The 55,575-nt window shown below is 71.6% G+C and carries 54 protein-coding genes (1 of these 54 only partly in view); 23 read left to right on the forward strand and 31 right to left on the reverse strand.

What is annotated here, in order from left to right:
• Positions 1-704, forward strand: partial view of a xylan 1,4-beta-xylosidase gene (locus AB0I79_RS16150; RefSeq protein WP_357872840.1) — the 3' portion only. The gene continues 604 nt to the left of window position 1, outside the view; only the last 704 of its 1,308 coding nucleotides appear in the window; its start codon lies beyond the left edge, outside the window; its stop codon occupies positions 702-704.
• Here AB0I79_RS16150 and AB0I79_RS16155 read toward each other — a convergent pair.
• The 14 genes from AB0I79_RS16155 to AB0I79_RS16220 all read right to left on the reverse strand — a co-directional run bounded on the left by AB0I79_RS16155 (position 668) and on the right by AB0I79_RS16220 (position 18,355).
• Positions 668-1,933: an acyltransferase gene (locus tag AB0I79_RS16155; protein WP_357872843.1), complete on the reverse strand. Its 1,266-nt coding sequence runs from the start codon at positions 1,931-1,933 to the stop codon at positions 668-670. The genes AB0I79_RS16150 and AB0I79_RS16155 overlap by 37 nt on opposite strands.
• Positions 1,926-2,879 carry an alpha/beta hydrolase gene (locus AB0I79_RS16160; protein WP_357872845.1) on the reverse strand — a complete coding sequence of 318 codons (954 nt, stop codon included), beginning with the start codon at positions 2,877-2,879 and terminating at the stop codon, positions 1,926-1,928. Before AB0I79_RS16160 ends, AB0I79_RS16155 begins: the two co-directional genes overlap by 8 nt.
• A gap of 91 nt (positions 2,880-2,970) precedes the next feature.
• The gene (locus tag AB0I79_RS16165) at positions 2,971-3,603 is read right to left on the reverse strand and encodes a GNAT family protein (protein WP_357872848.1); all 633 of its coding nucleotides are present in this window, start codon (positions 3,601-3,603) and stop codon (positions 2,971-2,973) included.
• Positions 3,604-3,661: 58 nt separating this feature from the next.
• A complete protein-coding gene (locus AB0I79_RS16170) occupies positions 3,662-4,864 on the reverse strand; it encodes a DUF418 domain-containing protein (protein WP_357872851.1) in 1,203 nt (400 codons plus the stop codon).
• Between the two features lie 42 nt (positions 4,865-4,906).
• Positions 4,907-8,152 (reverse strand): hypothetical protein, encoded by a 3,246-nt coding sequence (locus tag AB0I79_RS16175; RefSeq protein WP_357872854.1) that lies wholly within the window; start codon positions 8,150-8,152, stop codon positions 4,907-4,909.
• An 89-nt stretch (positions 8,153-8,241) separates the two neighbouring features.
• A complete protein-coding gene (locus AB0I79_RS16180) occupies positions 8,242-9,558 on the reverse strand; it encodes a polysaccharide biosynthesis C-terminal domain-containing protein (RefSeq protein ID WP_357872856.1) in 1,317 nt (438 codons plus the stop codon).
• A complete protein-coding gene (locus AB0I79_RS16185) occupies positions 9,551-10,354 on the reverse strand; it encodes a polysaccharide deacetylase family protein (protein ID WP_357872859.1) in 804 nt (267 codons plus the stop codon). Before AB0I79_RS16185 ends, AB0I79_RS16180 begins: the two co-directional genes overlap by 8 nt.
• On the reverse strand, positions 10,351-11,292 hold the full coding sequence (locus AB0I79_RS16190; protein ID WP_357872862.1) for a glycosyltransferase family 2 protein: 942 nt from the start codon (positions 11,290-11,292) through the stop codon (positions 10,351-10,353). The genes AB0I79_RS16185 and AB0I79_RS16190 overlap by 4 nt, the downstream gene beginning before the upstream one ends.
• A gap of 12 nt (positions 11,293-11,304) precedes the next feature.
• The gene (locus AB0I79_RS16195; protein WP_357872864.1) at positions 11,305-12,138 is read right to left on the reverse strand and encodes a glycosyltransferase family 2 protein; all 834 of its coding nucleotides are present in this window, start codon (positions 12,136-12,138) and stop codon (positions 11,305-11,307) included.
• Positions 12,139-12,324: 186 nt separating this feature from the next.
• On the reverse strand, positions 12,325-13,455 hold the full coding sequence (locus AB0I79_RS16200; RefSeq protein WP_357872867.1) for a GNAT family N-acetyltransferase: 1,131 nt from the start codon (positions 13,453-13,455) through the stop codon (positions 12,325-12,327).
• Positions 13,452-13,823, reverse strand: a complete 372-nt coding sequence (locus tag AB0I79_RS16205) for a hypothetical protein (protein WP_080045753.1) — start codon at positions 13,821-13,823, stop codon at positions 13,452-13,454. Before AB0I79_RS16205 ends, AB0I79_RS16200 begins: the two co-directional genes overlap by 4 nt.
• A 265-nt stretch (positions 13,824-14,088) precedes the next feature.
• Positions 14,089-15,660 (reverse strand): sigma-70 family RNA polymerase sigma factor, encoded by a 1,572-nt coding sequence (locus AB0I79_RS16210; protein ID WP_357872870.1) that lies wholly within the window; start codon positions 15,658-15,660, stop codon positions 14,089-14,091.
• A gap of 113 nt (positions 15,661-15,773) precedes the next feature.
• Positions 15,774-17,456: a substrate-binding domain-containing protein gene (locus tag AB0I79_RS16215; protein ID WP_357872872.1), complete on the reverse strand. Its 1,683-nt coding sequence runs from the start codon at positions 17,454-17,456 to the stop codon at positions 15,774-15,776.
• A gap of 260 nt (positions 17,457-17,716) precedes the next feature.
• Positions 17,717-18,355: a hypothetical protein gene (locus AB0I79_RS16220; protein WP_357872874.1), complete on the reverse strand. Its 639-nt coding sequence runs from the start codon at positions 18,353-18,355 to the stop codon at positions 17,717-17,719.
• 147 nt (positions 18,356-18,502) lie between these two features.
• Between AB0I79_RS16220 and AB0I79_RS16225 the strand changes: the two genes are divergently transcribed.
• From AB0I79_RS16225 to AB0I79_RS16235, 3 genes are read left to right on the forward strand one after another with little or no spacing between them, the layout of a single operon-like run.
• Positions 18,503-19,273 (forward strand): DUF4184 family protein, encoded by a 771-nt coding sequence (locus AB0I79_RS16225; RefSeq protein WP_357872876.1) that lies wholly within the window; start codon positions 18,503-18,505, stop codon positions 19,271-19,273.
• Positions 19,266-20,078 carry an RNA methyltransferase gene (locus AB0I79_RS16230; protein ID WP_357872878.1) on the forward strand — a complete coding sequence of 271 codons (813 nt, stop codon included), beginning with the start codon at positions 19,266-19,268 and terminating at the stop codon, positions 20,076-20,078. The genes AB0I79_RS16225 and AB0I79_RS16230 overlap by 8 nt, the downstream gene beginning before the upstream one ends.
• A 60-nt stretch (positions 20,079-20,138) precedes the next feature.
• Positions 20,139-20,384, forward strand: a complete 246-nt coding sequence (locus AB0I79_RS16235) for a DUF4235 domain-containing protein (protein WP_357872880.1) — start codon at positions 20,139-20,141, stop codon at positions 20,382-20,384.
• Positions 20,385-20,396: 12 nt separating this feature from the next.
• Here the strand turns inward: AB0I79_RS16235 and AB0I79_RS16240 are convergent, their stop codons facing one another.
• Positions 20,397-20,693, reverse strand: a complete 297-nt coding sequence (locus AB0I79_RS16240) for a hypothetical protein (protein WP_357872882.1) — start codon at positions 20,691-20,693, stop codon at positions 20,397-20,399.
• Between the two features lie 206 nt (positions 20,694-20,899).
• Between AB0I79_RS16240 and AB0I79_RS16245 the strand changes: the two genes are divergently transcribed.
• A complete protein-coding gene (locus tag AB0I79_RS16245; protein WP_357872885.1) occupies positions 20,900-21,484 on the forward strand; it encodes a hypothetical protein in 585 nt (194 codons plus the stop codon).
• Positions 21,485-21,611: 127 nt separating this feature from the next.
• On the opposite strand, the gene AB0I79_RS16250 is transcribed toward AB0I79_RS16245, so the two are convergent.
• Positions 21,612-22,445: a serine hydrolase gene (locus tag AB0I79_RS16250; RefSeq protein WP_357872888.1), complete on the reverse strand. Its 834-nt coding sequence runs from the start codon at positions 22,443-22,445 to the stop codon at positions 21,612-21,614.
• Positions 22,446-22,554: 109 nt separating this feature from the next.
• Here AB0I79_RS16250 and AB0I79_RS16255 point away from each other — a divergent pair, with 109 nt between their 5' ends.
• The 3 genes from AB0I79_RS16255 (at position 22,555) to AB0I79_RS16265 (ending at position 25,724) form a co-directional block, all read left to right on the forward strand.
• Positions 22,555-22,761 (forward strand): DUF1508 domain-containing protein, encoded by a 207-nt coding sequence (locus AB0I79_RS16255; RefSeq protein WP_357872890.1) that lies wholly within the window; start codon positions 22,555-22,557, stop codon positions 22,759-22,761.
• A gap of 153 nt (positions 22,762-22,914) precedes the next feature.
• Positions 22,915-23,271, forward strand: a complete 357-nt coding sequence (locus tag AB0I79_RS16260; protein WP_357872893.1) for a VOC family protein — start codon at positions 22,915-22,917, stop codon at positions 23,269-23,271.
• Between the two features lie 62 nt (positions 23,272-23,333).
• Positions 23,334-25,724, forward strand: a complete 2,391-nt coding sequence (locus AB0I79_RS16265) for an excinuclease ABC subunit UvrA (RefSeq protein WP_357872896.1) — start codon at positions 23,334-23,336, stop codon at positions 25,722-25,724.
• A 555-nt stretch (positions 25,725-26,279) separates the two neighbouring features.
• On the opposite strand, the gene AB0I79_RS16270 is transcribed toward AB0I79_RS16265, so the two are convergent.
• Positions 26,280-26,822 (reverse strand): VTT domain-containing protein, encoded by a 543-nt coding sequence (locus AB0I79_RS16270; protein ID WP_357872899.1) that lies wholly within the window; start codon positions 26,820-26,822, stop codon positions 26,280-26,282.
• A gap of 157 nt (positions 26,823-26,979) precedes the next feature.
• On the opposite strand from AB0I79_RS16270, the gene AB0I79_RS16275 reads away from it, so the two are divergent.
• Positions 26,980-27,489, forward strand: coding sequence for a hypothetical protein (locus AB0I79_RS16275; RefSeq protein ID WP_357872902.1), 510 nt, complete (start codon positions 26,980-26,982; stop codon positions 27,487-27,489).
• A 4-nt stretch (positions 27,490-27,493) separates the two neighbouring features.
• Here the strand turns inward: AB0I79_RS16275 and AB0I79_RS16280 are convergent, their stop codons facing one another.
• The 3 genes from AB0I79_RS16280 to AB0I79_RS16290 all read right to left on the reverse strand — a co-directional run bounded on the left by AB0I79_RS16280 (position 27,494) and on the right by AB0I79_RS16290 (position 32,904).
• Complete coding sequence (locus tag AB0I79_RS16280; protein ID WP_357872905.1) at positions 27,494-30,895, reverse strand: BTAD domain-containing putative transcriptional regulator; 3,402 nt, start codon at positions 30,893-30,895, stop codon at positions 27,494-27,496.
• Between the two features lie 78 nt (positions 30,896-30,973).
• On the reverse strand, positions 30,974-32,035 hold the full coding sequence (locus AB0I79_RS16285; protein ID WP_357872907.1) for a lysylphosphatidylglycerol synthase domain-containing protein: 1,062 nt from the start codon (positions 32,033-32,035) through the stop codon (positions 30,974-30,976).
• 50 nt (positions 32,036-32,085) lie between these two features.
• Positions 32,086-32,904 (reverse strand): PIG-L family deacetylase, encoded by an 819-nt coding sequence (locus tag AB0I79_RS16290; RefSeq protein ID WP_357872910.1) that lies wholly within the window; start codon positions 32,902-32,904, stop codon positions 32,086-32,088.
• Between the two features lie 38 nt (positions 32,905-32,942).
• On the opposite strand from AB0I79_RS16290, the gene AB0I79_RS16295 reads away from it, so the two are divergent.
• A complete protein-coding gene (locus AB0I79_RS16295) occupies positions 32,943-34,061 on the forward strand; it encodes a glycosyltransferase (protein WP_357872913.1) in 1,119 nt (372 codons plus the stop codon).
• Between the two features lie 261 nt (positions 34,062-34,322).
• Here the strand turns inward: AB0I79_RS16295 and AB0I79_RS16300 are convergent, their stop codons facing one another.
• Both AB0I79_RS16300 and AB0I79_RS16305 read right to left on the reverse strand, forming a co-directional pair.
• A complete protein-coding gene (locus tag AB0I79_RS16300) occupies positions 34,323-34,697 on the reverse strand; it encodes a hypothetical protein (RefSeq protein ID WP_357872916.1) in 375 nt (124 codons plus the stop codon).
• An 89-nt stretch (positions 34,698-34,786) separates the two neighbouring features.
• On the reverse strand, positions 34,787-35,350 hold the full coding sequence (locus AB0I79_RS16305; protein ID WP_357872919.1) for a TetR-like C-terminal domain-containing protein: 564 nt from the start codon (positions 35,348-35,350) through the stop codon (positions 34,787-34,789).
• A 50-nt stretch (positions 35,351-35,400) separates the two neighbouring features.
• On the opposite strand from AB0I79_RS16305, the gene AB0I79_RS16310 reads away from it, so the two are divergent.
• Both AB0I79_RS16310 and AB0I79_RS16315 read left to right on the forward strand, forming a co-directional pair.
• Entirely contained in the window at positions 35,401-36,492 is a 1,092-nt protein-coding gene (locus tag AB0I79_RS16310) for an NAD(P)/FAD-dependent oxidoreductase (protein WP_357872921.1), read from the forward strand.
• Between the two features lie 62 nt (positions 36,493-36,554).
• Positions 36,555-37,667, forward strand: coding sequence for an aromatic ring-hydroxylating dioxygenase subunit alpha (locus tag AB0I79_RS16315; RefSeq protein ID WP_357872924.1), 1,113 nt, complete (start codon positions 36,555-36,557; stop codon positions 37,665-37,667).
• Here AB0I79_RS16315 and AB0I79_RS16320 read toward each other — a convergent pair.
• Complete coding sequence (locus tag AB0I79_RS16320) at positions 37,637-38,188, reverse strand: DUF1707 domain-containing protein (RefSeq protein WP_357872927.1); 552 nt, start codon at positions 38,186-38,188, stop codon at positions 37,637-37,639. The genes AB0I79_RS16315 and AB0I79_RS16320 overlap by 31 nt on opposite strands.
• A 180-nt stretch (positions 38,189-38,368) precedes the next feature.
• Here AB0I79_RS16320 and AB0I79_RS16325 point away from each other — a divergent pair, with 180 nt between their 5' ends.
• Positions 38,369-39,289, forward strand: a complete 921-nt coding sequence (locus AB0I79_RS16325) for a sensor histidine kinase (protein ID WP_357872930.1) — start codon at positions 38,369-38,371, stop codon at positions 39,287-39,289.
• Here the strand turns inward: AB0I79_RS16325 and AB0I79_RS16330 are convergent.
• Positions 39,286-40,260, reverse strand: coding sequence for an aldo/keto reductase (locus AB0I79_RS16330; protein ID WP_357872933.1), 975 nt, complete (start codon positions 40,258-40,260; stop codon positions 39,286-39,288). The genes AB0I79_RS16325 and AB0I79_RS16330 overlap by 4 nt on opposite strands.
• A complete protein-coding gene (locus AB0I79_RS16335) occupies positions 40,257-40,613 on the reverse strand; it encodes a MerR family transcriptional regulator (protein ID WP_357872936.1) in 357 nt (118 codons plus the stop codon). Before AB0I79_RS16335 ends, AB0I79_RS16330 begins: the two co-directional genes overlap by 4 nt.
• A 215-nt stretch (positions 40,614-40,828) precedes the next feature.
• Here AB0I79_RS16335 and AB0I79_RS16340 point away from each other — a divergent pair, with 215 nt between their 5' ends.
• The 7 genes from AB0I79_RS16340 to AB0I79_RS16370 all read left to right on the forward strand — a co-directional run bounded on the left by AB0I79_RS16340 (position 40,829) and on the right by AB0I79_RS16370 (position 46,308).
• The gene (locus tag AB0I79_RS16340; RefSeq protein WP_357872939.1) at positions 40,829-41,449 is read left to right on the forward strand and encodes a DUF998 domain-containing protein; all 621 of its coding nucleotides are present in this window, start codon (positions 40,829-40,831) and stop codon (positions 41,447-41,449) included.
• 72 nt (positions 41,450-41,521) lie between these two features.
• Positions 41,522-41,983: a universal stress protein gene (locus AB0I79_RS16345; protein WP_357872942.1), complete on the forward strand. Its 462-nt coding sequence runs from the start codon at positions 41,522-41,524 to the stop codon at positions 41,981-41,983.
• A gap of 116 nt (positions 41,984-42,099) precedes the next feature.
• Positions 42,100-43,362 carry an APC family permease gene (locus tag AB0I79_RS16350; protein ID WP_357872945.1) on the forward strand — a complete coding sequence of 421 codons (1,263 nt, stop codon included), beginning with the start codon at positions 42,100-42,102 and terminating at the stop codon, positions 43,360-43,362.
• Between the two features lie 81 nt (positions 43,363-43,443).
• Positions 43,444-44,421 (forward strand): phosphotriesterase-related protein, encoded by a 978-nt coding sequence (locus AB0I79_RS16355; RefSeq protein ID WP_357872948.1) that lies wholly within the window; start codon positions 43,444-43,446, stop codon positions 44,419-44,421.
• A gap of 41 nt (positions 44,422-44,462) precedes the next feature.
• On the forward strand, positions 44,463-44,849 hold the full coding sequence (locus AB0I79_RS16360; protein ID WP_357872951.1) for an STAS domain-containing protein: 387 nt from the start codon (positions 44,463-44,465) through the stop codon (positions 44,847-44,849).
• A gap of 9 nt (positions 44,850-44,858) precedes the next feature.
• A complete protein-coding gene (locus tag AB0I79_RS16365) occupies positions 44,859-45,752 on the forward strand; it encodes a sigma-70 family RNA polymerase sigma factor (RefSeq protein ID WP_357872954.1) in 894 nt (297 codons plus the stop codon).
• A gap of 160 nt (positions 45,753-45,912) precedes the next feature.
• Entirely contained in the window at positions 45,913-46,308 is a 396-nt protein-coding gene (locus AB0I79_RS16370; RefSeq protein WP_357872956.1) for a hypothetical protein, read from the forward strand.
• A gap of 40 nt (positions 46,309-46,348) precedes the next feature.
• On the opposite strand, the gene AB0I79_RS16375 is transcribed toward AB0I79_RS16370, so the two are convergent.
• The 3 genes from AB0I79_RS16375 to AB0I79_RS16385 all read right to left on the reverse strand — a co-directional run bounded on the left by AB0I79_RS16375 (position 46,349) and on the right by AB0I79_RS16385 (position 49,465).
• Positions 46,349-46,477, reverse strand: coding sequence for a hypothetical protein (locus tag AB0I79_RS16375; protein ID WP_357872959.1), 129 nt, complete (start codon positions 46,475-46,477; stop codon positions 46,349-46,351).
• Positions 46,478-46,519: 42 nt separating this feature from the next.
• Entirely contained in the window at positions 46,520-48,169 is a 1,650-nt protein-coding gene (gene ilvD, locus AB0I79_RS16380) for a dihydroxy-acid dehydratase (RefSeq protein ID WP_357872962.1), read from the reverse strand.
• Between the two features lie 75 nt (positions 48,170-48,244).
• Complete coding sequence (locus AB0I79_RS16385; protein WP_357872965.1) at positions 48,245-49,465, reverse strand: saccharopine dehydrogenase C-terminal domain-containing protein; 1,221 nt, start codon at positions 49,463-49,465, stop codon at positions 48,245-48,247.
• Positions 49,466-49,566: 101 nt separating this feature from the next.
• Here AB0I79_RS16385 and AB0I79_RS16390 point away from each other — a divergent pair, with 101 nt between their 5' ends.
• Genes AB0I79_RS16390 through AB0I79_RS16400 form a run of 3 tightly spaced genes read left to right on the forward strand, consistent with a single transcriptional unit; the run spans position 49,567 to position 52,112 of the window.
• Positions 49,567-50,265 (forward strand): TetR/AcrR family transcriptional regulator C-terminal domain-containing protein, encoded by a 699-nt coding sequence (locus AB0I79_RS16390; protein WP_357872968.1) that lies wholly within the window; start codon positions 49,567-49,569, stop codon positions 50,263-50,265.
• Positions 50,266-50,275: 10 nt separating this feature from the next.
• Positions 50,276-51,025 (forward strand): DNA-formamidopyrimidine glycosylase family protein, encoded by a 750-nt coding sequence (locus AB0I79_RS16395; protein WP_357872971.1) that lies wholly within the window; start codon positions 50,276-50,278, stop codon positions 51,023-51,025.
• A 13-nt stretch (positions 51,026-51,038) separates the two neighbouring features.
• Positions 51,039-52,112, forward strand: a complete 1,074-nt coding sequence (locus tag AB0I79_RS16400) for a spore photoproduct lyase family protein (protein ID WP_357872974.1) — start codon at positions 51,039-51,041, stop codon at positions 52,110-52,112.
• On the opposite strand, the gene AB0I79_RS16405 is transcribed toward AB0I79_RS16400, so the two are convergent.
• The 3 genes from AB0I79_RS16405 to AB0I79_RS16415 all read right to left on the reverse strand — a co-directional run bounded on the left by AB0I79_RS16405 (position 52,109) and on the right by AB0I79_RS16415 (position 55,413).
• Entirely contained in the window at positions 52,109-53,128 is a 1,020-nt protein-coding gene (locus tag AB0I79_RS16405; protein ID WP_357872977.1) for a hypothetical protein, read from the reverse strand. The two genes, AB0I79_RS16400 and AB0I79_RS16405, sit on opposite strands and share 4 nt — an antisense overlap.
• Before the next feature lie 124 nt (positions 53,129-53,252).
• Complete coding sequence (locus AB0I79_RS16410) at positions 53,253-54,134, reverse strand: GntR family transcriptional regulator (protein WP_357872980.1); 882 nt, start codon at positions 54,132-54,134, stop codon at positions 53,253-53,255.
• Between the two features lie 19 nt (positions 54,135-54,153).
• Positions 54,154-55,413, reverse strand: a complete 1,260-nt coding sequence (locus tag AB0I79_RS16415; protein WP_357872983.1) for a carotenoid oxygenase family protein — start codon at positions 55,411-55,413, stop codon at positions 54,154-54,156.
• Positions 55,414-55,575: the final 162 nt, after the last annotated feature.

Here is a 55,575-nt window from a genome sequence, read left to right on the forward strand (position 1 = left end):
CGCTGAAGAAGGTGAACAAGGAGATCCAGGTCGGCGGCCCCTACGTGCCGATCGGCAGCACCGCGCGCGCCCAGGGCCCGTCCGAGCTGAGCGGCCCCTGGGGCACGGTGGACCAGCGGGCGCTGGACGCCGTCAAGTACTGGATCGAGCACAAGAAGGGCGCCGACTTCATCGTCGTGGACGGCGCCTCGATGACCAACGACAAGGGCAACGTGCCGAACGACTTCGCCGCCCAGGCCAAGTTCAGCGCCATCACCACGTGGTTGCGGCAGGAGAGCGACGACCTGCCGGTGTGGTGGGCCGAGTGGTACGTCGAGCCAGAGAACTCGCAGTGGAGCGAGGACAAGCGCACCGCCGTCCAGGCGGCCGCGCTCATGGAGTTCGCCAAGAGCGGGGTCACCACCGCCCTCTACTGGAACCCGCAGATGAAGGGGGAGGGCGAGTGCGCCGGGTGCCTCTGGGGGCCCAAGGTGGGCGGCGAGCTGCCCATGGCGGGGCTGCTCAGCGGGTTCACCAAGTGGTTCCCCGCGGGGGTGGAGGTGCAGGAGGTGCAGACCTCCGACCCCAAGGTGAAGGCGATGGGCCAGGCCAGCCAGGTCGTGATGGTGAACACCTCCGACCGGGAGGTCTCCGCCACCGTTGACGGGCGGCAGGTCACGTTGCGGCCCTACGAGATCAAGTGGTCGGGGCGCGGCGGCGCGTGAGTCCGTGAGCCGCGGGGCGGGGGCGTGTCGGTCCGTGAGCCGCGGGCCGGAGGCGCGTCCGGCCGTGAGGTGCGGCGTGGGCGCTCGTGGCCGCGGAAGGCCGCCCAGCACGCCGCCAGCGCCACGGCGAACACCGGCAACCAGGCCAGCCTGGCCACCACCCAACCGGCCGAGTCCGGGGCGGTGTGCAGGCCGGGCAGGGCCTGGCCGGCGAGCAGGCCGAGGGCGGTGACGGCGATCATGGCGGTCTGGTGCCAGAGGAAGATCGTGATCGCGGAGAGGTTCGCCAGCGCGACGGCGGCCCAGGCCACCGGCCGCCGCAGGATCCGGCGCAGGGGGCCGAGCAGCAGCAGGGCCGCTCCGCACTGGGCCAGGCCGAAGGTGACGGCCGCGAGGGTGGGCGGGTCGAGGTTGGAGATCTCCGCGCCCGGCACGCCCACCATGGCCGCCGGGTAACCCGCCCACAGGACGAGCCCGGCGGTGGCGCCTGTCCCGCCGAGCAGCAGCGCCCATCCGGTCCCCCGTCCCGGCAGGCCGCCGGTACCGGCCCCGACCCGTCCCAGCGCGCCGCCTGGACCGCCCCTGACCCGTTGCAGCGCGCCGCCGCCTTGTCCCCAGGACAAGCCCAGGCAGTAAGGCACCGCCCAGCCCGCCACCACGTTCACCCCGCCGAGCCAGGCGGGGCCGTCCAGGCCGTACCGGACCAGGTCCACCAGCGCGACGACGGCGAGCGGCCAGGCCGGATGCAGCCTGGTGACCAGCGGGGTCGCGGCCGTCAGCACGGTGAGGACCAGCAGGAACCACAGCGGCGACCACACCAGCTTGGCCAGCGAGGTCACGCTGGCAAGCCCGACACCGCAGGCGAGCATCGCGACCGCGATCACCACCCACACCAGCACCACGGCGGCCACCGGCCGGAACAGGCGCGCCAGCCGCCGTCCGAGCCACACCCGGTAGCCGATGCCGGGAACGGCACCGCCGCGGGCCGCCACCATCCCGGCCACCAGGAAGAACACCGCCAGCGTCTGGAACAGCCAGGAGACGGGCGCGAGCTGGGGCAGCTCCCGCAGCGGGCTGGCGGCGCGCACGGTGCCGCTGTCGGTCACCAGGGCCGTCACCAGCCAGTGCCCGAGCACCACCCCGAGGATGGCCAGCGCGCGCAGCCCGTCCAGCCCGCGATCGCGATCCGCCGGGGTCGCCGTCTCGACGCGTTCGAGCAGGTCACGCATCCGGAGCCACCCCCGACACGATCGCGGCGACGTTGCGCAGGAACAGGGAGCCGGGCCGCAGGTAGTCGCTGTGGCCGCCGTCGCCCGCCGCGAAGACGCGCGCGCCCGACGACGGGGAGACGGGGTCCAGACCGAGCCCCAGAGTGAGGAACGGCAGCCGGAGCTGCACGTGAGGCACGTTCGCGATCCAGTCCCGGGTGCCGCGGGCGGCCCAGACGGGGGCGGGGGTGCGCAGCGGGCCGCTGGTGCCGGTGCCGGGCCCGCCGTACAGGACGATGTTCGCCACGTCGCCCAGCCCGGCCGCGGCCCGCCCGCAGACGACGGCGCCGTAGGAGTGGCACAGCAGCGACACCCTGGCGGGGCCCAGCTCGCGTACCAGCGACTGGAGCCCCGGGACGGCCTCGTCCGCCCGGCCGGTCGTCAGGACGGCGGCGCCGAGCGTGCTCGGGGTCCGGTAGCCGAGCCAGGCGACGACCGCGGCCCGATCGCCCAGCTCCCGCTGGAGCGCCAGCGCGCCGGCGCGCAGCCGCCCGTAGGTGTCGAGGCCGGTGTCCGAGCCGGGCACCAGCACGGCCACCCGCGCGGCCCCGGCCAGGTCGCCGAAGACCTCCGCGGAGCGCCCCCCGGCACGCCCGTCGAAGCACAGGAACCGCCGCCCCGGCTCCGCCATCGCGCGCAGCGCCGCGGCCCGGCGCGCCTGGCCGCGCCCGGCAGCCATCCGCTCGGCCGCCAGGATGCCCTGGCGGACGGCGGCGTACCGGGCCTCGGTCAGACCCCCTGGCGGCCGGTTCGGCGCGGGAGCGGGGACCTCGGAGCCCGCCAGGGGCACCACCACGGACGTGGCCAGGACGGCGGTGAACACCTTCCGGCGCAGCCGGGCGGGCACGGGCAGCCGGGCGAGCAGGGGCAGCCGGGCGAGCGGGGTACGGCGCGAACGGGTGGACATGCGGCGAACCTATGGATCACGCCCCGTCGTCGGCGTCCCACCTGGGAGTGGATCTGTGACGTAGCTCTGGAGTACTACGGGGGTGCCCCGATCACCCCAGCCCGAAGTGGGGCAGGCAGGCCGCCAGCCCGTGGATCTCCACCGGGACCGGGCAGTCGAAGTCCTCGCGGTCGAGCCGGAGCCGCTGCTGCGTCGCCCGCCGCCCGCGGATCGACTGGACCATCACCCCGTCGGGCCGGTAGCCGAGCTTGCGCGAGACGGCGAGCGAGGCCGGGTTGTCCAGGAAGGCGCTGGAGGCGGCCGACAGCGCCCCGAGCCCGGCGAAGGCCAGGTGCAGGACGGCGGCGCGCATCTCCGTGCCGAGCCCCTTGCCCTGGTACGCGCGGCCCAGCCACGAGCCCGTGTGCACCTCGCGGGTGACCGCGAAGTCGATCCCCTTGACGTCCTGGGTGCCGATCACCCGGCCCTCGTGGACGACGGCGAAGTTGCAGCACCACTCCTCGGGCCGCCACCGCGACATGACCCCGAGGTGGTAGAGCACGACTCTCGCGGGCAGCTCCGCGGCGGGCGCGTCGGTCCAGGGCACGCCGAACGGCATCCGGTCAGGCTCGTGCACCCCCTCCACGGCACGGTCGGCCAGCTCGTCGAGGTCGTCGAGGGAGGGGAGCCGGAGCGTGAGGCGGGGCGTGGTCAGCCGCAGGTCGTGTACAGGCCAGTTGCGCATGCCCGCCCATTGTTCCCGGTCACGCCGGCCGCCTCACCCGGTTTTCCCCGTACGGCGTTCATCCCCGCACGGGGGGCCTTCGCCAGTACGTCAGCCAGCGCAGCAGCCACTCCACCGGTCCGTACCGGTGCCCCTTGAGCCACCAGTGGCTGTAACCGGCCTGGAGCGCGAAGACGCCGAGCGCGATCAGCACCTCCAGCGGCGGGCTGACCCGGTCCACGAGCGCCAGGCCGTACCCGGTGAAGATGAGCGAGCAGATCAGCGACTGCGCCAGGTAGTTGGACAGCGCCATCCTGCCGGGAGCTGCCAGCGCCCGCGCAAGCCGTGGCACGTGCGGCAGCACGCGCAGGAACGTGGCCGCGTACGCCGCCGCCAGCAGCGGCGCCGTCACCAGGTCCACCGCCTCGCCCCAGAACTTGTGCACCGAGCCGGCCCAGACCGACGCCGTGTAGAAGATCGCGCCGCCCAGCCCGGCCGTGAACCCGGCCCACTGCAGCCTGCGCAGCGTCCCCGTGTACGCGGACACGTCGCGCAGCGCGCCCAGCTTGCCGACCGCCAGCCCGATCAGGCACGCGGCCAGCACCGCCGGGCCCTGGAAGAAGACCCGCGCCACGATGATCAGCGACAGCTTCCTGAGGTGCTCGGAGACGATCTGCCAGAACTCCCCGCCGAGCGCCGAGTTCGAGGCGGCGGCCTGCGCCTGCCCGTCAGCGACCCGGCCCGACAGGTCCAGGCCCGCCGTGGCCAGCAGCGCGAGCAGCACGAAGGCGAGCGCCAGCACCAGCGTGAGCGCGATGGCGAGCGCCACCGCCGTCCTCGGCCGGACCCGGCGGAAAATCAGCAGGGCCAGCCCCACGGCGGCGTACGCCGTCAGGATGTCCCCGGGGAACAGCAGCACGGCATGCGCCAGCCCGAGCAGGAACAGCCCGGCCAGCCGCCGCAGGAACATCGGCGCGAACGGCCGCCCCCGCCGCCCGGCCGAGTCGGCCTGCAGCGTGAAGCTGTACCCGAACAGGAACGAGAACAGCAGATAGAACTTGTTCTCCAGGAACAGCGTCACGAACCACCGCACGCCCCAGTCGAGGGACGAGTCGAACGCGGGCTCCGCCATCCCGGCCATCCGGTAGCCGGAGGCCAGGAAGGCGATGTTCACGACGAGGATGCCCAGCAGCGAGAAACCCCGTAAGGCGTCGACGGAGGCGATTCTCGCTGCGGCGAGGCGTACGTCCGGCCTGGCGGGATGTGTCTCCTGTGTCCTCATCGGAGAGCATCATCCCGCACAAGCTGAGTGTTTCCTGGGAATTCAGTTATTTTGCGCGATATAGATGAACCGCTCGATGATCACTGCCAGCGCCACCGCGAAGGCCGGGATCGCCAGGAACAGCAGGCGTTTGCGGGCCCTCGGCGCCCGGTTCGGGCCGTTCAGCCGGATGATCTCGTACCCGAAGAGTGCGACCCAGGTCACAGCCAGCGCGCCGATGCCCACCGGCGTCCACGGCGAGGTGGGCTCGCCGCGGCCCTTGTAGGGGTTCGGCTCGGGGATCTCGGTGCCTCTGACGAAGTTCTTCCAGGTGTAGAGCGCCGCGTCCGCGTTGGAGTAGACCCGCTTCAGGTCGGGCGACTTGTCCAGCGCCGCGCGGAACTTCTCGCCCCAGTCGGCAGGGAAGCCCTCGTTGAGCTGCAGGTAGCTGACCTGGCCCCGGCTCACCATCAGGTACGAGTTCCTGGACGCCTCCTTCAGCGCCTGCACGGCGTCGGAGATCTGGGCCGGATCCTTGTGCACCAGCGCCTGCAGGTTGAAGCTGACCTTCTCCACGTCCCGCTCACCCCACGGCAGGGTCGGCGTGACCTCCGGCCCCTCCTTGGGCACCAGGTAGAGCACCCGGGCGCTGGGCTCGTCGTGGTCGTAGACGTAGTGCAGGGCGGCCACCTCGCCGGTGGTGACCCGCTCGAACTTCTCGTTGCCGTACCTGGCCACCAGGAACGCGAACGCGAACATGACCGCGAAGCACGCCGCCAGCACGATCGAGATCCGCTTGGTCAGCTCGGGGTTGAAGCGCACGTTCCGCTTGCGCAGCGGGACGGTCTCCTCGCGCACGTCGGCGCTGTCGGCCGGCAGGTTCGGGAAGAACGCGTACGCGGCCAGCAGGCAGGCGCCGGGCAGCGCGAACATGTAGATCCGCAGCCCGATCTCGCCGCCGTAGCTCTGCAGGCCCAGCGCCAGCACCGGCACGCACAGCAGGATCAGCGCCGACCGGTCGAACACCCCGCGCCGGAACCGGCGGAAGATGCCCACCGCCGCGCAGCCCAGGATCACCGCGAGGATGCCCAGGCGGGCCTGCAGCACCATCGCGTGCGCGGGGTCGGTGCCCTCGATCCGGTCGCCGGTGTTGCTGCGCAGGTTCTGCAGGATGTTGCCCAGGCCGCCGAAGATCGTGTCGATCTGGCTGGCCCAGAAGCCCACCGTCATGTAGCTGATCCAGGCCAGCACCACCAGCCCGAGGAAGAACGGCAGCGCCCAGGTCAGCGTGGTCCGCTTGAAGATCAGGAACGCCGTCACCACGCCGAGCATCATGAACGGCGTGATCTGGTGCGAGGCCACCGACGCCACGAACAGCGCCACCAGCATCATCAGCATGAGCAGCTTGTCGGCCCTGAACGTGCCGGTGTTGGCCAGCTCGCCCGGCGTCATCGCGTCCAGCTTGCCGATCAGCTTGCGCAGGCCCTTGGGCGGGATCGGCTTCGTCCGCGTCTCCACCCGTCCGAACCATCTCAGCAGGATCGCCACGAACGCCAGATACAGCGCGAACGTGAAGCCCTGGGGCGAGAAGTAGTCCTGCCCGATCCACTGCACCAGCACGAACAGCAGCGCCGCGAACCACCGCGCCCGCGTGGTCGCCACCACCTGGCGCAGGATCAGCACGAACGGGAGCAGGTAGAGCAGGTTCGACAGCAGCGGCGTCCACTGCAGGATCGGCGTCAGGTCGGTGATCCCGGCGGCCTTCGTCACGAACGCGAACAACGCGAAGAAGCCCGGCCAGCCCATGCGGGCGTCGATGTTGATCGCCGTCTCGCCGGTCCTGCCGATGAACTCCACGAAACCGGCGTGGATGTACGCGGTCGGGAAGCGCGGCTCGTCGGCCACCAGCGCGCCCGCGCCGTGCAGGGCGAACGTGATGGCGGCGATCTGGAACAGCAGCAGGAACTTGCGGTCGGTGCTCTGGGTGACCGTGATGAAGAACGACACGATCATGATCAGGATGGCGATGAACGCCGTGGTCGGCAGCGCCGAGATCAGGCCCAGGCCGTCGATGTCGGCCGGATCCACGCCGCGCAGCGGGCCCGGAGGGACCTTGAGGGCGAGGACGTACATGACCAGGCCCTCGATGACCAGCAGCACGGGCAGCCACGTGGGCGCGCTCGCCACCAGCGCCCCGACCCTGCTCCTGAGCGTGCGGGGCTTGGCGGGGGCCTGCCGGGGCGCCTGCCCGGGTGCTTGCCCGGGCGGCGCCTGGCGCGGCGGGGCCTGCTGGAACGCGGCCTGCTGCGCCTGCTCGGGCACGGCCTGCGGCCCCGACGGGCCCTGCGGCGCCATCCCCGGCGCGGGGGAGGTGGCCGGGGGCGGCTGCACCAGATTCGCCAGCCCCTGCGACCCGGCAACCGGCCGAGCCCCACCACCGTGCCCACCGGCCCCAGGTCCACCGGCGCCAGGTCCACCGGCCCCGGGCCCGCTGGCACCGGGTCCGCCGGTGGTCGGCGCTCCAGTGGGATGCGTGCTCATGGGCTGCGTTCCGGCGGCGGCTGCGGCGGACGCCCCTCCGGTCGCTGCCGCCCCGGTCGCTGCCGCCCCGGTCGCTGCCGCCCCGGTGGACGGCGCCCCGGTGGACGGCGCCGCGGTGGACGGCGCCGCGGTGGACGGTGCCCCGCTGGAAGGCGCGCCGGTGGAGGCGGCCCCTGCTGAGGGAGCCTTGCCGGGCGCGCCGCTGCTCGGCCGCGCCTCAGCCGGAGACGCGCCGGTGCCCTTGGACGAAGGCGCGCCGGACGTGCCCTTGGCGGGCGCACCGGAGGCGGCAGAACCCGCCGCCGCAGGCTTGGCACCGGGGGGGCCGGGCTTCGCGGGCTGGGTACCGGTGCCGGGCTTGGTGCCGCTCGCGGGCTGGGTACCCGCGCCGGATTTGGTGCCGGGCGCGGGCTGGGGGCCGCTGGCCGGTTGGGGACGCAGGCCGGGCGAGGTGTCGCCCTCGTCGGCGGCCTCCGAATCCGAACTCCCGGTCTCCGAGCCGTCGGCTTCCGAACCCCCGGCCGCCGGCTGCACCGGCATGGAGACCGTGCCGGCCGTCGAGGGGTCGGCGGTCTCGTCGGCCGTGGGCGGATGCCCGATGTGCAGGGGCCCGGGCAGCCGGATGGCCGTAGTCCTGTCCGCCTCCGGCGTGGCCTTTCCCTCGCCGCCGGTGCTCTCCGGGGAGTCGTCGGCCGAGCCGGCCTCCTCGCCCGCGGGCGGGAACGTCAGCTTGGGGATGACTCCCGTCGCTTCCGGATCGAAGGGCACGTCTGACTCCTCCTTGTCACCACGCACGTCCGAGGAGCCCGTGATCCCCGATTGCATGCCATCGCCGTCCCGTTGCCTCACGTTGACCATCATGAAGCCCCGGACGACCCCTGGGTGACAGTCGACCTACCGCTTTCGTCGAATTTGAGAATTTTGCGTAGATTTCCGAAGATCAAAAGTGCGACAAGCACCTCGCTGAAGAGCAATCCGTACCCGACGGCGTTCACCCCGAAGTGAGGGAACAGCGTCACGGTGGACACCAGCACGAGCACCGCCAGCCCGATCTGGACGATCGCCAGCGTCCGCGCCCTGCTCTGCGCCCGCAGCGCGCTCAGGTAGACCTCGATCAGCACCCGGGGCAGCACCGCCAGCGCCATCAGCCGCAGCAGCGTCGTGCCCTCCTCGGCGAAGGCCGAGCCGAAGATGGTCAGGATCAGCGGCGCCCCGAGGATCGCCACCGCGATGATCGGAGTGACGATCATGAAGGCGCGCCGCAGCGCCCGCCGGCAGTTCTCGGCCAGCCTGCCACGGTCGAAGGAGCCCTCGACGGTCAGCGACACCGCCATGTTCATGGCCAGCAGCTCGATCATGCTGGCCAGCGTGTGGGCCATCGAGAACCGGCCGAACGTGGCCTCGCCCACCTGCGTGGCGACGACCACGGGCACCAGGTAGACGATCGCCAGGATCGACAGCGTGCCGGGGAAGTCGCCGGCCAGGAAGCGGCCGACCTCCCGCAGCTTCGGCGGCTCCTGTACGGGATCGGCCTGCTTGACGTGCCGGGGCACGACGACGCCGAAGATCAGCCAGTTGACCGGGATGAGGGCCAGCGCGGTCGGGATCACCCACGAGACGAAGATCCCGCCGGACGGCAGCGCCCCGGCCACCGCCACCAGGAGCCCCATCTTGACCAGGCCGAAGACCAGGTTGTTCAGCGGCACGAACGTGGCCCTGCGCAGCCCGGTCAGCACCACGTCCTGCAGCGTGAACACCGCCCACACCACCACGGACGCCAGGAAGAACAGCCCCGGCCCGAACCCGGCCAGCACCGAGTACGTCTTCCCCCACATGGGCAGCGTCAGCAGGAACCCCAGGGCCGCGACCCCGCCCGTTGCGGCGGCCAGGCCGTACCCGCGCAGGATGAGCTCGGGCGTGCGGCGGCCCGCCACCGGCAGGAACCGGGCCAGCGCGCCCACGAAGCCGAGCGCGGTCAGCGACGCGAACAGCCGCATCGCCGTGATCACGGCCTGCCCGCGGCCGAACTCCTCGGGCGAGTAGAAGTGCGCGGCCAGCAACCAGTAGCCCATGCCGAGCACGCCGGTGATCACGGTGTTCACCATGAGCGCGTAACCCTGCAGGAACAGCGGGTTACGCAGGTCGCGCAGGACCTTCCCCCAGAGGTTAGACATTTCCGCGCACCCGCTGCAGCCCGTACCTCGTCCTGCGGACGACCGCGTACCCCTTGGTGAGGATGCGTTCGCGCATGTAGATGAGAGGTACGGCGTTGCCTTCGACGGCGCGCTTGAACATGTTGATGGTCGTGTTCTTGCCGACCGTCAACCGGGGGATGGCGAGCATGTCATGCCGATCGGCGGCGATCGTGTTGCTCACGGCGCAGGCAGCGAAATACCCGGCTTTGCGCACTTCGCGGCGGACCCGGGCGCTGGAGTACCCGTACGGGTAGGCCATGGTGGCGACCGGTGTGCCGATCTTCTCCTCCAGCAGGCCCTTGTTCCTGCGCAGCTCCTGCCGCAGTTCCTCGGTGCGGAGCTGGTCGAGCTGGGGATGGCTGTGGCTGTGGCCGCCGATCTCGACGCCGGTCTGCGCGGCCTCGCGGGCCTGGCCCCACGACAGCATGTCGTCGAGGGGCCGGCCCGCGGCGTCCTTGCCCGCGTCGGACACCCAGCCGCTGGTCAGGAAGACCGTGGCCGGGAAGTTGTGGCGTTCCAGCAGCGGCAGCGCGCGGGTGTGGAAGTCGGCGTAGCCGTCGTCGAACGTCACCACGATCGGCTTGTCCGGCAGCGACAGCCCGTTGTTCTTGTTGAACCTGGCCACCAGGTCGCCCAGCGTGAGCGGCGTGAAGCCGCTCTCCGCCAGGTAGGCGAGCTGTTCCTCCAGGTCGGAGGGGCGTACGGCGTGCGGCTTGGTCTCGTCGTTGGGCGCGTCGGTGACCGAGTGGTACATCAGGATCGGTACGCGGATCATGATCGTGCCACCTTCAGCCGTACGGAACCCACGACGTAACCCCAGGTCGTCCAGGCCAGCCCGACCACGATCGCGACGGCCCTGCCGAGCCCGCCCACGTCGCCGCGCAGGGCCTCACCGACCCCGCGCAGCGCCCCGAGCGGCAGCGTCTTCATCGCGTGCGCGCGCTCGCTGGACAGCCCGTCCTGGGTGCCGACCTCCCGCGTCACCAGAGCCTTCGACAGCCCCTCCGCGTAGCACCTGGACCTGAAGTAGGCGAACCGCTCGCGCTGCTTCGACACCTTGTGCCCGATCACCGCGCGCGGCTCGAACAGCATGACCGAGCCAGGCTTGCGCTGGCTCAGCCTGATGCAGAACTCCGTCTCCTCGCACCCGAGCGGGCGCGACTTGCGTCCCTGCACGCTGCGGCCGATGCCGCTGTGGAAGCCGCCCACCTCGGACACGGCCTCACGCAGGAAGGCGGCGTTGCCGCCCATGACGTTGCGGATCGGCGCCCTGACCGCGGGCATGCCGCGGTAGGTGCAGCCGACCGTCCAGTCGAACTCGTACGGGAACCAGCGCGGCCGCGTGCCCGACGCCCAGATGGGGTCGGTACGACCGCCCACGCCGACGACACCGGTTTCCTGGAAGCCCTCCTCCAAAGCCTCCAGCCACCCGGGATCGGCGACCGCGTCGTCGTCGAGAAAGGCGACGATCTCACCGTTGGCCGTGGCCACGCCGGTGTTCTTGCCACCGGACAACCCCTGCTCGTGCGTGTTCTCCACCACGATGGCCTGCGGGTACTCGTGCTTGAGCTTGAGGTGCAGGTCGGGGTTGTGGTCGACCACCAGGATCAGCTCGTGTGCCGGGCGTGTCTGGTTCTCGACCGACTCGACTGCCTGCCTGATGTCCTCCCACCGCTCCTCGGTGTAGACGCAGATGACAACAGACGTGTTCACTCGGATCCTTTGTTATGCGACGCCTCGGTCAGCGGCGGGAGTGGCGGCGGGCTCAGGCTGAGGCGGAGTGGGCTGGCGACGCCACTCCTTCAGGATGGTCTTGAGCACGCGGAAGCCATCTCGTACGACGTGCAGGTTGCTTTCGCCGTGGATGCGGTTGCGCTCGTGGCTGGGCACCTCGTGCACCTTCAGCCCGGCCTTGGCCGCGCGCACGTTCATCAGCGTCTCCACCTCGAAGCCGTCGCAGTCAAGGTTGAGCACATCAAGGTGGCGCGCCCAGAAGGCGTTGTAGCCGTAGCACAGGTCGGTGTACTGGGTCTTGTACATCACGTTGACGATGCCCGTGAGCACCTTGTTGCCAAGACGCCGGTTGAGCGTCAGGTCGTCACTGCCGCCACCGGCGGCGTAGCGCGAGCCCTTGACGAAGTCGGCCCCGGTGACCAGCGCGCCCACGAAGTTGATGATCTCGCGGCCGTCGGTCGAGCCGTCGGCGTCGATCATCACGATGATGTCGCTGGTGCAGGCGGCGAAACCGGCGGCCAGGGCGTCGCCCTTGCCCTTGCCTGTCTGCGTCACCACCTTGACGTTCGGCCGCAGCCGCTTGGCCACGGCCACCGTGTCGTCGACGGAGTTGCCGTCGACGAGCACGATCTCATCAACCCACTGCGGGATGGTGGCAAAGACGTGCGGCAGGTTCTCCGCCTCGTTCATCGCCGGCACGACCACGCTGACCGTCGGGGAGATGGCCAGGTGCGGGGTCACCGGCGTGAAGCTCGTAGGCGGCGGCATCGACCGGAGGGGCGAGGGGTGAACCTTGCCGTTGTGCTTGGTTATCTCGGGACTCATGGCGAGGGAAATCCTTCCGGGACCCCGCTCTGCGGGCCGGACGGAACCACCCCCGGGTGCTGCGGGAAAGGCGAAGCCGGCGAACGGTGCATCGAAGGGTCCTGTGTGGAGTGTGAGGGTGTTGGTGCTGGTGCTGGTGCTGGTGCTGGTGCTGGTGCTGGTGCCGGGGGGTGTTTCCGGGGTCGCTCAGCGCGCTCCCGTTGGTTCCTGGGTTACTGCGTTGGAGGGCTCCTGACGTTGCATCGAGCTGCGCACCCGGCCGAAGCCCTTCAGGACACGGTCGGCCGCCTTATAGAGAGACGGCCGATCCAGGACAATTGTTCGGGCCTTGTTGAAAGGAGTTCGGCCCATCCAGTGAACGGCCGCGGAGGCGGACGGACGCGAGACGCGGCCTTCGGCGACGTACAGGGTCCCGCTCTTCAGCCAGTCCTTGTACTCCTTGCCGCCCTTGCCCATGTCGACCATGTGCAGACCCGCGTTCGCTGCGGCCTCGGCCATCTGGAGGTGGTGGACGATGCCCGGCGAGTAGCGGGCGAACTCGGTGTCGTAGGCGGGGAACCACCCTACAAGCGTGGTCGCCGTACGAAGGCCGAAATGCCCCGCCACCGGTACGTCACCGGCATAAAGCATGGTCAGGACACCCGCGAAGTCCGATGAGTTCTCGGCATGCATCATGTTCGTCAATTCGACGATCCACGGCTGGGCGAACCTGTCCACCCGGCCAGTCCTCTGGTACTGGTCGGACTTCCAGGCGAGCAGGGTACGCAGCACCTCGGGGTCGGCCGAGGCCCACTCGAGGCGCAGTTCGCCCTGCTCCCGCCCCATCTTGCGTTCCTTGTAGCGGACGGTCTTGAGGTTCTTCGGGGAGTTGGCCTTGACCTGCTCGATCCAGGCCTCGAAGCCCGAGGTGAAGTCCATGACCGGCGCGGGGCGGACGTCCGACTCGTACTCGGCGAACGTCGGCTGCCCCGCCACCAGGTGGTCGAAGTCGAAGACGCTGAGCTTGCAGGCGCGCAGCAGAGCCTTGGCGTCGAGCTTCAATTCCGGGACGGAGATCAGGCCGTGACAGGTGGTGAGGAATCCGCCGAGCGGCTTGCCGATGCCGAAGCTGTGCCGCTCGTAGGGGAAGAACCCCTGGATGCCGCTCCCGTCGGAGATGACCGCCACCCTCACGTAGTCGCGCAAGCGGTCCATCGCCACGGCGAACTCGACCGACAGGAACGGGTTGTCCAGACTGCGGTCGGCCTTCTGCAGCTCCCGCCATCGGGCCCGCTCGGAGTCCCCGAGCTCTCGCGGCCGAACTACCTGGATGTTCACCTTGCCCTGGCCCCCTGTTCGGTCTGCATGCTCTTCCCCCGGTACAACACCCGAAGCACGTACATGAACCCTCCGAGCACGGCGACCGTCGCCACACCGGCTCGGGGCGACCACGCGTTGAAGAGCAGCATGGCTTCGGCGAGGAGCACATTGAGTACGAGACTCGCCGCGGCTCCTACGGATAGGGCGGCGAGGGGGTCACGATCACGCAACAGTCCCACCACTGCCGCTCCTGGCACGACCAGAAGGAACAAGGAGATCAGGAACGGGCGCAGCGGTGTCTCGATATCGAACAGCGCGATGACCGCTCCCGCGATGCAGGCGAGCGCGACCAGCCAGGCCAGCGCTCTGCGGTGCTGCTTGAGCATCTCCTGTCTCTCTCCTGCCCTTGCTGGTTGAAGCGCGTGTTGATCGCAGTTCATGGGACCAATACGCGCTATGACACGTCAATGCCGACGCTTGGCGACGCGCTCCGGTTTACAGGCATGCCGAGGTTTCTCGTGTGACCTTCGACACACAGTCAGAAAATCGGCTTGTCCCGGCGCATCCCCAAGCACACCAGAATGCCCTATGTTGCCTAGGGTTCACGAGTCAGGGTCCGATTTATATCTGTTTGTCGTGTTAAAGCTGGGGCTACTGGGAGTCAGGGCCCGGCTCCTCCACGGCACCGCCGGCCGATGTGGTGGCGACGCCGGCGCTCGGCGACTCGGTCGGCTCCTCGGTGGCAGGCGGGCCGTCGGTCGGCGGCTCGGGGTCGTCGTCGCCCTGCCAGGACAGGGAGCACGTGGCGGTGCCGCCGTTCGAGGTGAAGGTGACGCGGCCGCTGCCGGAGGCGTTCGGCTCGACGACCGTCACCACGACCGTGGCCGACGCGCCCGCCCTGACCGAACCGCTCGCCGGGTGCACGTCGAGACCCTGCGAGGCCGTCGCCACCCACGAGACGGCGGCGTTGCGGGCGCCGATGCCGATCCGCGCCACGCCGGCGATCGTCTGCGGGCACGAGACGCGCAGCCGGGCCTCCGGCACGGGCCTGCGCCGGGAGGGTGTGGGCACGGCGGCCTGCCTGCTGCTCCTGCGCGGGGCGGCCGCCGGCGGCGTGATCCTGGGCGACGGGGTGCGGCTCGGGGTCGCGCTCGGCGTCGGCGACGGGCTGGGCTCGTCCTCCTCGATCACCGGCTCGGGCGTGGGGTTCTCCTCCAGGTAGGTGGTGGGGGAGGGGACCGGCCGCAGCGTGGTCGTCCCGGAGCTGCCGCCGCCGTTCAGCGCCACGACCGCGCCCGTCGCGGCCAGCAGGCACGCGCCGGCCAGCATGAGCGGCGCCAGCCGCCGCGGCCGGCGGCGCGAGCGGCGATCGGCCGGCACCGGGAACCCCGACCGGTCGAAGCTGTCACCCCGATCCGTGATCAGGACGCGCGTGTCGTCCAGCTCGGGCTTGACGCACGTGTCGATCACCCGGCGGCGCAGCGAGATCGGCGGGTGGGCCAACGGCACCAGGTCGAGCAGCTTGGCCGCCGAGACCTGCCGGTGCCTGCCCTCGGTGCACACCTCGCACCCGCTGATGTGCCCCGACAGCCGGCGCCGCAGCAGCGGGGTGAGCGGCCCCTCCCAGGAGTCCAGCATCGCCGACAGGTCGGGGCAGTGCGCCCGCCCGGTCCTGGCCAGCAGCACGGCCGCGGCGGCGTTCTCCAGATGGTCGCGGGCCCTGCCCAGCCTGGCGGCCGACTGCCTGGAGGTCAGCCCGAGCACCGCGCCGACCTCCGACGGGGTCAGGCCGTGGCGCACCGACAGCTTCAGCACCTCGCGCTGGCCCCTGCTCAGCTCGCCCAGCGCCTCGTGGACCAGGTCGGCCAGCTCGGTGTCGCCGTGCTCGCCCGGCTCCGGGAATGCGGGCAGCGGCATGCCGCCCGACGGGGTGCCGGGGCGGCGCGCCATCCTGGCCCGTACCTGGAACCTGGTCAGCGCGTACAGCCAGGCGCGCAGCCGGGCCGGCTCCCTGAGCCGGGCCACGCAGCCCTGTGCGGTGACGAGCGCGTCGTGCACGGAGTCGGCCGCCACGTCGCTCTGGCCCGACAGGGAGAACGCGTAGTCGTGCAGCCGTTCGGCGTAGGAGTCGTAGAGCGTCGCGGGAGCGGCGGTCTCCGCGCGCCGCAGAGCTTCGACCAGCTCCTGATCGCCCGCGCGATCGACGGTCGGCCATCCAGGCACGGATTTCCCTCCCCGCAGGTAGGACGCTCACTCAAGCCCCACGCGGAGAGGACGCCGCCTCGATCGGCCAGGTTCGCCCGCCATGCCCAACGAGCATGGCGGGCCTGTCGCTGTCAGCCGTCGCAGTTCGGCATGCAGAGGCGGCGCTCCATGCCCTGCAGGAAGAAGTCGCGGACCTGAAGGATGTTCTCGGCGATGTACGCCTCGCCGCCCGTGGCCTTGGCCACGGCCTCCATCTGCGACTTGCCCTTCTTGGCGTCCGGACCGAACGCGATGAGCAGGATGGTGAGCGGCCGCTTCGGGTTGTAGGTCTTCTTCAGGAACTCCAGGAGTTCGGCGTTCTTGACGCCGCCGTCCGGGTCGTCGTTGCCCGCGCCGTCGGTGAGTATCAGGAGGGTGTTGACCTTGTCCTCCTGGAACGTCTTGGTCAGCTGCGTGTAGGCCGCCTTGATCGTGTCGTTCAGCCCGGTGTCGCCGGTGGACTTGGCCTGGAGCTGGGCGAACGTCCTGACCAGCATCTCCTTGCGCGTCGCCCCGTCGATCGACTCGCTGAGCGGCCCGACCGAGACGAGCTCCTTCCAGTCCTTGCCCTGCCCGTCCATGTGCGTGGAGAACGACCACAGCCCCATCTCGGATCCCGGCGGGAAGAGCCCGAGGCCCTCGGTGGCGATCCGGTTGATGGCCTGCATGCGGGTCATGTTCGTGCCGGGCACGGGCAGCGCCATCGTGCCGGAGACGTCGAGCAGGGTGAGCAGGCGGGTGCCGAGGTTCAGCCGGGTCCAGGTCTGCACCATGCGGGCGACGGTCGCGCCGTCCGGCGGGTCCAGCGCCGCCGGGGTCTCGGAGGTGAAGCCCTTGTCCTCGGTCAGCGCGTCGCCCGCCTTGCCGTCGGTGCTGCGGAAGCCGGCGTCGCGCAGGATCTTCTTGGCCGACTCGGCGGCCAGGGCCTGCTTGAAGTCCGCCGCGGCCTTCAGCACCTCGGGGTTCTTGGTCAGGATCGTGACCGGGTAGTCCAGGCTGAGCGTGCCCTCCTTGGGGTAGAGGGCGACCACCGGCGACTCGGGCTTCTTCGTGTTGTGCGCGTAGATGGCCTGCTCGGAGGCGACGCCCACCGGCACCCTGCTGCCCGACTTGACGGTGAGGCTGGCCAGCAGCGCGGTCGAGTCGGAGGCGAGCTGGCCCGACAGCTCCTTCAGCGCGCCGACCAGGGCCTTGTCCTGCTTCGCCTCCCTGGCGGTGCCGGCCGCGGCCAGCAGGGCCGCCAGGCCCGCGGAGTTCTTCTGCGGGTCGAGGGCGAGCACCCGCACCTTCCTGCCGGGGCCGTCCACGTTGGCCACGTTCGCCGCCGAGATCAGGGAGACCCAGCTCGGCTGGAGCGTGCCGGACAGCTTCGACGCGGCCGACTTGGCCGCCGCCAGCACCACGGGGGAGCTCGCGATCGACCCCTCCACCTGCGGCAGCGCGTCGCCGGCCCCGGCGCTGCGCATGCTCTCCATGAGCAGGCTGGAGTCGGCCACCCAGAAGTCGGCGCCGACCTTGCCCGCCGCCAGCGCGTTCGCCGTCCTGGCCGCCGCCTCCTTGGCCACCGTCACCTCGACGCACTTGCTGTCGATCGAGTGCAGGGCCTTGTTATAGTTGCTGGCGATCTTGTTCAGCGCCGGCTGGATGTCGGGGGTGGCGACCACGCGCAGCGGCAGCTTGCCGCCCGAGCAGTCGTGCTCCCGGTTGAAGATCACGAACGCGGCGACGCCGAGCAGCACTGCCAGGGCGACGGCCCCCGCCAGCGGTACGAGCACTCTGCCGCGACCGCGCCTGGCTCGCCTGCGCGGTGGTGGTGGTTCGCTGGCTCTGTATCCGCCGTCGAGATCGTCTGTGCGGTGTCGCCCCACGATGTCCTCTTAGGTGTTCTCGTGACCTTCCGGAGACCCTAGCGGGAGATGCTCCGCAATACTTCGGGAACGATACTCGGTGCGGTCTATGTGGCAAAACCGCCCTTTTGGTGCGACGATTACTTAATGTGGCCGCGATCTACGGTGAGCGTGATCGTGATCGGCTGTCAATGGCAGCAGTCGTGACCGTGCCAGGCGCGCCTGCCCTCCCGTACGGCGACGGCCGCCAGCACCACCGCCACCAGCGGATCCACCCACCACCAGCCGACGGTGTTGAGCCACAACCCGGCCAGCACCCCCGCCGCCATGGCCGCGCAGATGAGATTCTGCGTGCCCTCGCCCGAGGTCGCCGCCGAGGCCAGCCGCGCCCCGAGCCGCCGCTTGGCCACCCCCAGCACCGGCATGCTGACCAGGCTGAACGTCGTCACCACGATCCCCAGCACGCTCGGCGCCGCCCGGTGCCCCGCGTCCAGGTCGTGCGCGACGTGAAGGACGAGATACGGCGCCAGCAGCCAGAAGCTCACCGCCACCGCCTTCCTGGCGGTGCTCTCGGCGCTCGGCGACAACGTGCGCGCGCCGGTGAACCGCCACACCACGATCAGGCTGGCCACCGCCTCCACCAACGCCGACAGCCCCCACCCGATGAGCGCCACCGAGTGCGCCGCCAGCCCCGCGGCCAGGCCGAGCGTGCTCTCCGCGCCCAGCCAGACCAGCGTGCCCACGGAGAGCGCGCGCGCGGTCCGCGCGGCACGCAACCATTCGGCTGACGCGGCCGGATGCTCCTGAATCCGCTGATCAGGCACCATGAACCCCCGAACTCCCGGCTATCCGGCCGTCGACAGCGATACGTAAGGTACCCACTACCGCCCGTGACCTCGTACAACGTCGGCAAAACAAGGTCAAATCCCGGCCGCATAATGATCGCGGGGGAATGTCCACCGGGGGGAGACACCGTGCCGTTCACGCCCAGCCATGTCGCCGCCGTGCTGCCGATGATCGGCTCGCGGCGGATCCGCAGGTTCGTCGACCCGTGGGCGCTCGCGCTGGGGGCCATGGTGCCCGATCTGCCGGTCTTCCTGCCGTTCATGCCTGACTACACCGACACGCACTCCTGGCTGGGCGTGGTCACGATCGACCCGCTCGCGGTCCTGATCCTGCTGCCGCTCTTCCACGCCGTCCTGCGCGACCCGCTGATCGCCCTGCTCCCGCCCGGCCTGGCGGGACGCGCCGCGCTCCTCGTGCCCGACCGGCTGCGATTGCTCCCGATGCTGGCCGGCGCCGTGATCGGCGCCGCCACCCACGTGCTGTGGGACTCCTTCACCCACTCCACGGGCCCCGCCGAGTGGGGCGCGTGGCTGTCGGTCTCCGTCTTCGGCGTGATCAGGCTCTTCCGCCTCCTGCAGTACGTCTCCTCCGCGATCGGCCTGGCCGTGGTGGTGTGGTGGGGCTGGCGCGGGCTGTCCCGCATGGTGGCCGCGCCCGTACCTGACCGGTTGCGCCTGCCTGCCCGCGCCCGCTGGACCGTGCTGGCGGCGGCCGGCGCCGGCGTCCTGGCCGGAGGCCTGTTCTGGCCCATGATCGACGAGCCCAACCCGAAGTTCGGCATCGCCGCCGTGATCACCAAGACCGGCGCGGGGACGGTGATCGGCCTGGCCGCGGTCCTCCTCTGCTACGCCGTGGTCTGGCAGGTCAGGCGGCGCGTGGCAGTATCGGAAGGTGCTTGAGTACGTCACCGACGCCGACGACCCCCGCCTGTCCGACTACACCCGGCTCAGGGACGTCGAGCTGCGCAAGAGCCTCGAAGCCGAGCGGGGCCTGTTCCTGGCCGAGGGAGAGAAGGTGATCAGGCGGGCCATCGGCGCCGGCTACCCGATCCGCTCGGTCCTGACCACCCGCCGCTGGCTCACTTCGCTGGAGGACGTCCTCGGCGAGGCCACCGTCTACGTCGTGAGCGACGAGATCATGGCGGGCATCGCGGGCTTCCAGGTGCACAGGGGAGCGCTGGCCTCGATGGAGCGCCTGCCGCTGCCTCCCCTGGAGGCCCTGCTCAAGAGCGGCACCGGCCGCCTCCTGGTCCTGGAGGACCTGGTCGACCACAGCAACGTCGGCGCGATCTTCCGATCCGCCGCCGCGCTGGGCGTGGACGCCGTCATCCTGTCCCCCCGGTGCGCCGACCCGCTCTACCGGCGGGCGGTGAAGGTCTCGATGGGCGCGGTCTTCTCGATCCCGTACGCGCGCATGGACGACTGGTTCACCGGCCTCGACCGGCTGCGCGCCGCCGGCTACCGCACCCTGGCCCTGACCCCCGACCAGAGCGCCGCCCCCATCGACGGCGTCGAGCTGGGCGACCGGGTGGCGCTGCTGCTCGGCGCGGAGGGCGACGGCCTGTCGTCCCACTGGCTGGAGGAGGCGGACCAGGCGGTGTGCATCCCGATGAGCGCGCAGGCCATGGCAGCCGGGGTCGACTCGCTGAACGTGGTGGCCGCCGCCGCCATCGCCTGCCACGGCTTGATGCGCCGAGTCGGATGATCGAGGTTTAAGCGGCTGGTACGGGGCACGGCAGACACCACATCACGGTAAGGAGATGCCATGCAATCCGTAGAGAAAGCCACGTCGCTGGGGATGGGCCTGCTGGGCGGCGTGCTGGCGTCCGCGCTGTTCAAGCGGGCCTGGAAGCTGGCGTCCGGTCAGGACGACGCCCCGGACGCCGACGACCTCGAACGCGGCTGGACCGAGGTCCTCGTCGCCGCGGCCCTGCAGGGAGCGATCTTCGGGCTGGTCAAGGCCGCCGTGCACCGCGCCGGCGCGCAGACCTTCCGGCACCGGGGCCACTGAGGCGGGACGCCGTCACTGCTGGTCGCCCGTGAGCCAGTCGGGATGGCCGTCGAAGTCGTGGATCACCGGCCGGCAGTCGATGGGGGCGTCGGCGCCGGCGCCCCTGACGTGCCGCTCCAGCATCGGGGCCTGCTCATCCGTCGTGATGAGCGTGAGCTGCCAGGCGGGCTCGTCGCGGGGGGCGGCCGGGTCCGGGGCTTCTGCGATGTCGATCGACGTGGCCAGGCCCGCGAGGAGGATGCCGTGCGCCAGCTCGGCCGCCCTCTCGTGACTCCCGATCGTCATGCGGATCTCGACGAATTCCGCCATGAGTTGTCCTTAGTGGAGAGGTGTGGGCCTCACCCTACCTGCGGAAACGAAAGAGAGGCCGGATTTCACGGGGATTTCCCGGTTAGTTCGTGTCGCGGGTGCAGGTGCGCAGGTCATGGCCCGGAAGAGGGGCGGCAGGAGCGGCGGACGACCCGCTCGGGCGACCGGCGGGATCCGGCGTGCCGCGCCGCCCGATGATGCACAATGTGAGCGATCGATTACAGAAACACGTGCAGAGCGGGGGCTCCATGAACGTGGCCTGGATCATCGCCCTGACCGCCACAGCGGGGTACTTGAGCTCGGGGGCGGGCGCCGGGGGCGCGGCGGCGCCTGTCGCGCTGAGCTGCGCCGTCGCCACTCCCGCGGCGCGGCCGCTGGTGTTCGAACCCAAGGTCGGGCTCACGCCTCGCCGGGTCCAGGCGCGCGGGCACCTGGAGCTCACCGGGTGCACCTCGCCCGACGGCACGGCCACGTACCTGCGCTCCGGGTGGGCCAGCGTGCGAGCCACCGCCCAGGTGTCGTGCACCAGCGCCCGTCAGGTGCGCGGCAGCGCGGTGATCACCTGGTTCGGGGAGAACGGGCGCCCCGTCGGCACGTCGAGGCTGCGCGTCAGGGCCGACCGGCTCGTGGCCCAGCGCCCGGCGGACACGCTGCTCACCGGCACCGTCACGGCGGGATGGCTGGCCAAGGAGCCGGTGAGGGGTGGCATCAGCCCCGCCACGGCCATCCTCGGCTGCGCCACGCGGGGCATGGCCACGCTCCCGGGCAGCGGCCGCATCGTGTTCGGCTGACGGGCTCGTACGGCCGGGGCGGGCCTGGTCGGGCCTCGTACTGCCGGGCCGGGCCTCGTCGGGTCTCGAACGGTCTCGTCGGCCTCGTCGGGTCTCGAACGGTCTCGTCGGCCTCGTCGGGCCTTCGTCAGGCGAGGCCGATCTGGTCGCCCGCGTAGTCCAGCAGCTTCTCGGCCGTCGAGAAGCGGCGCTCGTTCCCGTCGTCCAGCAGCACGCCGACGACCTGGAGCCCGTTGCGCTCGGCGGCGAACAGCAGGCAGTACCCGGCCGCGTCCGTGTAGCCGGTCTTCACGCCCAGCACGTCGTCGGCCCGCGTGAGCAGCTTGTTGGTGTTCCGCCACGTGTGCGCCCGGTGCACCTTGGTCTTGGTCACCTTGTGCGCGGTGCTGCTGACCACGGTCGTGAAGACGCTGCTCCGCAACGCGAGCTGCGCCAGCCTGGCCTGGTCGACGGCCGTGGAGTAGCCGCCGGCCGGGGTGGGCATGCCGTCCGCGTTCGTGTAGCGGGTGTCGGCGAGGCCGAGGGCGCGGGCCGTGCGGTTCATCTTGGCGATGAAGGCCGTCTTGCCCGGCCCGTAGTGGCGGGCCAGGGCGTTGGCCGCGTCGGCGCCGGAGGGCAGCATGAGCGCGTACAGCAGGTCCCTGGTCGTGAAGCGCTCGCCCTTGCGCAGTCCCGCCGTGGCGGCGCCGCCCTTGGCGGCGTACTTGACGTCGGCTGCGGTGATCGTGATCGTGTCGCTCAGCCGGCCCTCGCTGAGCACGACGTACGCGGTCATGATCTTGACCAGGCTGGCCACCGGCACCCGCTTCGTCTCCCGCTTGCCGAAGTGGATCGTTCCTGCGGAATCGATGACGTACGCCGCCTTGGCCCCCACGGTCGGCTCGTCGGCGGCCATGGCGGGGGAGGAGACCCCCACGACCAAGGCGATCACGACAGAGCCCATCAAACGCCCAATACGCATGCCCATCATGTTGACAGAGCCGGACGCTCCGTTTGCCTGACTGGGCCACGTGCCGCCCTCAGATGGGGGTAAATCATTGATAGATCCGATATGGCGGGGGGCGGCGGCCATGGCAGGAAGATTCATCATCAGCGAGGACGGCCAGGGCGGCTACCGTTTCGCGCTGGTCGCGAACAACGGGCAGACGCTGGCGGTCGGCGAGGGTTTCCCGAACAAGGTGGCATGCGTGAACGGCATCGAGACCGTACGCAGGAACGCCCCTGACGCCCCCATCGACGACCGGAGCGGCCCGGAACCGTCGCCGGCGACGGACTGACCACGGCTTCTCCGCCGGCAGGCGCGAACCGATCAGGAATCGAGAAGCGCCGCTCGCGGAGACCCGCCTAACCTGCAGATACATCGTCCTTCGGGCCTTCGGGCTCGACGGCGTACACCGGGTCGAACCGACCCCCGACTGCAGGAGCGAACCATGGCTGACTCTTCCACCCAGGGCATCAAGACCGTGCTGCACCCCGTGTCCGACATCGAGGCGGCCAAGGCGGTCTACACCGCCCTCCTCGGCTTCCCGCCCCAGACCGATGAGTCCTACTATGTCGGGTTCGAGGCCGAGGGCCAGCACATCGGGCTGGTCCCGGGCGGCGCGGCACAGGGCATGACCGCGCCGGTGGCGTACTGGCAGGTGGAGGACATCGAGGCGAAGCTGGCCGAGGTGACCGCCGCCGGCGCCACGATCAAGGACAAGCCCCGGGAGGTGGGCGGCGGCCGCGTGGTGGCCACCTTCACCGACCCCGACGGCAACGTCCTCGGCGTGCTCCAGGACCGCTGAGCACCGACGGAGCCCGTGAAAGCGGCCCCGCCTCACAGCCGGGCCCGATGGATGGAGACACGATGAGCACGGATACGACCACGGACACCCAGCCGCCCGCGCAGCACGTTGCCGACAGCCACGGCTTGATCCGCGTGCACGGCGCGCGCGAGAACAACCTCAAGGACGTCAGCATCGAGATCCCGAAGCGCAGGCTGACCGTGTTCACCGGCGTGTCCGGCTCGGGCAAGAGCTCGCTGGTGTTCAACACGATCGCCGCCGAGTCGCAGCGGATGATCAACGAGACCTACAGCGCCTTCGTGCAGGGTTTCATGCCGACGCTGGCGCGGCCCGAGGTCGACGTGCTCGACGGGCTGACGACCGCGATCATCGTCGACCAGCAGCGGATGGGCGCCGACCCCCGCTCCACGGTCGGCACCGCCACCGACGCCAACGCGATGCTGCGCATCCTGTTCAGCCGGCTCGGGCAGCCGCACATCGGCTCGCCCAACGCGTTCTCCTTCAACGTCCCCACGGTACGGGCCAGCGGCGCGATCACCGTCGAGCGCGGCAACAAGAAGGCCGAACGGGCGACGTACACCCGGCTGGGCGGCATGTGCCCGCGCTGCGAGGGCCGCGGCACGGTCTCCGACATCGACCTCACCCAGCTCTACGACGACTCCAAGTCGATCGCCGAGGGCGCGTTCACCATCCCCGGCTGGAAGTCGGACAGCTGGTGGACGGTGCGGACCTACGCCGCGTCGGGCTTCCTCGACCCGAACAAGCCCATCCGCGACTTCACCAAGCAGGAGATGCAGGACTTCCTGTACCGGGAGCCGACCAAGGTGAAGGTCGAAGGCTCGACCCTCACCTACGAGGGGCTGATCCCGAGGATCCAGAAGTCGTTCCTGTCCAAGGACCGCGAGGGGATGCAGCCGCACATCCGCGAGTTCGTGGACCGGGCGGTCACCTTCACCACCTGCCCCGAGTGCGACGGCACGCGGCTCAGCGAGGCGGCCAGGTCCTCACGGATCGCCGGGATCAACATCGCCGACGCCTGCGCCATGCAGATCAGCGACCTGGTCGAATGGGTCCGCGGCCTCGACGAGCCGTCGGTGCGGCCGCTGCTCACCGCGCTGCTGCGGACCCTCGAGTCGTTCGTGGAGATCGGGCTGGGTTACCTGTCGCTCGACCGGCCGGCCGGCACGCTGTCGGGCGGCGAGGCCCAGCGCACCAAGATGATCCGCCACCTCGGCTCCTCGCTCACCGACGTCACCTACGTCTTCGACGAGCCCACCGCCGGCCTGCACCCCCACGACATCCAGCGCATGAACAACCTGCTGCTGCGACTGCGGGACAAGGGCAACACGGTGCTCGTCGTCGAGCACAAGCCGGAGGTGATCGCGATCGCCGACCACGTCGTCGACCTCGGCCCCGGCGCCGGCACGGCGGGGGGCACCGTCTGCTTCGAGGGCACGGTCGAGGGCCTGCGCGCCGCCGGCACCATCACCGGACGCCACCTCGACGACCGGGCCAAGCTCAAGCAGGCGGTGCGCAAGCCCACCGGCACGCTGGAGATCCGCGGCGCGACGACGCACAACCTGCAGGACGTGGACGTGGACATCCCGCTCGGGGTGCTCGCCGTCATCACCGGCGTCGCCGGCTCGGGCAAGAGCTCGCTCGTGCACGGGTCCATCCCCGGGGGCGCGGGCGTGGTGTCGGTCGACCAGAGCCCGATCCGCGGCTCCCGGCGGAGCAACCCGGCCACGTACACGGGGCTGCTGGACCCGATCCGCAAGGCCTTCGCCAAGGCCAACGGCGTCAAGCCGGCGCTGTTCAGCGCCAACTCCGAGGGCGCCTGCCCCGGCTGCAACGGCGCCGGCGTCGTCTACACCGACCTCGGGATCATGGCCAGCGTGTCCAGCACCTGCGAGGAGTGCGAGGGCAAGCGGTTCCAGGCCGCGGTGCTGGACTACAAGCTCGGCGGGCGCGACATCAGCGAGGTGCTCGCGATGCCGGTGACCGAGGCCGAGGAGTTCTTCGGCGCGGGCGAGGCGCGTACGCCGGCCGCGCACGCCATCCTCGAACGGCTCGCGAGCGTCGGGCTCGGCTACCTCACCATCGGCCAGCCGCTCACCACGCTGTCGGGCGGCGAGCGGCAGCGGCTCAAGCTGGCCACCCACATGGCCGACAAGGGTGGCGTCTACGTCCTCGACGAGCCGACCAACGGCCTGCACCTCGCGGACGTCGAGCAGCTGCTCGGGCTGCTCGACCGGCTCGTGGACGCCGGCAAGTCGGTCATCGTCATCGAGCACCACCAGGCGGTCATGGCGCACGCCGACTGGATCATCGACCTGGGGCCCGGCGCCGGTCACGACGGCGGCCGGGTCGTCTTCGAAGGCACCCCGGCCGACCTGGTCGCCGCCCGCTTCACCCTCACCGGGGAGCACCTGGCCGACTACGTCGGCGCCTGACCGCCCCGGCCCTCTCTCGCGCTTGAGCATTCCACCGCTCCGCTCCTTCCCCGCCGCACGTGGCGCGGTCCCTCGGGAGGAGCGGGCGGGGGGATGCGGCCGCTCGGCCGCATCACGGGGCTGCGCTGCCGAGGGCCTGTATGTCGGGCCCGCCCCGCCGCCTTCGTCGCCGCACCGCGGGGGCTCGCCTCGCAGTGCGGCGTTGCCGCGCCGTGAGGGCTCGCCTCGCAGTGCGGCGTTGCCGCGCTGCTGGCCTCGCCGGCCTGCATCGCTGCATGCGTCGCCACGTGGCGGGGCTCGCCTCGCCGGCCTGCATCGGCGCCTGCGTCGCCGCATCGCTGGCGTATCGCGGCCCCGCGTGGCCGCACCGCCGGCTGGGCCGTCCTGCGCTGGGTCCGCGCAGTCGCGCTTCTCGCCCTTCTCGCCCTTCAGGCCCTGAAACGCCCGCCATGTGCGGCGGGGAGGGGGCGGGTGGTGGGATGCGAGGACGGGCTGCCAGGAGGCCGGTGGCGGGTACTTGGGGGCGAGGGGGCGAGGGGGCGGAGGCCCGGGGCGTCAGGAGGCCAGGGCCTTGTCGTCGGCGGCGCGCCGTCGCTTCAGCCTGCGCCGGATCACGAGCCAGGCGACGAGCCCGACCACGACCACGGCCACGACCGCCGCCGTGACGGGCGATCGCCTGGCCAGCTCCAGCCACCCGAACACGGCCGCCGTGCCGCCGAACCACCACAGTGGCGCCCACGTCAGGCAGCCCAGCGCGCTGGCGACGACGTACCAGGGGTAGGACACGCGCAGCGCTCCCGCCACCCAGGGCAGCGTGTGGCGCAGCATCGGCACCCAGAAACAGCCGTAGACGGCCAGCGCGCCCCACCGCTCGACGACCTGCTCGATCTTCTGGATCCGCTCGCGGCCCACCTTGACGCCGATGCGCGAGTCGTACAGCTTCTCGCCGAGCCTGCGCCCGACCCAGTAGTACACCTGGAACGCGCCGAACAGCGCCAGGATCAGAACGGCCCCCACCAGCCAGTACGGCAGCCCCAGCCAGAACGGCTCGGTCGGCGCGGGGACGGCGATCGCCGCATGCCACATGGTCCGACCCACCACCCCTCCACAAACCTTAGGCCAGCCTTACCTTACCCTCAGGTGCAGGCGGAGGCCACACCGGGCTGCAAGCCTCCCGCAAAAGGTGCAACCGGCCGACAACCAGAGCTCAACCACCCAGCCCCACTCTAGGGGTGAGCCAAAAGGGGTGTTGAAGATGCCGACGAAAAGCGCAGCCGTCCTGACCAGCGGGACCGCCACCGCCGCCAAGCTGTTCGTGGCGGCCCTGGCGTTCACCAGCGCGTACGTCGGCCTGTCCGCCTACAGCAACGCCAGCTCCACACCCGAGCCCACCACGCAGGTCACCCTGTCGGCCCGCGAGCTGCCCGTCACCGCCCCGGCCGAGGAGCTCGCCACGGCGGGCCGGGTCACCATGAGCGTGCTGACCGACGGCGGCCCCGGCTGTACCAAGTCGTACGTCGCCCGCAGCCTCCTGACCAACCCGGACCCGGCCGGAGCCGTCTCCTACCATTGGAGACTGGCCCGCTGGAGCCCGGCGGCCAAGGCGTGGCGCACGTACCTGGCCGACCACGACGGCTTCGCCGCCCCCGAGCGCACGGTCGAGTGGCGCCCCATGGTCTCGCGGAACCCGGGATGGTACCGCGTCGAGCTGACGATCGAGGGCACCGAGCCGATCAAGAGCGACCGCTTCCAAGTGAGCTGCTGACCGATCAGGAGCGACCGCTTCCGAGCGAGCTGCTGACCGACTGCCGCGCGGCCTCCACCCAGCGCGGCACGCCCACCCGCTCGGCCACCTCGAGGGCCTTCTCGTAGTGCTCGCGCGCGGCGTCCGGCTGCCCCAGGCGGATGGCCAGGTCGCCGAGCGTCAGCGCCACCGGCCACAGCGCCACCACGCCGGTGCCCGCGCCCGCCACCCGGTCGGCGAACGGCTTGAGCTTGTCGTAGCAGTCGACCATCCGCTCCCGGTCGTCGAGCAGCATCCCGGCCAGCGCCCGCCAGGTCATCGCCAGCTCGTACAGGAAGTCGGGGCGCACCGGCGGCCGGGTCGCGGCCACGGCTCTGGCGTCCTTCTGGTGCCCGGCCGAGGCCAGGGCCAGCGCGTACGCGTCGAGCGTCCACTTGGCGCCCCGCATGTGCGCCTCGGCCAGCGGCTCCACCATGTCGGCCGCCCGGCCGGCCACCAGATGCAGGCAGAACCTGGTGATCAGCGGCAGGTCCTGGCGGCCCTCCAGCATGCCCGCCCGCGCGGTCATCCTGGCCGCCTCCGCGTAGGCCCGCTCGGCGCCCTCGTAGTCGCCGGCGATCATCAGCCGCTGGCCCCGGTACCAGACGACGACCGCGGCGTTCGCCGACAGGTCGTACTGCTTGGCCAGCTGGTCGGCCGCCGCCGCGTGCTCGTCGGCCACGGTGAACTCGCCGCGGGCCGCCGCGCACTCCAGCAGCACCAGGTGGGCCAGCGCCTGCGTGGCCATCTGCCCGGAGCGCTGGGCGACCTCCAGCAGCTCCCTTCCGATGCTCTCGCGGGAGTCGACCGCGGGGATGTCGTACGACTGCCGCAGCCGCCCGCTCAGCGCCGCCGCGATCAGCGCCGGATCGCCGCTCTGCCGGGCCAGCTCCAGCGCCTCCAGCGACGCCTGCCGGCCCCGCTCGGGCGAGGAGGAGCCCTCCAGCTCCAGGGCCAGCGTGGTCAGCAGGCTCGCCCGCAGCCGCTGCTCGCCCGCCGGCAGCTCCATGAGCGCCTTCTCGGTGACGTCCACGATCTCCCACGCGGTGCGGGTGAAGTCGCGCGCCATGCCCTTGTGCGGCACCGCCAGCGACGCCGCCACCTTCGCGGTGATCTCCAGGTCGCCCAGCGGCAGCGCGGCGTCCATGGCCTGGCGCCGCAGCAGCCGCGCGGCGTGCATGTCGCCGCACAGCGCCAGGGCCCTGATCTGGCGCAGCATCAGCCGCAGGCGCTCCTTGGCCCGCTCGGGCCGCTGCTCGCCGCTCTGCTCGTCGCTGCGAGAGCGGTCGAAGGCGGCGATGCCCTGCTCCCACAGGGTGGCCGCCTCGCGGTGCGCGAAGCGCCGCTCGGCCTGCTCGGCCGCCAGGCCCGCGTAGTGGACCGCCTTGCCGGCGGCGTCGGCCAGGAAGTAGTGGTGCGCCAGCGCCGCCACGTCGGACGGCGCGCGCTGCTCGATGACGGACGCCACGGCGGCGTGCAGCCGGGTGCGGCGCAGCCTGGAGGCGTCGGAGTAGATCGTGTCGCGCACCAGGTCGTGGTCGAAGCGCAGCAGCCCGGGGCCCGGCTCGGTCACCAGCCCGGCCAGCAGCGCCGCCTCGACGGCCTCGATCACCGACTCCTCGTCCACGGCCACCGCGACCAGCACGTCGAGGTCGACATCGCGGCCGATCACCGCGGCCTGCAGCAGGATCTGCTGCGCCCCGGCGGGCAGCCGCGAGATGCGCCGCCGCAGCACGTCACGCACGCCCGAGGGCACCTGCGAGAGCACCTCGGTGGCGCTGGCCCGGTCGGCCGCGCCCTCGGAGTCGAGCAGCCGCACGGTCTCGCGGACGAAGAACGGGTTGCCGCCGGTGCGCTCGACGATCGACTCGACCGCGTCCTCGTCGATCTCGCGGACGCAGGTGGCCTTGACCAGCTCGGCCACGGCCTTGGGGTCGAGCCCGGACAGCCCCACCCGCACCGGGCCCAGCCTGGCCAGGGCGGCCAGCACGTCGGACTGGCGGTCGTCGAGCTCGCTCTCCCTGCACGTCACCACGAGCAGCACCCGGCTGGTCGCCAGCAGGCTCGGCAGCGCGCGCAGCAGGGCGAGCGTCTGGTCGTCGGCCCAGTGCAGGTCCTCCAGCGTCAGCAGGACGGGGCCGCGCCGGGCCACGCCCGCCAGGTAACCGCCGACCGCGCGGTGCAGCCGGAAACCGCCGGACGCCTCGTCCTCGTCGGGGTCGGGGGCGGCGTCGTCGAGCAGCGGCGCGAGGAGCTGGGCGTACTCGCCCGCGCCCGTCATGTCGATGAGCGTGCGCAGGATCTCCACCCAGGCCCAGCCGGGCGGGGTGGCGCTGGAGTCGGGGCAGGCGCCGGAGGCGGTGGTCCAGCCGTCGGCGGCCAGCCTGCTCTCGAGCTGGCGCAGCAGCGTGGTCTTGCCCGCGCCGGCGACGCCGGTCACGATCGCGACCTGGAACCGGCCGGTGCGCGAGGCGGCCGTGGTCAGCCTGGTCAGCTCGGCGTCGCGGCCGACGAACGGCTCGGGCTCCAGCGGCGGCGGCTCGATCGGCGTGGCGGGGCGCGGCGGCCAGGTGTCGCTGACCGGCGCCGACGGCCGCGGCGCCCGCGCGGGAGCGGGCGCCAGCTCCAGCTCGGGCGCCTGGGCCAGGATGTCGGACTCCAGCTTGCGCAGCGCGGGGCCCGGGTCGATGCCGAGCTCGTCGGCCAGCATGTTCCTGGCGCGGCGCAGCGCGGCCAGCGCGTCGCCCTGCCGGCCGCAGCGGTAGAGGCCGAGCGCCAGCAGCCGCCAGCCCTCCTCGCGCAGCGGGTGCTCGGTGGTGAGCGCCTCCAGGTCGGGCACGGTCTCGGCGTGCAGGCCGAGCCGCAGCCCGGTGTCGGCGTGCCGCTCCCTGGACACCAGGCGCAGCTCCGTCAGCCGGTTGACCTCGGCCTCGGCCCACGCCTGGTCGGCGAAGTCGGAGTAGGGGGTGCCGCGCCACAACCCCAGCGCCTTCTCCAGGCGGTCGCGCGCCGACTGCGGGTCGCCCTCTTCCAGGTGCTCGCCGGCCGCCCGGACGAGCTGCTCGAAGCGCAGCGCGTCGACCTGGTCGGGCGCCACGCGCAGCGCGTAGCCGGACGCGACCGTCACCAGCAGCCGGTTGGGCCCGCCACGCGGGCGGCCCGGCTCGAGCACCCGGCGCAGGCGCGAGATGTAGACCTGCAGGCCCGACTGCGCGCCCTTGGCCGCGTCGTCGTCCCACAGGTCGTAAAGAAGCGTGTCAACCGGCACGACCTGACCTCTGGCCACGAGAAGTCGGGCGAGGACGGCCCGCTGCCGCAACCCGCCGAGGTCGAGCTCGTCGTCGTGTTCGTACGCCTCGACTGGCCCCAGAACTCGGAACGCCACCATGTCAGCCGCCACGCTATGCGGGCCTGCGAATCACGCACAAGGCCCGTGGTCGATTAGCACGCGATGGGTTTGGGATTGTCACTGGGTGGCCTTCGAGATCGCGGACGGGGGCTCCGCGCCGGCGTTCCGGCCGTTGCGCCTGCGCAGCAGCGCCCATGCGCCCAGTGCCAGGCCGCCGAACGGGATCTCGATAGTGTAAGTCCAGAAGCCGAAAAGCAGTGCGGTCGCGGTCGCCGGAGCGGCCGGCACGCCGAAGGCGGAGGTCAGCAGGAGCACCACCCCGCCCTCCATGATCCCCGCCCCGCTGGGCGTGATCAGGGCGCTGGTGAGCACCCGCGACAGGGCGAAGACGGCGATCGACTGGGCCAGGCCGGGCCAGGCGCCGGTGGCATGCATGCAGACCGCCATGATCGCCCACTGGAAGCCGAGGAAGAAGATCATGCCGAGCGACAGCCCCGGCCACCGCCCGCGTACGATGCCCGCGGTGTCGGCGCGCAGTCGGTGGAACGCCTCGGAGGCGTGGATCTTCAGCCGCAGCAGCCGGGTCACCCCGTCGAGGCCCTTGCCGAGCCAGACGGCCGCGCGCTCCCAGTAGAGCGCGACGGCCACGACCACGCAGAGCACGATGATCGAGATCGCGCCCGTCCAGCCCGCGTTGGCGACGGTCGCGTTGGGCGCCTGCCCGGCGATGAGCAGCGCGATGATCCCGACGGCGGGCAGGACGAACCTGAACAACGTGTTCCACACGCCGCTGACCAGCGTCATGACCACGAAGGCCCGGCTGGTGAAGCCCCAGCCCTTGGTCATCGCCCACGACAGCGCCACGCCCACCGCGCCGCCGAACGGCAGCAGGTTGCTGACCGCGCTGCCCGCCGCGTTGAGCGCCAGGCCCTGCAGGTTGTTCAGGCCGGGCAGGGAGTTGGTCAGCACGAACGTGTAGGCCAGCAGGCTCAGCAGCCACAGCGCGGCCATCAGCGCGATCTCGCCCGCGCCGAGCGTGCCGAACACCCGGCCGATCTCGGCCCAGGAGACGGGCTTGCCGGTGAGCGCCTGCACGATCTGGGGGAGGTAGACCACGAGCGCCACGGCCAGGCCGAGCGACAGCACGGACAGGGCGATCTGTAGCCACTTGTTCTTCATCGAAGTCCAGTCTGCCGGGTCATGGCGGGCGGCCTCGTCGTTCTGAAGTACTAGGTGGGCCACCGGTCGAAGGGATGAGTGAGGCGGGCGCCGGGGGGCAGGTCGCGGCGGACGTACCACTCGGTGCCGAAGACGAAGCGGTAGAGGGGGCGGGGGACCTTCAGCATGACAGCGAGCGTGCGGTCGCTGTCGCCGCCGCTGGCCTGGGAGGCGTGCGCGGCCATGGAGGCCCGCTTCTGCCTGGTGTACTTCCGGACGTTGACGCGGTGGGTGATCGCCTCGCCGGGCGAGTACGCGCTCTCGAACGTCCGTACGTCGAACTCCGGCGGGAACTTGTAGAACCGGCCCGCCACCCGCAGCAGCCACAGCAGCGGATCGCGGTTGACCGTCGCCTCCAGGACGATCTCCGTTCCCGCGATCTTCGCCGCCCGTTTGCCGACCCGGTGCACCTGGACGTGGTCGGGATGCCCGTAGCCGCCCGCCGGATCGTAGATCGCCAGCAGGTCGGCCTGCTCCTCCTGCAGGATCGCGGCCAGCGCCTTGGCCGCCGCCTCGGTGTCGGCGTCGATGAAGGCGTTGTCGGGCCGCTCCTCGGCGCTGCCGCCCTTGGGGCTGAGCCCCGAGTCGCCGTAGCCGAGGCACTCGACGCGGGCGCAGCCGAGCAGCGCGGCCGACTTGTACAGCTCCTTGAGGCGGGTCTCGCCCAGCGCCTCGCCCGGCTCCATCTCGGCCAGGCCGCGCTCGCCCGCCGTGGCCACCACGAGCACCACCCGGTGCCCCTCGGCCGCGAGCATCGCCATGGTGCCCGCCGTCAGCAGGGCCTCGTCGTCGGGATGGGCATGGAAGAACACAGCGGTACGTGGAGGCACACGCCCAGATTAGTCTGGGAGGGGTGCGGATCTTTCACGTGAGTGACTGTTACCTGCCGCGACTCGGAGGGATCGAGGTCCAGGTCGCCGATCTCGTGCGGATGCAGCGGGAGGCGGGGCACGAGGTGTCGGTGGCCACCGCGACCAGGGGCGAGCCGCTGCCCGGGGTGCACAGGATCGTCGCGAAGATGCCGTTCGACCTGCCCGTGCATCCGTTCGGCGTGGGCCATCTCACACGCCGCATCACCTCGGCGCGTCCCGACGTGGTGCACGTCCACGCGGGGGCGGTCTCGCCGTTCGCGTGGATGGGCGTGCGGGCCGCGTTCCGCGCGGGGGTGCCGTGCGTGGTGACCGTCCACAGCATGTGGGATCCGGTGACGCGGGCGATGTACCGGCTGCTGCGGCTCGTGTACGGCTGGCAGCGGTGGCGGCTGGTGGCCACCACGGTCAGCACCGCCGCGGCGGCTCCCATCAGGGCCGTGGCCGGGCCGCAGGTGCCGGTGCGGGTGGTCTCCAACGGGCTCGACCTCTCGGGCTGGGCGCCGCCTCCCGGCAGCCGGCCCGGCCCCCGCGACGGCGTGCACATCGTGGCCGTGGGCCGGCTGGCGCCTCGCAAGCAGCCGCTGCGCCTGCTGAAGCTGCTCCAGGCGGCCCGCGCGCGCGTGCCCTCCCGGATCCCCATACGGGCCACGATCGTCGGCGACGGGCCGGCTCGGGGCCAGATGGCGCGCTTCCTCGACAGGCACGGCATGGCCGGCTGGGTCTCCCTGCCGGGGCGGCACACCCGCGAGCAGATCGCGAAGGTGCTGGAGTCGGCCGACGTGTTCGTGGCGCCGGCGCCACGCGAGTCGTTCGGCATCGCGGCGCTCGAGGCGCGGGCCGCGGGGCTGCCGGTGGTCGCCAGGGCGCAGAGCGGGGTCGCCGACTTCGTCAAGGACGGCACCGAGGGACTGCTCGGCCGCACGCTCGGCGACCTGGCCCGGGCGGTGGCGCGGCTGTGCACCGACGCGGAGCTGCGCGAGTCGATCGCCGCGCACAACCGCGCGACCCTGCCCGCCGCGGGCTCGTGGCCCACCGTGCTCGAAGGGTTCGAGCGGGCCTACGAGCAGGCGTCCGAGCTGGCACGTGGCCGGCGGGGCTCCGCGGAGACGCGATAGGCCACCGCGGCGAGCGTCGTGCTCGCACGCGGTGGCCGGAAGCCTGTGGCGGGGAGGAGATGGCGCGCCCCCCGGGCTGCGCCACGACCTCGCACGTGGCGTCCCCCATGTGCGCCACGATCTCGGCGGCGGCGCCCCCCATGTGCGCCACCACCTCGGCGGTGGCACCCCCACGTGCGCCACGACCGTCTCGCCCGCCACGACGCGGCCGCCCGCTCCGACCTGCCCCCCACAGGCGGTCGCGCGACGGCCGCGAGCCGATCAGCCGCAGGCCGCGACGGCCTTGGCCTGGATCTCGGGGAGCTTGCCCATCGCCTCGGTGGCGCCGGACGGGTCGTCGACCTTGATGCTCGAGAAGACGGTCGCCATGTCGTTCACGGCGCCCGCGAGATCCCCGTCGTACTTGCTCGCGAGGGTCTTGAGCTTGTCGGCGGTCTCCTGGCTCGCCTTCTCGATGGCCTTCGGGTCGGTGGCGGCGCTGCTCAGCGAGCTGCTGTACTCATTGGTGATCTTGGTGATCTCCTGGCTGACCTGCGTGCAGTCAACAGCCTGGCCGATCGCACCACAGGCAGTGGTGAGAGCGGCAAGAGTCAGCGTCGCGGCCGCAACGGCGAGGCGACGACGAGGGGGAGTCATGTTCCGTGCCCTTCGTAGGTTTAGCGAACGAAGGGAACATTATGGGCCCTGACTTGATCGCCGCTTGCACCCCACTAACACCAGGGGTGTCAAGCGGGTGTAAAGCCGTGCAGCAGGACCTGCACGATCTCCTCCGGATCCGGCAGTGGAAGATCCAGGAGCCCCCGGTAGGCGACGAGGCCGGTGAACAGGTCGGTCAGCATCCACAGGTCCGCGTTCGGCGGCAGCTCGCCGCGCTCGATCGCGCGCTCGTACACGACCCACGACCGCTCCATCCGGGTGCGCATCGAGGTGCGGATGAGCTCGGCCACCGCCGGGTCGCGGCCCGCCTCGCCGTACACCTGCTTGGCCATGCGGGCGACGCCGGGCTGGTGCCACAGGGCGAGCGTGTCGGCGACCACCACGCGCAGGTCGCCTTCCAGTGAGCCGGTGTCGGGGATGGCGACGTGCGCGTTCATCAGGCCGGTGAGGGTTTCGAGCAGCATGTCGCGCTTGGAGGCGTAGCGGCGGAACACGCTCGCCCTGCCCACGCCTGCCGCCGCGGCGACGTCGTCCATGGTGAAGTCGAGGCCGTGGGAGAGCACCAGCCCGGCCGCGGCCTGCCTGATGCGGTGGTCGACCGTGGGGTCGGGCTTGCGGCCGCGCGCAGACATTGTGATACTCCTAGTATCTGATATTCAGAGTCTCAGTATAGGGAGACGTAATGAGGGTAATCGTCGTCGGCGCGGGCGTCGCGGGGCTCGCCCTGGCGCGCGGCCTGCTCAACGCGGGACACGAGGCCGAGGTGTACGAGGAGGCCCCCGAGCTGCGCACCGCCGGCGGCTCCGTCTCGCTCTGGCCCGGCAGCACGGCCATCCTGGAGGAGCTGAAGGCCGACTGCACCGGCGTCGGCCGGCGGCTGGAGACCCTGGAGTCGTGGGCCCCCGACGGGCGGCGGCTGCTCACCGTCGACCTCACCGTGCCCGAGCGCCGCTACGGCCACCCCGTCGTGCACGTGGCCCGGCGCGAGCTGGTCGAGCTGCTCGCCGACGGCGTGCCGGTGACGTACGGCGCGCGGGCCGAGCACGTGGTGCCCGAGCGGGCCGAGGTGCGGCTGTCGGACGGCCGCACGGTACGCGGCGACGTGCTGGTGGGCGCCGACGGCCGCCGATCGGTGGTGCGCGAGGCCCTGATGGGCGGCGACCGGGCGAAGCTGAGCGGCTGGGTCACCTGGCAGGGGTTCACCACCAGGCCGACCGCGCTGACGGAGGACCACCGGGCGGTGATGATCGCGGGCAGGCAGGGGCTGTGCGGGCTGATCCCGGCGGGGCGGGGGCGGCTGCTGTGGTGGTTCGACGTCAGGTCGGCTCCCGGCAAGCCCTTCTGGGCCGACGACCCGCACGTGGTGGAGCGGCTGCGGGAGCGGTTCCGCGGCTGGGTGGACCCGGTGCCCGGCATCCTCGACACGATGGCCGACGTCGAGTTCTTCCCGCACCACAAGCAGCCGATCCCCGACGTGTGGGGCAGGGGCCCCACCACGCTGGCCGGCGACTCCGCGCACACCATGCCGCCCACCATGGCCCAGGGTGCCAACCAGGCGCTGGAGGACGCCTGGCTGCTCGCCCGGTCGCTCGGTGACCTGCGCGCCTACGAGCGGGCCAGGTCGAAGGTGGTGCGCAGGCCCGCCAGGATGGCGGGCACGGAGCTGACCGACAGGCAGGGGCCGATCGTGCGGCTGATCCCCGACGGGGTCGCGACGAAGGTGTACGCCTCCATGCTGCGCGGCTACAGCAACTACCTCTTGACAGCCCCCTGAGGCCGCCTGACGATGTCGCATATAGGGCAACTCGGTGCGTAATACGCAACAAGGGGTGTCGGTTGACCACCACGTCGAGCTTGATCTCCACGCTTCCCGGCCGTGCCTACACCGACCCCGAGATCTTCGCCGAGGAGCAGGCCAGGATCTTCGAGAGCCTCTGGTTCTGCGCCGTGAGATCCGGTGACCTGCCGGGCCCGGGCGCGTTCAGGACGGTCCAGGTCGGCCGCGAGAGCGTGATCGTGGTGCGCGGGCGCGACGGCCTGCTGCGCGCGTTCCTCAACGTCTGCCGCCACCGCGGCGCCCGCCTGTGCCCGGAGGAGGCGGGGGAGGTCAGGCGGACGATCAGATGCGCCTACCACGCCTGGTCCTACGACCTCGACGGCCGGCTGGCCGCCGCGCCCAACCTGGCCAAGATGCCCGACATCGACCGCGTCGCGTACGGGCTGGTGCCCGTGCACCTGCGCGAGTGGCTCGGGTACGCGTGGGTGTGCCTGGCCGCCGAGCCGCCCTCGTTCGAGCAGAGCGTGACGTACGCGGCCACCGAGCGCCTCGGCGACCCCGCCGCCATCGAGCACTACCACGTGGATCGGCTCGCGCTCGGCCGCCGCATCGTCTACGACGTCAAGGCCAATTGGAAGCTCCTGGTCGAGAACTTCATGGAGTGCTACCACTGCGCCACCATCCACCCGGAGCTGACCGCGGTGCTCCCCGAGTTCGCCGGCGGTTACGCGGCGCAGTACTACGTCGGGCACGGCGCCGAGTTCGCCGAGCGGGCCGAGGGGTTCACGGTGGACGGCAGCCCCGGGTTCGGCAGGCTGCCCGGCGTGTCGGAGGACCAGGACCGCCGCTACTACGCGATCACCGTCAAGCCCCAGGTGTTCGTGAACCTGGTGCCCGACCACGTGATCCTGCACCGGATGTTCCCCATGGCCGCGGACCGCACCGTGGTGGAGTGCGACTGGCTCTACCATCCCGACGTCGTGGACTCCGGGGCCGACCTGACGCTGTCGGTGGAGCTGTTCCACCGCGTCAACGAGCAGGACTTCGACGCCTGCGAGCGGACCCAGCCCGGCATGTCGTCACGGGCGTACCGGGAGGGCGGGGTGCTCGTGCCGAGCGAGCACCACATCGCCCTGTTCCATCAGTGGGTGAACCAGCGCCTGCGCGGATAGCGCACGGTGAGGCCGCCGTACTTGGCCCGGCCGGTGATCACCACGCAGAGCACCCCGGGGCGGGGCCTGCTCGGCACCTTGGACGTCGGATGGCCCCAGTCGCTCTGGAAGGCGTCCACGTTCGCCACCGCGCCCTCGGGCAGGATGATCTTGGCGGATCCGTACGTGAGGTCCAGCTCGATGTCGACGACCTGGTGGGGGACGACCGCCTCGGTGAAGTCCAGCTCGACGCTGCCGTACTTGGAGGCGACCCGCAGCCGGCGCGGGACGGCCCAGTCGCCCGAGCGCTTGACGTTGCCGTTCTTGGACGCCAGCTCCACCACGTCATCGACCTGCGGCTGCGTGCTCGGCAGGTCGGTGATCAGGCCGAGCAGGTCGCCGTAGGTCTTCGCGGACAGCGCCGCCCCCAGCCGGTCCTCGAGCTCCGGCTGGGTCAGCCGGCCCTCCGCGAACGCCTGCTGGAGCTGCTGCGCGGTGCGCTCCCGGTCCTCGTCGGAGACCCGCATCTGCAATTCCGACATGTCCCGAGCATAGGCGCGGCGGGGTCAGAACGGGAGTCGTCGCCCGGAGGGGGTGCGGAGGTCGAGGGGGAAGGGACGGCGTTCGGGACGGGGGCGGCGGATGAGCTGGACTCTCTTCACATCTCAATAGGTACCCAACGGATTGCCGTGAACTCATCAACGTTAGGTAGCGTGGTTCTGATGTGGTCGGAACCGTTCGTGCATCCGGCGCTCTTCTATCGGGGCGCCGGTGAGTACGTCGCTGCCACCACGACCTTCATCCGCGAAGGGCTGGCGGCCGGAGAGCCCGTCGCCGTGGCCGTTCCGCCGTGGAACCTCGCGCTGATCGAGGCGGAGCTCGGCGCGCAGGCCGGCGACGTGCTCCTGCTCGACATGACGCAGGCCGGCCGCAATCCCGGGCGGATCATCCCCGGCGTGCTGCGGGCCTTCGCCGACCGGCATCCCGACCACCACGTGCGGATCATCGGCGAGCCGATCTGGCCGGGGCGCACCGAGACGGAGTATCCGGCCTGCGCCCAGCACGAGGCGCTGATCAACCTGTCGTTCACGGGGCGGAGGGTGACGATCCTGTGCCCGTACGACCTCGTCGGGCTGAGCGGCGAGGTCATCCGCGAGGCGGCGCGCACCCACCCCGTGCTGCGTGACACGGCGGGGGAGTGGATCAGCGCCGACTACGCGCCCGAGCTGGTCGTCGACGGGCACAACCGGCCGCTCGCCGAGCCGGAGAAGGCCGCCTGGCTGAGCTTCGACCACACCAACCTGTCGGCGGTGCGGGGGCTGGCCGCCCGGGAGGCCGCCGCGCTGGGCTTCCAGGGCGACCGGCTCGACGACATCCGGCTCGCGGTGGCCGAACTCGGCGCCAACAGCCTCGACCACGGCGGCGGCTCCGGCGTGCTGCGGGTGTGGGCCGAGGACGACCGGCTGGTGTGCGAGGTCAGCGACGCGGGGCACATCACCGACCCGCTGGTGGGCCGCAGGCCGGTCGATCCGCGTGACGCGGGCTCGCGCGGCCTGCTCATCGTCAACCTCCTCAGCGATCTCGTACGCGTGCACACCCGCGCGGGCGCGACCGCCGTACGCGCCTACTTCGACCTGCCCTAGCGCTCGACCTCCTGCATGCTGGGGTAACGGGTGCCGCGCACGGCGTCCGCGGGCACGGCGGCGGCCAGCGCGTCGAGCTGCTCGGGCGTGAGGGTGAGGTCCGCCGCGGTGGCGTTCTCCTCCAGGTACTTCAGCCGCTTGGTGCCGGGGATCGGCACGATGTCCTCGCCCTGGGCGAGCAGCCAGGCCAGGGAGAGCTGGGCGGCCGTCACCCCGGCCGCGTCCGCGATCTTCTTGACCCCGGCCGCCAGCGCCCGGTTGTGCTCGGCGTTCTCGCCGGTGTTGCGCGGCAGGTAGCGGCGGAAGTCGTCGGCGGGCAGCTCGTCGGCGCTGGGCAGCGCGGCCGACAGCAGGCCGCGGCTGATCGGCGAGTACGCCACCAGCCCGACCCCCAGCTCCCTGGCCGCCGGCAGGATCTCCGCCTCCAGGCCCCTGGTGAACAGCGAGTACTCGCTCTGCAGGGCCGCGATCGGGTGCACGGCGTCGGCCTTGCGCAGGGTGTCGGCGCTCACCTCCGACAGGCCGAGATGCCGCACCTTGCCCTGCCGCACCAGCTCGGCCATGGCCCCGACCGACTCCTCGACGGGGACGTCGGGGTTGCGGCGGTGCATGTAGTACAGGTCGATGTGGTCGACGCCGAGGCGCCGGAGCGAGGCGTCGCACGCGGCCCTGATGTACTCCGGGCTGTTCTCGATCGTGCGGGTGGCGCCGTCGCGCTTGATGCCGAACTTGGTGGCCAGCACGACCTCGTCGCGCCGGTCCCTGATGGCGCGGCCGACCAGTTCCTCGTTGGCGCCGCTGCCGTACATGTCGGCGGTGTCCAGAAAATTCATGCCAAGGTCGAGGGCGCGGTGGATGACCGCGATCGACTCCTTCTCGTCGCCCTGGCCGTAGAACTCGGACATGCCCATGCAGCCGAGCCCGAGCGCGGAGACCTGGAGGCCTTCCCTGCCGAGAGTGCGCTTGTTCATGCCAGTTGCCCCCTGCGATAGTTGTCGATCTTGTAGTCCAGAACCTTCAGGTCCTGGCTGAGCTGGGCGATCCTGGCGCTGACGCGCTCGCGGTGCAGTTCCAGCATCTCCCTGCGCTCGTCGGCGGTGTGCTGCCCCATCCGGCGCAGCTCCGCGTACCGGCACATGTCGGCGATCGGCATGCCGGTCGTGCGCAGTTTGGTGAGGAACTCCAGCCACTGGAGGTCCTCCTCCGCGTAGTCGCGATGGCCGCTGCTGTTGCGGCCCACGGAGCGGATCAGGCCGATGCGCTCGTAGTAGCGCAGCGTGTGAGCGCTCAGGCCGGACCGCTGAGCGGCCTCCTGGATCGTCATGTGTCCAGGTTGGACCTTAGAGCGCACTCCAAGTCAAATCGGCGTCGGGGCAACCGCCGCCACCCTGAGGGGGCTGTCCCTACCCGGGGTCACGTACGGGCAGGTCATCGGCCCCGGCCAGGGGTTGGCCGGACCAAGGTATTAAGGGGTACTTCAGGGCCGGTTCGGGCCGATCTCCGATGTTCGTCAAGTCCGCGTTCCACGAGCTTGGAGGCATGAAGGGTTTGCTTGTCAATGGTTTCGCGGCCATCGGCGCCGGGAGCGGCGCGATGCTCAGCCTGCACGCCGGATCCGACCTCGATCCGTTCCACAGCGTGATCAGCGAGTACGTGTGGCAGTCGGCCGGATGGCTGCTGCCCGCCTCGCTGACGTTGTTCGCCGCGGGCGCCGCGCTGATCGCCGAGGCGGTGCGGCGGGCCGGCATGAGCCGCTGGATCGTCGCGCTGCTGCTGGCGTGGGGGGCGAGCATGTTCCTGATCGGGGCCTTCCCGACCGACAGGCCCGGCGTGCCGCTGTCGATGTCGGGTGGCATCCACCGCTACGCCGCTTTCGCCGCCTTCCTGGTGATGCCGGTGGCCGGCCTGCTGCTGGCCAGGGCGAGGATCCGGTACGCCGGGGCGATGCGGGTGCTCAGCGGGGTGGCCCTGGGCGCGCTGGTGCTGGTCGTGATCCCGTACGTGGTGCGCATGTTCGGCATCCCGCTGAGCAACGAGGACATCCCGGCGGGGCTGACCCAGCGGTTCGTGGTCGTGACGGAGCTCGCCGTGCTGGCGCTGGCCGGGTTGTCGCTGCTCAAGCCGTCGGCCCGGCCCGCGGTGTCGGCGGTCATGGCGTGAGGTCCCACCAGGCTTGAACTGCGCCTCTCTGGAAAGAGGAAGGGCCCCGACCTCTTTCCAGGAGTGACTGAGATGACGATTTTGATCGCGTACGACGGATCTGACGACTCCAAGGCCGCCATCGCCTTCGCGGGCGAGCTGTTCCGCGGCGAGCAGGCGGTCGTGCTGACGGTGTGGGAGCGGCTGGCGATGACCTCGGCCAGGGCGTCGGCCGGGCTCATGGTGGCGCTCGACCAGTCCGGGGTCGAGGACGAGGCCATCGGGCAGGCGATGAGCGAGCTGGCCAGGCACGGGGCCGAGCTGGCCCGCCAGGCGGGGCTGGACGCGACGCCGCGGTGCGACGCGGACTCCGTGGCCGTCTGGTCGACCATCGTGGACGTGGCCGACGAGCTCGACGCCCGGCTCATCGTGACCGGCACCAGGGGGCTGGGCGGGGTGCGGTCGCTGCTGCTGGGCAGTACGTCGGACCGGGTGCTGCACCACGCGCACCGGCCGGTGCTGGTGGTCCCCGGCCCGAACGGCAAGGGCGGCTGACCCGGCTCGACGGCCAGGGAGAGCTCGCCTCAAGGCGTTCACCCGGGCGTTGATGCGGGATGCCGGTGGGGTGCGGCAGAGTGGGTGCCTCCTGCAAGCGTGAGGGGAGGCCGGCGTTGCCGGAGGAGCTGGCAAGGCGGCTGGGCACCACCGACGCGGTCGTCGTGGGGCTGAGCGCGATGATCGGCGCGGGCGTGTTCGCCGCCTTCGCCCCGGCCGCCGCGGCGGCCGGCCACTGGCTGCTGGCCTCGCTGGCGCTGGCCGCCGTCGTCGCCTACTGCAACGCCACCTCCTCGGCCCGGCTGGCCGCCCTCTACCCCGAGTCGGGCGGCACCTACGTCTACGGCCGCCGCCGGCTCGGCCCTCTGTGGGGCTACCTGGCGGGCTGGGGTTTCACGGTCGGCAAGACCGCCTCCTGCGCGGCCATGGCGCTCACGTTCGGCTCCTACGCCCTGCCCGGCCTCGAACGGCCGCTCGCGATCGCCGCGGTGGCCGTGCTGACCCTGCTCAACCTGTTCGGCGTGCAGCGCTCGGCGGGTGTGGCGCGGATCATCGTGGCGTTCGTGCTGGCCGTGCTGGTCATCGTGATCCTGGCCGGGCTGGCAGGCGACGGCTCGGCCGGCTTCGGCTGGTCCGCCCACCCGCCCGGGACCGAGGTGTCCCTGCGCGCCGACGGGTGGGGGGTGATGCAGGGGGCGGGGCTGCTGTTCTTCGCGTTCGCCGGATACGCCAGGATCGCCACCCTCGGCGAGGAGGTACGCGATCCCGCCCGCACCATCCCCAGGGCCGTCGGCATCGCGCTGGGCATCACGCTGGCCGTCTACGCGCTGGTCGCCGTGGCGGCGCTGCGTACGCTGCGGCCCGAGCTGCTGGCCACGTCCGACGCGCCGCTGGCCGACCTGGTCAGGCGGGCGGGGTTCGGGTGGCTGGCGCCGGTGGTGGGCGCGGGGGCGGCGGTGGCGGCGCTGGGCGCGCTGCTGGCGCTGCTGCTGGGCGTCTCGCGTACGGTGCTGGCCATGGCGCGCGAGCGCGACCTGCCCGGCGCCCTGGCCGCCGTCGACCCGGTGCGGCAGGTGCCGAGGCGGGCGGAGCTGGCGGTCGGCGGCGCGGTGATCGTGCTGCTGCTCGTGGCCGACCTGCGGGAGGCGATCGGGTTCTCCTCGTTCGGCGTGCTCGTCTACTACGCCGTCGCCAACGCCTGCGCCCTCACGCTCCGCCGCGACGAGGGCGCGCCGCCCCGCGCCGTGCCCGTGCTGGGGCTGGCGCTGTGCCTGGGGCTGGCGGCCACGCTGCCGATGACGTCGGTGGTGGCGGGCCTGGCGGTGTTCGCGGCCGGGCTGGCGATCCACGCGGTACGACGCGGACGCGCCGGCCGGTGATCCCCGCGGCGTGCCTGTTGACGGAGATCCCGGGAGAGCCTAGGTTTGCGGCCACACCGACCGGCTGGTATGGAGGCGTGCATGCCCACCGTCGAAACCCTGCGCGGCCCCGTGGACGTCGACGAGCTCGGGCAGACGCTGATGCACGAGCACGTCTTCGTGGTGGCCACCGAGCACCTGGACAACTACGGCAGGGGCGCCTGGTGGGACGAGGAGCTCCGGGTGGCGGACGCGGTCACCAAGCTCAACGCGGTGGCCGCGAAGGGCGTGCGCACGATCGTGGACCCGACGGTGTGGGGGCTGGGCCGCTACATCCCGCGCGTCCAGCGGATCGCCGAGCAGGTGCCCGGCCTGCACATCATCGCCGCCACCGGCATCTACTCCTACGAGGAACTGCCCCACCAGTACGAGCACCGCGGCCCCGGCCTGTTCGTCGACGGCCCCGACCCGATGATCGACGACTTCGTCCGCGACCTCACCGTGGGCATCGCCGACACCGGGGTCAAGGCGGCCTTCCTCAAGTGCGTGGTCGAGGCCAAGGGGCTCACGCCCGGCGTCGAGCGCATCTGCCGGGCCGTCGCGCAGGCCCACGTACGCACCGGCGCGCCGATCACCGTCCACACGAACTCGTTCACGCGGAGCGGCCTGATCGCGCTCGACCTGTTCGCCAAGGAGGGCGTGAGCCTGGAGAAGGTCGTCCTCGGGCACGCGGGTGACAGCAACGACCTCGACTACCTCATGCGGCTGGCCGACACGGGCGCGATCCTGGGCATGGACCGGTTCGGTCTGGACGTCTTCAACCCGACGCCGCAGCGCGTGGCCACGATCGCGGCCCTGTGCCGGCGGGGGTACGCCGATCGTATGGTCCTCAGCCACGACGCCGCCTGCTTCATGGACTACTTCGGCGGCGCCTGGGACGAGGCCCTCCAGACGCTGGCGCCGAACTGGCGCTACGATCACATTCACGACGATGTCTTGGCCGCCCTGCTGGACGCGGGTGTGACCGATGACCAGATTGAGCAGATGCTGGTGTTCAACCCGAAGCGCTACTTCTCGTAAAGTGGGTGGATCGGGAGAGCGACGCGGGTAGGTGGAGCTGGGTGACTTCGGAGCAGGCCTTGTCGATCAGCCTCGGACTCCAGGGACCCTGCGTCATCGCGCGGTTGACGGGGGATTTCGACTTCGGGTCCGCGGCGGAGGTGCGCGACCGCGTCACCAAGGCGCTCGATCTCACGCAGCCCCCGATGCTCGTCATCGACATGCAGGCCGTCAGCGTGTGCGACTCCTCGGGTCTTTCCGTGCTGGTCTACCTGCACAAGGCGGTCACGGCCTCGGGCGGGCGGCTGCTGCTGTCGGGCCTGAACGGCCGGTGCAAGCACCTGTTCGCGATCACCGCGCTGGACAAGTTCTTCGATATCCGCAGTACGGCGGAGCTGGCCATCGCCGAGCTCAACGAAGTGGGGAATTCGCCGCCGTTTACCGGGTAGTGCTCGTGCATGTCGGCCGAAGAGCCCGATCTGCTCGGTACGTACCTCGAGCAGATCGGAAAGACCCCCTTGCTCTCCGCCGCGGACGAAGTGGAGCTCGCCCGGCGGATCGAGGCAGGCCTGTACGCGGGCCATCTGATCGAGCGTGGTGAGGGCACGCCAGAACTCGAACTCGTCGCGCTCGATGGCAAGCGCGCCAAGGACCTGCTGATCAGGTCCAACCTCCGGCTCGTGGTGTCCGCCGCCAGGCGGTACTCCTACCGGGGGCTGCCGCTGCTCGACATCATCCAGGAGGGCAACCTCGGGCTGATCAGGGCGGTGGAGAAGTTCGACTACACGCGGGGATACAAGTTCTCCACGTATGGGATGTGGTGGATCCGCCAGGCCATCGAGCGCGGCATCCACGACAAGAGCCGTACCGTGCGGCTGCCGATCCACGTCGCGGAGGAGCTGTCGCGGCTGATCAGGGTGGAGCGGCAGCTCGCCACCGAGCTGGGCCGCGAGCCGACCGACGTGGAGCTGGCCGAGGTGGCCGAGCGCTCGCCCGGCCAGGTCGCGGCGTTACGCAGGCTCGGCCAGGACATGGTCAGCCTCGACATTCCCGTCGGGGAGCACGGCGAGGGCCGGATCGGCGACATGATCGCCGACGAGGACGGGCTGCAGGTGCAGGAGCTGACCGAGCTGCGCGCGCTCAGCGCGGAGCTGCGCCAGGTGGTCACGACCCTGCCGCCGCGGGAGGCGTTCGTGATCAGGCTCAGGTACGGGCTGACCGGAGAGGAGGTCCACTCCTACACGGAGATCGCGCAGTGTCTCGGCCTCACGAGGGAGCGCATCAGGCAACTGGAGAAGCAGGCGTTGAGACGGCTCAGGCAAGGGGGGCCGTTGCTGGCGTGGGCGTCCTGACCCGGCCAGGTTGCGGGCGGATAAGCCCGATATAAAGGGATAACCGTTTCGTATCGGATCATGCCCGGCAAACGCGAGGAAGCGGGCTGCCTGGTAGTAGTCGGACACGTACGTGTCGCTGCCGACAGGGGGGAGCGACTGTCTCGACTATGGGGGCGAAATGTTCAAAAGCCTTGCCGCCACGGCGTTAGTGGCGCTCGCCGCGACCACGCTGCTGGCCGCGCCCGCCGAAGCCGCCACTACCGGCGCGCAGCTCATCCGCACCAAGTCCTACTGGGGCAAGTGCGAGGACACCTGCCGCGTCAAGGTGCGGATCACCAACATCTCCCGCAAGAACCTCTTCAACGTCAAGCTCAACGTCAACCTGAAGGTGAACGGCCGCAAGGTCGGCTCGTGCTACAGCAACGTGGGCCGCATCGCGGCGCGCAAGGTGCGCTACACGGGCTGCACCGTGCGCACCGCGCGGTTGTCCGAGGCATGGAACGACTACGTCGACGGGTACGGCGACTTCCGCACCTACGCCAGCACGTACGTGTCGTACAGGTACTACCGCTGACGACGGCGGAAGGGGCCGGGACACCCGGCCCCTCCGGGGCTCACGCGGTGACGAGGAGTGCCACTCCGATCAGCACCACGACCGGGACGAGCCACATCACGACCTCGCCGGCGAACTCCTTGTACATCGCGTAGGTCTCCTTCGCATCAGGGGGCGGGGCAAACGTCAATGCGCAGCATAGCCGTCCCCGCCCGCTGCTCGGTCCCTGGCCTCACGCCGTCACGGCCCCGTCGGAGGCGGAGCCGACGGTCGCCACGTACTTGGTCAGCACCCCGCGCTCGACCGCCCGCTCGGGCCGCACCCACGCGGCCCGCCGCTCGGCCAGCTCCGCCTCGGGCACCAGCAGGTCGAGGGTGCCGGCGGCGCTGTCGATGACCACCGTGTCGCCGTCGCGCACCAGCGCGATCGGCCCGCCGTGGTACGCCTCCGGCGCCACGTGCCCGATCACCAGCCCGTGCGAGACCCCGCTGAAGCGGCCGTCGGTGACCAGCGCCACGGAGGTGCCCAGGCCCCGGCCGACCAGCGGGCCGGTGATGGAGAGCATCTCGCGCATGCCGGGGCCGCCCGCCGGGCCCTCGTACCGGACCACGATGACGTCCCCGGCCACGATCCGGCCCTCCTGGATGGCGACGTAGCAGTCGCTCTCCGAGTCGAACACCTTCGCCGGTCCCTCGTGGCGGAAGTCGTCCTTGCCGCCCAGCTTGAGCACGCACCCGTCAGGCGCCAGCGAGCCGCGCAGGATGGCCAGCGCGCCACGCTGCTTGAACGGCTGCCCGGCGCTCGCCACCACCTGCTGCCCCGGCGTCTCCCGCGCGTCCGCGGCCACGTCGGCCAGCGAGCGGCCGTCCACCAGCGTGACGCTCTCGCGCAGCAGCCCCGCCTCCAGCAGGCGGCGCACCACCAGCGAGGTGCCGCCGGCCCGCCACAGGTCCAGCGCGGTGGCGTCGCCGCCGCTCGGCTTGAGCCCGGTGATGATCGGGACCTGGCGGCAGACCTCGCCGATCCGGTCGATCTCCAGCGGCAGCCCGGCCTCGCGCGCGATGGCCAGCAGGTGCAGCACGGCGTTCGTGGAGCCGCCCATGGCCGCCACCGACACGATCGCGTTGTGCAGGGCGTCCTCGGTGAGCACGCGCGAGGGGCGGGCGTCGCGGGCCAGCGCCTGCATGGCGAGCTCGCCGACCCGGCGGGCCGCGGCGCCCTTCTCCTCGGCCACCGCGGGGATGTCGCCGACGCCGAACGGGGCCAGGCCCAGGAACTCGGCGACCGTGCCCATGGTGTTGGCGGTGTACTGCGCGGCGCAGGTGCCGGCGCCCGGGCAGGCGTGCCGGGCCAGGTCGTCGAGGTCCGCCTGGTCCATCCGGCCCACCGCGCGCTCGCCGAGCGCCTCCCACATGTCCTGGATGGTCACGTCACGGCCGCGCCAGCGGCCCGGCATCATGCTGCCGCTGTAAAGGACCACCGATGGCACGTCGAGGCGGGCCAGCGCCATGATCGCCGCCGGCACGGTCTTGTCGCAGCCGACGATCGCCACCAGCGCGTCGAACTGGTGGGCCAGGCCCATCAGCTCGATCGAGTCGGCGATGACCTCCCGGCTGATCAGCGAGGCCCGCATGCCGGGCGTGTGCATGGTGAGGTTGTCGGAGACCGCGATGGTGTTGAACTCCATCGGCAGCCCACCGGCCGCGCGCACCCCCTCGGCCACCTCGGCGGCGAGCTCGCGGTGGGTCAGGTTGCACGGCATGGTGCCGGTCCAGGTGGAGGCGATGCCGACCACGGGGCGGCGCATCTCCTCCTCCGACATGCCCATGGCGTACAGGTGGGAGCGGGCCGGTGCGCGGTCGGGATCGTCGGCGATGCTCAACAGGATTCCTCCGATGTACAGGTTGCGGCACCTCAATGATCCAGTGTCCGGATCCGGTGGCGCCTCCCGCCCCCCTCACTGCTCGCGCATGCCCCAGGGGGAGCCGTACTCGACCAGCAGATCCAGGAACGAGCGCGGCTCGAACGCCTCCGGCCCCAGCACGCCCGTACCCTGCCAGACCCCGCCGGCCAGCAGCTCCAGCGCGATCACCGGGTTGACCGCGGTCTGCCAGACCACGGCCTGCGAGCCGTACTCGCGCATCGACCACTGGTTGTCCACCACGTGGTAGAGGTACACCTCGCGGGGCCGGCCGTCCTTGACGCCCTTCACCCAGGTGCCGGCGCACGTCTTGCCGTGCATGCGCTCGCCCAGCTCGGCCGGGTCGGGCAGCACGGCGGCGACCACGTCGCGCGGCGACACCCTGGCGGTGCCCCGGTCGGTCCTGACCGCGACCGGCTCGGTGCGGTCCACGCCCAGCGCGTGCAGGGTCTTCAGGGTGCCGATGAACTCCTCGCCCAGCCCGTACTTGAACGTCACCCGCTGGGCCGGGATCCACCTGGGCACCAGCACGACCTCTTCGTGCTCGACGTTCACGCACTCCACGGGGCCGATCCCGTCGGGGAAGTCGAAGATCTCGGGCTCGCTGAACGGCTCGGTGGTGTACCAGCCGCGGCCCTTCTCGTAGACGATCGGCGGGTTGAGGCACTCCTCGATCGTGGTCCAGATGGAGAAGGAGGGGGCGAAGTCGTAGCCGTCCACGGTCAGGTTCGCGCCGTCCCTGATCCCGATCTCCTCGATCTCGTCGAAGAGCTCGTCGGCGGCGTACCGGGCGAAGACGTCGGCCAGGCCGGGCTCGACGCCCATGCCGACCAGCGCCAGCCTGCCCCTGTCGGCCCACTGGGGCGCGCGGGCGAACTGCTCGTCGCCGAGCTTGACGCCGACCTCCTCGTACGGGCGGTCGGGGTGTGGCTTGGACATCGACATGGCCATGTCGAGGTAGTCGACGCCCGCGGCGAGCGCGGCGTCGAACAGGGGCAGCACGAACCGGGGGTCGGTGGCGTTGAGCAGCACGTCGCAGCGGTGCTCGGCCAGCAGCGCGGCGACCGCGCCGGCGTCGGCGGCGTCGATCCTGGCAGGGGTGAACCTGGTGGCCTCGTCGCCGAGCGCGGCGACGGCCGCCTTGGCGCGGGGGAGATCGTAGTCGGCGACCACCATGTGGTCGAAGAACGGGCGGCGTGCGGCGATCCGGGTGACGGCGGTTCCCACGCCGCCGGCTCCCACAAGAAGGATACGCATGACGATAAATCCCCTTTTATGGCTTTTTCGGGGGGTGTGTCGTACATCAAACGCTCGTATGCTCATCAACGTCAATGGTGTTGGCATAAGGGAGGCGTTCCATGGCCAAGCGGGTGGTGCCGGAGGCGGCACGCCGTCGGCGGCGTCCGACCAAGCAGGGGCAGGTGCTCACCCACGCGCTCATCGTGGAGACCGCGCTGCGCATGCTGCGCGAGCACGGGGCCGCCGGGCTCACCGCCCGCCGCCTGGGCCTGGCGCTCGGCGCCGACGCCAGCACCGTCTACCGGTACTTCCGCGGCATGGACGATCTGCTCCTGGCCATCGCGGACGAGCTGTTCGGCCGCGCCATGGCCTCGTTCCTGCCCACCGGCGACTGGCGGGCCGACCTGCGCGAGCTGGGCACGCGCATCCACAACGCCTACCTGGCGCACCCGCAGGCCGCCGTGCTGACCGCCAGCCGGGTCACCGGCCGGCCGAACGAGGTGGCCAGCGACGAGACGATCATCGGGATCCTGCGCGGCGCCGGGTTCGCGGACAGGGACGCGGTGCGGATCTACCACGCGTTCATCGACCAGAGCCTGGCCTTCGCCATCCTCGACGCCGCCACCCTGGCCCTGCCGAAGGCGGCGCGGGAGGCCGACGAGGAGGTGTGGCGCGACACGTACGCGCGGCTGCCGGCCAGCACCCACCCCAACATCGCGGCCACCGCGCCGCTGCTGGTCGCCCGGATGAACGACAGCGCCTACCCGACGGCGCTCGACCTGCTGCTCTCCAGCGCGGCGGCCCAGCTCGCGGGGTAGAGCCCCGGGTATGCCGGAAGGTCATCTGATCCACCGCCACGCCCGCGAGCAGCACGCGGCCCTGGCCGGTCACGTCGTGCGCGCCGCCGGCCCGCAGGGGCGCTTCGAGGCCCGGCCGTACGACGGGCGGGTGCTGGCCGGGGTGGAGGCGGTCGGCAAGCACCTCCTCTACCACTTCGAGGACGGCCTCCCGGCGATCCACGTGCACCTGGGCATGCGGGGGATCTTCCTGCGGTACGACGATCCGGAGTCCGGGCCCCGGCGCGGTACCCGGCTGCGGCTGGCCACGGGGGAGGTGGCCTACGACCTCATCGCCCCCTCCCGGTGCGAGCCGCTCGAAGCGGAGGAGGTGGCCGCGCTGCGCGGCTCGCTGGGGCCGGACCCGCTGCGCGAGGACGCGTCCGCGGCGGAGGCGGTGCGGCGGCTGACCCGGTTCCGGGGGCCGGTCGGGGCCGGGGTGCTCGACCAGGGGGTGTGGGCGGGCATCGGGAACGCCTGGCGGGCAGAGCTGCTCTTCCTCGTGGGGCTCCACCCCGGCTCGCGCGGCATCGACGCGGAGACGGCGCTGCGGCTGTGGGAGGCGGCGGTCACGTACCTCGCCCTGGGCAGGGACGCGGGGCAGGTGGTCAGCGACCCGGCGGCGCCCGACGAGCGCTGGGTCTACAAGCGCGAGCGCTGCCGCCGCTGCGGCGCGCCCGTCGAGACCTGGCAGCTCGCCTCCAGGACCGCGTACGCCTGTCCACTGGACCAGCGCCGGTAGCCTGAAAAGTCACATGGCCACCACGATCCGTAACCCGCTGCTGGACATCCGGCGCATCTACGTCGAGCCCGCCGCCGCCGAGCTGCCGCGCGGCCAGGAGATCCTGGCCCGCTTCCCCGCAGCCGAGCGCGTCGAGGTCGAGAGCCATCACCGCATCCCCGAGCTCCACGGCGACGAGGCGAACGTGGCCCGCTGGGTCCGCATCAAGACCGAGGCCCTCGTGCTCGGGGTCAAGAAGTCGCTGACCGCGCGCCCCAACGGCCGCTCGGCCCACTTCATCGCCCCCTCCACGGCCAACGGCTGCGCCATGGCCTGCGCCTACTGCTACGTGCCGCGCCGCAAGGGCTACAGCAACCCGATCACGGTCTTCGCCAACATCGACCAGATCCTCGGGTACGTCGAGCGGCACGCCGGCCGGCAGGGCGTGAAGGCCGAGCCCGACCAGATCGACCCGCACGCCTGGGTCTACGACATCGGGGAGAACTCCGACTGCTCGCTCGACGCCACGGTGTCCGACAACGTGCGGGACCTGGTGGAGCTGTTCGGCCGGCTGCCGCATGCCAAGGCCAGCTTCGCCACCAAGTACGTCAACCGCGACCTGCTCGACTGGGAGCCCCGGGGGCGCACCAGAGTGCGGTTCAGCCTCATGCCGGCGGCGGACTCCAAGCTGCTCGACATCCGCACCTCGCCCATCGCCGACCGCATCGCGGCGATCGACGACTTCGTGGCGGCCGGGTACGAGGTAAACGTCAACTTCAGCCCGGTCGTCGTACGGGACGGGTGGCTGGAGGACTGGGCGGAGCTGCTCGGCCACCTCGACGACGCCCTGAGCGCCGAGGCCCGCCGCCGGCTCGCCGCCGAGGTGATCTTCCTGACCCACAACGACCGGCTGCACCAGGTCAACCTCGGCTGGCATCCGAAGGCCGAGGAGGTGCTGTGGCGGCCTGAGCTGCAGCAGGCCAAGCGGTCGGAGACGGGCGGGTGGAACGTGCGCTACCGCAACGGGCACAAGGGGCGATACGTCGCGGCGCTCACCGGCCTGATCGGGGAGCGGCTGCCGTACTGCCGCATCCGGTACGCGTTCTAGCGGCCGCGCGCCAGGCGCTTGTTGAGCGAGGCCAGGGAGTCGTCGGCCATCAGGCCCGGCAGGCGGGGCGCGTCCTCGTCGATCTGGCGCAGCACGGCGGGATGTCCACCCTGGTGGCGGGTCCAGGCGCGGACGACCTCGGGCATGGCCGCGATCGCCGCCTCCGAGAGGATCGCCTCCCTGGGCAGCCATTGGGTCAGGAACTGCGCGACCCTGGCCGGGCTCCACCACAGCGGGCGATCCCCGACGAACTCGACCAGCTTCCCGAACGCCTCCCGGGCGCCGGGCACGTCGGGCAGCGCGTCCAGAGCGATCTCGGACGCGGTGTCACGCGTGCGGCCGGGCGCACCGCCGTCCGCAGTCCCGGCGGCTGCGTTCGGCGTGGCGTCGTGCGTGCGGGTGAGCGCGGAGCGGGCGCGGGTGATCGCGAACGGGCGCACGCCCGGCAGCGTCTCGGCGACCTGCGCCCCCATGACACGGTCGGTCAGCTCGAAGGCGTCCAGGATCCGCGCCGCCACGCTCTCCGGCGGCGTCGGCCGCAGGTCCAGCTCGTCGAGGAACTTCGCCTCCTCCACCACCGCGTCCACGGCCAGGCCGCCGCTGGGCTGGTCGATACCGGCGACGAGGACGTGCGGCTCCTTGCCGTTGTCGTACCGGAAGGACAGGGCCGCCAGGACCTGCTCGCCGTAGGGGTCGGCCTTGCCGTACCAGCCGCCGTCGCAGGTGACCCGGCCCATCCGGCGCACCCACCCGGGCAGGCTCTCGGCCACCGCGTCGCCGGCCGCCGCGTACGGGCCTTGCGCGCCCTGGCCGTTGACCGCCGCCAGGGCGGCCAGGGCGAGGCGCGCTTCCTGGCCGCCGTCCTCCGCCGATCGCCGCAGGAACGCCTCCACCTGCTCCGACGCCTCCAGCTCGGCCGTGAGGCGGGCCGCCCAGAGCTCCGTCCGCAGCGGGGAACGCCATCTGAGCAGGTCGCGGGCCTGAGTGATCGCCGTGTCGAACGCAGTCGTGCTCACACCTAGACCGTATCGTCACGACGTACCGGCCGGGCGGGATGCACCGGTGGCGGCTGTCAGCGCCGGATGTCCCGCGACCGGTGGCGGCTGTCACTGGCGGATGTCCCACGATCGGTGGCGGCTGTCACTGGCGGAGGTCCCGTGGCGTGATCACGGTGGCCAGGCCGTCCAGCAGGCGTTCGAGGCCGAAGGCGAACAGCGACTCCAGGTCCAGCTCCGCGCCCGGCTCCGTGATCCGGGCGATCAGCGGCCCTTCGAAGGGCAACCGCGCCGCGACCCACTGCTTGCTGGTCAGCCCCGTGTCGAGCTCGGCGCCCGCCTCGCTCTCGATGTTGATCGCCGTCCCCCGCACGAAGTTGACCAGCGTGCCGTAGACGTGCAGCCGGGTGCCCGGGTCCAGACCGAGGCCGTCCAGCGCGCGTAGGGTCCACTGCCCGTACGCCAGCAGCCCCGGCAGCGCGACCGGCCGGGTGATGGACACCAGCCGCGGCAACCAGGGATGGCGATGGTAGGCGGCCCACTGGAGCTGAGCGGCCACCCGCAGGTGGGAGCGCCACCCCGGCGGCGGCTCCGGATACTCGATGCCGGCGAACGCGGCGTCCGCGATCAGCTGGGTGAGCTCGGCCCTGGCGTCGAGGTGCCGGTAGAGGGTCATGGTGGCGACCCCGAGCTTGGCCGCCACCGCTCGCATGGACAGCGCGGCCAGACCATCGGTGTCGGCGATCTCCATGGCCGCGCGGACGACGCGGTCGCGTTCCAGCCCTCCGGCGGAGCGCGACGGCAGCCTCCGGGGAGCGACCACGGCGCCGATCCGGGACGTGGACTCGATGGCGCCCGCCTGCTTGAGCGCGGCCAGCGCCTTGGTGGCCGTCGCCATCGCGACGCCCCACTCGCTCATGATCGCCCTGGTCGTGGGGACGGGATCGCCGGGCCGCAGCTCTCCCTCGGCGATGCGGCGCTCGATGTCGGCCACGATGCGCAGGTACGGCGGTCGCGGATCGTTCACGACGTCATGCTGCCATGCCTCAGTGATCGGGCAGCCAGTTGCCGTGCAGGCCGAGCGGCACCCTGGCGGGCAGGTGGACCCGCGCGACGGGCTCGCCGGTGAAGTCCTGGGCCGAGAGGATCACCAGGTCGGCGGCGCCGCGCTCGGCGTCGTGCACGTACGTCAGCAGGTACCCCTCGTCCTCGCCCGCGCCCGTGCCGGCGAACACGGCCTCCCCGACCGCCGCGTCCCTGCCGAACCCGTGCACCTCGGCCGTCCCCCGTTCCAGGTCATGCTTGACCAGGGCGTTGGTGAAGGCGTCGTCGGGCGGCGGGCCCTCGGACGTGAACGGGATCCCGTACAGGGCGGTCGCGGCCGAATAGCCGTATCGGTACGGACGGGTGGCCCGCGCCTCGTTCACGCGGGGGAAGTCCCGGGGCCGGTCGTCGAGGCGCCGCTGGTCGATGCCGTCCGGCGTGATCGTCCAGCGGTCCAGCACGGGCCGGATCGCCCCGGGGTCGGCGGGGTCGAACGGCCCTTCGGCCGTGACCAGGTCGACCACGACGGAGTGGCCGTCGTCGTAGGCGTTGAGCGTGTGGCTGACGTGCACGGGGCCGACGTCCAGCCAGCGCACCTCACCACCGGCTCGCGGCAGCACACCCACCCGGGTCGGGTGCCCCGGCAGCCACCGGCACTCGAACCGGTCGAAGCCCAGCGGAGTGTCCCACAACACCACGTGGGACTCGGTGAGCGCGAAGTCGTGCAGGAACGGCGTCCGGGTCATGGGGATGGTGGTGGTCCGGGCGACGCTTCCCCCGGCGTCGGTCACGATGTGCTGGACGAAGTCGTGGCCCGGCATGTACGACAGCGAGTGCAGCTCGCCGGTGAGCGGGTCGTGCTTGGAGTGCGCTCCCGCCGTGAACCCCTGCGCCGTCCCGCCCAGGTCGCACAATCCCACCGTGTTCAGCTCCGCGTCCAGCTCGGCGGGCGGCAGACCGCCCTCGGCCAGGGCGAAGACGCGCCGGGCGTGCTCGAACACGTGCACCATGGGCGCGAAGCCCGGCGTCCGGACGAAACGGTTCCGGTACCACTCGGCCCGGCCGTCACGCAGCCTCACCCCGTGCACCATGCCCTGGCCCATGCCCCAGATGTGCACGGCGGGGTCTTCCACGTTCAGCGGGTTCGGCCCGTTGCGCAGGTAGCGGCCGTTCAGCTCGGCGGGGATCCGCCCGGTGACGGGGAGGTCGAAGGCGGTGACCTCTTCGGTGACGGGGGCGAAGGCCCCTTCCAGATACTTCATGTGAGCACCGTACGGAGCGGGGCATCCCGACCCAGCGCCACGAGGGAAATCGCCGGGCTGTGCACTAGTGCAAGGCGTGCCCCTGCGTCATGTGCGCGCCGTTGCGTGCGCGGCATCGAGGCGCACAGGGCGGGGTGAGGCGGGCACGGCAGGGCAGGGCGG

The organism is Nonomuraea sp. NPDC050202 (genome assembly GCF_040656115.1).
Classification (GTDB): Bacteria; Actinomycetota; Actinomycetes; order Streptosporangiales; family Streptosporangiaceae; genus Nonomuraea.

Excerpts from the sequence above, each read along its gene's own strand:
- AB0I79_RS16235 (WP_357872880.1), top strand. The coding sequence starts at position 20,139 with ATGCAATCCGTAGAGAAAGCCACGTCGCTGGGGATGGGCCTGCTGGGC.
- AB0I79_RS16170 (WP_357872851.1), bottom strand. The coding sequence starts at position 4,864 with ATGAGGACACAGGAGACACATCCCGCCAGGCCGGACGTACGCCTCGCC.
- AB0I79_RS16415 (WP_357872983.1), bottom strand. The coding sequence starts at position 55,413 with ATGAAGTATCTGGAAGGGGCCTTCGCCCCCGTCACCGAAGAGGTCACC.
- AB0I79_RS16305 (WP_357872919.1), bottom strand. The coding sequence starts at position 35,350 with ATGTCTGCGCGCGGCCGCAAGCCCGACCCCACGGTCGACCACCGCATC.
- AB0I79_RS16385 (WP_357872965.1), bottom strand. The coding sequence starts at position 49,465 with ATGCGTATCCTTCTTGTGGGAGCCGGCGGCGTGGGAACCGCCGTCACC.
- AB0I79_RS16205 (WP_080045753.1), bottom strand. The coding sequence starts at position 13,823 with ATGCTCAAGCAGCACCGCAGAGCGCTGGCCTGGCTGGTCGCGCTCGCC.
- AB0I79_RS16370 (WP_357872956.1), top strand. The coding sequence starts at position 45,913 with ATGTTCAAAAGCCTTGCCGCCACGGCGTTAGTGGCGCTCGCCGCGACC.
- AB0I79_RS16160 (WP_357872845.1), bottom strand. The coding sequence starts at position 2,879 with ATGTCCACCCGTTCGCGCCGTACCCCGCTCGCCCGGCTGCCCCTGCTC.
- AB0I79_RS16195 (WP_357872864.1), bottom strand. The coding sequence starts at position 12,138 with ATGAGTCCCGAGATAACCAAGCACAACGGCAAGGTTCACCCCTCGCCC.
- AB0I79_RS16355 (WP_357872948.1), top strand. The coding sequence starts at position 43,444 with ATGCCCACCGTCGAAACCCTGCGCGGCCCCGTGGACGTCGACGAGCTC.
- AB0I79_RS16275 (WP_357872902.1), top strand. The coding sequence starts at position 26,980 with ATGCCGACGAAAAGCGCAGCCGTCCTGACCAGCGGGACCGCCACCGCC.
- AB0I79_RS16285 (WP_357872907.1), bottom strand. The coding sequence starts at position 32,035 with ATGAAGAACAAGTGGCTACAGATCGCCCTGTCCGTGCTGTCGCTCGGC.
- AB0I79_RS16310 (WP_357872921.1), top strand. The coding sequence starts at position 35,401 with ATGAGGGTAATCGTCGTCGGCGCGGGCGTCGCGGGGCTCGCCCTGGCG.
- AB0I79_RS16335 (WP_357872936.1), bottom strand. The coding sequence starts at position 40,613 with ATGACGATCCAGGAGGCCGCTCAGCGGTCCGGCCTGAGCGCTCACACG.
- AB0I79_RS16165 (WP_357872848.1), bottom strand. The coding sequence starts at position 3,603 with ATGCGCAACTGGCCTGTACACGACCTGCGGCTGACCACGCCCCGCCTC.
- AB0I79_RS16300 (WP_357872916.1), bottom strand. The coding sequence starts at position 34,697 with ATGACTCCCCCTCGTCGTCGCCTCGCCGTTGCGGCCGCGACGCTGACT.
- AB0I79_RS16155 (WP_357872843.1), bottom strand. The coding sequence starts at position 1,933 with ATGCGTGACCTGCTCGAACGCGTCGAGACGGCGACCCCGGCGGATCGC.
- AB0I79_RS16400 (WP_357872974.1), top strand. The coding sequence starts at position 51,039 with ATGGCCACCACGATCCGTAACCCGCTGCTGGACATCCGGCGCATCTAC.
- AB0I79_RS16240 (WP_357872882.1), bottom strand. The coding sequence starts at position 20,693 with ATGGCGGAATTCGTCGAGATCCGCATGACGATCGGGAGTCACGAGAGG.
- AB0I79_RS16280 (WP_357872905.1), bottom strand. The coding sequence starts at position 30,895 with ATGGTGGCGTTCCGAGTTCTGGGGCCAGTCGAGGCGTACGAACACGAC.
- AB0I79_RS16185 (WP_357872859.1), bottom strand. The coding sequence starts at position 10,354 with ATGATCCGCGTACCGATCCTGATGTACCACTCGGTCACCGACGCGCCC.
- AB0I79_RS16395 (WP_357872971.1), top strand. The coding sequence starts at position 50,276 with ATGCCGGAAGGTCATCTGATCCACCGCCACGCCCGCGAGCAGCACGCG.
- AB0I79_RS16320 (WP_357872927.1), bottom strand. The coding sequence starts at position 38,188 with ATGTCGGAATTGCAGATGCGGGTCTCCGACGAGGACCGGGAGCGCACC.
- AB0I79_RS16180 (WP_357872856.1), bottom strand. The coding sequence starts at position 9,558 with ATGTCTAACCTCTGGGGGAAGGTCCTGCGCGACCTGCGTAACCCGCTG.
- AB0I79_RS16255 (WP_357872890.1), top strand. The coding sequence starts at position 22,555 with ATGGCAGGAAGATTCATCATCAGCGAGGACGGCCAGGGCGGCTACCGT.
- AB0I79_RS16325 (WP_357872930.1), top strand. The coding sequence starts at position 38,369 with ATGTGGTCGGAACCGTTCGTGCATCCGGCGCTCTTCTATCGGGGCGCC.
- AB0I79_RS16265 (WP_357872896.1), top strand. The coding sequence starts at position 23,334 with ATGAGCACGGATACGACCACGGACACCCAGCCGCCCGCGCAGCACGTT.
- AB0I79_RS16220 (WP_357872874.1), bottom strand. The coding sequence starts at position 18,355 with ATGGTGCCTGATCAGCGGATTCAGGAGCATCCGGCCGCGTCAGCCGAA.
- AB0I79_RS16390 (WP_357872968.1), top strand. The coding sequence starts at position 49,567 with ATGGCCAAGCGGGTGGTGCCGGAGGCGGCACGCCGTCGGCGGCGTCCG.
- AB0I79_RS16365 (WP_357872954.1), top strand. The coding sequence starts at position 44,859 with ATGTCGGCCGAAGAGCCCGATCTGCTCGGTACGTACCTCGAGCAGATC.
- AB0I79_RS16340 (WP_357872939.1), top strand. The coding sequence starts at position 40,829 with ATGAAGGGTTTGCTTGTCAATGGTTTCGCGGCCATCGGCGCCGGGAGC.
- AB0I79_RS16260 (WP_357872893.1), top strand. The coding sequence starts at position 22,915 with ATGGCTGACTCTTCCACCCAGGGCATCAAGACCGTGCTGCACCCCGTG.
- AB0I79_RS16330 (WP_357872933.1), bottom strand. The coding sequence starts at position 40,260 with ATGAACAAGCGCACTCTCGGCAGGGAAGGCCTCCAGGTCTCCGCGCTC.
- AB0I79_RS16345 (WP_357872942.1), top strand. The coding sequence starts at position 41,522 with ATGACGATTTTGATCGCGTACGACGGATCTGACGACTCCAAGGCCGCC.
- AB0I79_RS16250 (WP_357872888.1), bottom strand. The coding sequence starts at position 22,445 with ATGCGTATTGGGCGTTTGATGGGCTCTGTCGTGATCGCCTTGGTCGTG.